Genomic DNA, 48662 nt, shown 5'->3' with positions numbered 1-48662 from the left:
AAAAAATTTCATCAGGTGGTACGCCTAAAACAGGCATTCCTGAATACTATAATAATGGCGAAATCCCTTGGCTTCGTACCCAAGAAGTTAATTTTAATGATATTTATGACACAGGCGTAAAAATTATAGAACCAGGTGTTAAAAATTCAAGTGCAAAATGGATACCTGCAAATTGCGTTATTATAGCAATGTATGGGGCAACTGTTGGGCGTGTTGGTATCAATAAAATTCCAATGACAACCAATCAGGCATGTGCAAATATTGAAGTAAATGAAGAAATTGCTGAATATCGCTACGTATATTACTGTTTAGCCAATCAATATGAATATATTAAATCACTGGGAACGGGTTCTCAAACCAATATTAACGCTCAGATTGTCAAAAAACTTAAAATCCCAATCCCACCCCTATCTGTTCAAAGTCAAATCGTTGCCATTTTGGACACATTTGACACGCTGACCCAATCCATCAGCGAAGGTCTGCCCAAAGAAATAAAGCTGCGTCAAAAGCAATATGAGTATTACCGTGAGCAGTTATTAAATTTTAAAGCGACGATTTAACGATTTAACGATTTAAACAATCATGATTAAAAGGTTATTATTCATGAATGTCGAAACACCCAACCCAAAAACCGCCAAACATATGGCGACAAGCGTGATTTTTATGCTGTCTGTGATGGCAGGTACGCCCAGCTGGGCAACCGATAGCGATGCTGTTCAAACCAGTAAAGACAGCACCATCGCACAACAAGCCGATGAGTTTTTTGAATTGGCGGTTCGCTATGATCAGGCATCAGATTACCCCATGGCGGTGCGTGAATACCAAAAAGCGGCCGAACTTGGGCATTACGAGCGATGTATAATTTGGCGGTTGCCTATTTTCAAGGTGATGGCATCCAGCAAAATTATCAAAAAGCACAGGCGTGGTATCAAAAGGCGGCGGATATGGGTCATGCCAGTGCCAAATATAATTTGGGCAGCATGTATTTTTATGGGCAAGGGGTTGCTGCAAATCAAAGCCACGCACTCGCACTCTGGCAACAGGCCGCCAAACAAGGCAATGCAAAAGCCGCCCATAATATTGGCGTGTATTATTACAAATCAAATCTTGAACAAAATAAAGCAGCAGCAAAACAGTGGTTTTTGGTCTCGTGTCAGTTGGGCTTATCTGATGGGTGCATCAAGCATGATAATTTTGATAAATTAACCACAAATTAATGATAAATTAACGACAAATATAAGGTATCTTATGATTGATTGGTCAAAAATGGACATGCGAGTGTCTCGCACTGAGATTAAAAAATCCCATGAGCGTTTGCAAGCATTATCCGAACCGCTTGCCAAATTGTCCAAAAAACAGCTTGCCAATTTGCCAGTAAGTGAATATTTTTTGGATGAATTAAAGCATTTAACCAATATAGACAGCCACGCCGCCAAAAACCGCCAAATCAAACGAGTGGGTAAACTCATCATTGAAGAAAACCGCCACGCGCTAACGCAGGCGTTATTTGAATGTCAATTTACCCCCGAGCAAATTGCCAAGATTGAAACATGGTATGATCGCCTAAAACTGTCTGATGAAAGCACCATTAAGCAGTTTGTTAAGCAATTTAAAAAGGCGGAATATAACAGTATTTATCAACTGCTTTTGTGGATAGAATACGCCAAACATTTGGGCGATGATGAGCTATTGGCTGAAAGCGTGGCAGATTTTGAAAGTTATGTTAAAGAGGTGGCGATATTGTCTAAATGATGATTTGATGGCTGGGTTTTGTCTTGGCATGAGTACAATATCAGCCAATCACCAAAATACCGATAGATCATCGGTATTTTGGGCAGACGAAATAAACGCACAGATTGGCTGATTTTAACATTTGTGGGTTATTGTTTTTCTTCACGCACTTTATTAATCAAAAAATCCACGACTTGAGGCACTTTGGCATCTTCACCGGAAACCACATACTTACCATGAACAACCACAGCAGGCACGCCAGATAGACCATAGCGTGTCGCAGCTGCTTTGGCACGCTCGATTTTGGTGGTTACGGCAAAAGAATTATACAGGCTGTCAAATTTTGCCTTATCGATGCCTTTAGAGGCGTACCAGTTACCAAGCTCTTGTTGTGAACTGATAATGTTGCGATTGCCATCTTTGTGGACGGCATCAAATAATGCTTGATGGGTTTTTTCTTGGGCGTCTAGTTGCTGGGCAGCATAAAAGCCACGAGCACCCACTTCCCACACTGGATTCATCGCCGCAGGTGTCTGAAAAAATGCCACATCAGCAGGGCGTGTTTTTGCCCATTTTTGCATATGTGGCTCAAGATGATAGCAATGTGGGCAACCGTACCAAAAAAATTCACGCACCACAATGACGTCACCTGCGATAGTTTCAGGATTGGGTAATACTTTATAGTCCTGACCTTCGACAAAGTTTGCTTGTGCCAAAGTTGCAACACTTAGCATGGTTGTGAGTAATGCTGTTTTTAATGCAAATTTCATAAAATTTCCTTGTTGTAAGATAAAGCCTAAAATCTGATGATGATATCAATGTTAAAGACAAAAATCTGATGAGCTATAGTTTATCGTATTTTTTGTCAAATGTGGCAACAGTTTTCTTAAGGTTTCGTTGCAGATTGTGTAAATTTTTTGCCATCAGTGTGCGGCCTACGCTGGTTTATTTTGGTATGATCTTGATGGTTTCATCATGGATTGTATTTGATTTTTAAGAGTTTTGGGTGCTTAAGATGAGTAATGATGACCTTAAATTGTAAAAGTAGTCAAATACCGTTAAAAATGATAAAATAAAAAAATTTAGCCAAATAAAACAAAACCAAAGGATGATGCCATGCAAAGTCATGATACTGCCACCATCAACAGCATAAACTCTGCCAGCGATACCAACCAAGCGATCAATAATGCTGATTTTGACGAAATTAGTAAATTCACCAAATTGGCGGATGAGTGGTGGGATCGCATGGGTGCGTTTAAATCATTGCATGATATCAACCCACTGCGTCTAAACTGGATTGAAGATCGTGTGAATGACTGTTATGGTTCATCGTTGGTTGCCAAATCGGTGGTAGATATCGGCTGCGGTGGGGGGATTTTGGCACATTCGATGGCGGTGCGTGGTGCGAGCGTTTTAGGGATTGACTTGGGTGATGAAAACCTAAAAGTGGCCGGTATCCACGCCGCCAAAACAGGCATAGATGGGCTTGATTTTCGCTGCGTTGCTGCAGAGGAGTTGGCGGCAGAACACGCTTCTGGTTTTGATGTCGTGACTTGTATGGAGATGCTTGAGCATGTGCCTGATCCTAGTGCGATTGTGCAGGCGTGTTATGATTTATTAAAGCCGGGTGGTGTGTGTGTGATGAGTACCATTAATCGCAACCCAAAATCTTATCTGTTTGCGATCATTGGTGCTGAATATGTCTTAAATTTGGTGGATAAAGGGACGCACGATTGGCATAAGTTCATCACGCCAGCGGAGTTAGACCAAATGGCGATGAGCGTTGGTTTTCAAAGATGTGATTTGACGGGTCTGCATTATAATCCTATTACCCAGCATTATTGGCTGTCTAATAAAAATGTTGATGTCAATTATATGATGGCATTTACCAAACCAAACACACAAACAGATACCCCAAAACACACCTAAGGAAGCTTTATGACACAGCCCATTCAAGCCGTGTTCTTTGATTTGGACGGTACATTGATTGATACCGCACCTGATTTTGTTCGTATCATTCAGCAGATGTGTGCCGATGAGGGACTATCTGCCCCCAGTGAAGCAGCGATACGAGAGCAGGTGTCAGCAGGCGCGCGTACTATGGTTCAGCTGATGTTTGCCGAGCAACTTGGGCAAATCTGTGATGACGATCCACGACTATTAAGCCGCCGCCAAGCTTTTTTGGATCGTTATGAAATCGATGTTTGTGTAGATAGCCGAGTATTTGAGGGGCTTGAGGTCTTACTTGAAAAACTTGAGGGGTATCATATCCCTTGGGGCATTGTTACCAATAAGCCACGCTATTTGACAGAAAACTTATTGGACAAGCTAAATTTATCATCACGATGTGGTGTTTTGGTCTGTCCTGATGATGTCAAAAATCCCAAACCTGACCCTGAGCCTTTATATTTGGCGTGCCAAAAAATTGGCGTTGAACCGTTGGCATGTATTTATATTGGTGATCATCGCCGAGACATTGAGGCAGGGCGGGCTGCTGGTATGCAGACAGCCATCGCAGGGTTTGGTTATTTATCGGCAGCGGATTTGGCAAGTATCGATACTTGGGGTGCTGATGTTATCATGCAGACACCCAAAGCGTTGACGGATTGGGTTTTGCAACAAGTTTTATAAGGTGACTTTCATTGTCGCTTAAGTGGGTTATTGTTGGACCCAAAAGGTATTATATTACCTTATTTTCTTCTCATAAATTTCATATCAATTTAACATAGAGCTAACAAAAAGCTCAATTAGCCACTGGATAAAACATGACAACCATGCGTTCACATGATGCAATTCGTGATTTTCAATTCACCAAAGACAGTCTAAAAGATAAAATTATTTTGGTGACAGGTGCAGGCGATGGGATAGGCAAAGTTGCTGCTTTGACTTATGCCAAATGCGGTGCAACGGTTCTTTTGCTGGGTAAAACTCAATCAAAACTTGAAGTGGTTTATGATGAAATTGAGGCACTTGGGTTGGCGTTGCCTGCCATTTTACCCATGGATCTTGAGCGGGCAGATTTTGCACAGATGCAAAAGCTGGCAGGCTTAATTGAAAAAGAATTTGGACATCTTGATGGCGTGCTACATAATGCAGCCATTTTGGGGACATTGACGCCACTTGAGATGTACGATCCGATCACCTTTGAGCAGGTCATGCGGGTGAATATGACAGCCGTATTCATGCTGACCCAAAGCCTAATTCCGCTACTGCGTGCAGCCCAAAGCGGCTCGGTGGGATTTACAAGCAGCAGCGTGGGTGCAAGACCAAGAGCGTTTTGGGGTGCTTATGCACTCTCAAAACAAGCGGTTGAGGGTATGGCAACCATTTTCACCCAAGAAACCCAAAACATGACAGCACTTCGGTTTAATTGTATCAATCCTGGTGCAACTCGTACCAATATGCGTGCACATGCTTTTCCAGGTGAGGACCCTTATACACTTAAGACGCCTGAGGATATCATGCCAGTTTATGTGTATTTGATGACAGATGAAGCAAGTGGTATTAAAGGTCAAGTGATTGATTGCCAACCAAAAAATACTTAGCTAATCAAGCCAACACAAATAGCATCATGACTATCATCAAATCAGCCTTAACCTACACTCTTTAAACCAGTCGTGGCAAATTTTTCAATCAAAACTTCACCAAATGGGTGTTACTGTGAGTTTGTTTCAAAACTTTATGATTATTCTTGTACTGATTTTGACATCGAGTTTTTTCTCGATTTCAGAAATTGCTTTGGCAGGTTCAAGAAAAATCAAACTTAAATTACTGGCAGAATCAGGCGATGACCGTGCCGAGAAAGTCTTAAAATTGCAAGAAAATTCAGCTGATTTTTTTGCCACTTCACAAATTGGCCTAAATGCTGTCGCCATTTTGGGCGGTTCGGTTGGTGAAAGTGCCTTGCGTCCTTATTTTTCCGAATGGATTGGCTTGGTATATCAAGGGATTTGGCTTGACAGCATCGCTTTTTTTTCGTCGTTTGTTTTGGTAACACTGCTATTTATTTTATATGCTGACCTGATTCCCAAACGCATTGCAATGATTAATCCTGAGCGAGTGGCTTTGGTGGTCATCAATCCGATTTTATGGACAATTCGTGTGGTCAAGCCCTTGGCATGGATCATCAATACCATCGCAGATGTGACTTTTCGGCTTTTTAAATTTGATACGGCTCGTGATGACAGTATCACCTTTGATGATATTTCTGCCATTGTTGATGCTGGGGCAGAGGCTGGCGTTCTGATGGAACAAGAACAGCACTTTATCGAAAATGTTTTTGAACTTGAAGAACGCACCGTGCCATCATCGATGACGGCTCGTGAGGATGTGGTATATTTTGCACTCAGTGAAAGCGAGGAGAGTATTCGTCAAAAGATTGCCGATTATCCTTATTCTAAATTTTTGGTCTGTAATGAGCATATCGACCAAGTCATCGGTTATGTCGATACCAAGGATATTTTGGTACGAATTTTAAGCGAACAGCCAATTTTTCAGCTGAATGAATCTACCATTCGTAATGTACTGATTATTCCAGATACACTCACTTTATCCGAGCTTTTGGATAAATTTCGTGCCAGTAATGAAAAAATGGCGGTAGTCATTAATGAATATGCATTGGTTGTTGGGCTAATTACACTATCAGATATTATGATGACTGTCATGGGCGATTGGGCAGCCGCTGAGCCTGAAGATTTACAAATCATTCGCCGTGATGAAAATTCATGGCTGATTGATGGGATTACGCCGATTGATGATGTTAAACATGCCCTTGATATTAATGAGTTTCCTGATTGGGATCATTATGAGACGCTGGCGGGCTTTATTATGTATCGCCTGCGTAAGATTCCACGCCCTGCAGACTGGGTAGAGCATGAGGGCTTTAAATTTGAGGTGGTAGATATCGACCATTATAAGATTGACCAACTTTTGGTAACTCGCCTAGAGCAACTGCCCAAGCACGAAGACTAAGATTCATCTTCTGCCTTTATGCACACAAAGTTCAGTGGTTCATTGTCTGATTTGATAAGCGATTGGCTTCATCGACAAGTATCATTATCATAAGGAGCCTGTATGGCATCAAATACACGATTTGGTTTACCCATTTGGTCAATGCTCTTGCCATTGGTGGCTTGGGGGTTATTTTTTGTGGGCATAAAAACCCATCTGCTGTTACAAATTTTGGGGGGCGTGTTTTTAATTGGTAGTGTGTTATCGGCAGTTTATCACACAGAGGTGGTCGCGCATAAGGTCGGAGAGCCTTTTGGTACCATTATTTTAGCGTTAGCCATTACCATCATTGAGGTCGCACTCATCATCTCGCTGATGGTCACAGGCGGGGATAATGCAGCGTATTTACCTCGTGATACGGTTTTTGCAGCAATTATGTTGATTTTAAATGGGATTCTTGGGATGTCGCTGATGATTGGCGGTCTAAAACATCGAGAACAATTTTTTGGGCAAAAATCTGCCAGCACCGCATTAATTACACTGGTCTCAATTTTGGTGATGACCTTAATTTTACCAAATTTTACCACTTCCACCACGCAAGGCACTTATTCATCAGCACAGCTTATGTTTGTGGCGGTGGCCTCTTTGGTATTGTATGGTTCATTCATCATGGTTCAGACAGTGCGTCATCGTGATTATTTTTTGGCAGCTGATGATGATTTGGATCACCATGCCCAACCACCAAGCACAAAGATTACAACCATCAGCTTTATATTTTTGTTAATCTGTTTGGGCATTGTGGTCATGCTTGCCAAGAGCCTAAGCCCCAGCATTGAGGCGGCAGTTGCTTATATGGGTGCACCTGTCGCGTTGGTTGGGGGGATCATTGCAGCGGTGGTGTTAATGCCCGAGGGATTGGCGGCATTAAATGCGGCACGCCACAATCGTTTTCAGACCAGCTTAAACTTAGCATTAGGTTCAGCATTGGCAAGTATTGGCTTAACCATTCCTGCTGTCACCATTGTTTGCTTAATTTATGATATTCCATTGGTGCTAGGTTTAGATGGTAAATCTATGGTATTGCTTGGTTTATCAACTTTTATTGTCATGCTGTCACTTAATCAAGGACGCACGAACATTTTATACGGCATTGTATTGTTGGTGAATTTATCGGCGTATGTTTTCACCATCATTGCACCATAAATGACCGCGATTGTCGTCCCTTGAATTCTAGTCAAATGATGGGCAATATTTTGGGTTGTCTCATGAAAATATCGCCACTCATCTTAATGTTAAATCGTTTATCATTAAGATGAGTTGTTTTTTATCTTGCATTTTAAAAATTATTATTTATAATAACTACTAATATGTTTATTACTATTTATAATTAAAAGGAATTGCGGTGAGTGTAACTCTAAGACAGCTCAAAGCCTTTTTGTTGGTAGCTGAACAAAATAGTTTTACCAAAGCAGCCGAGACATTGTGTCTCACACAATCAGCATTGTCTGGATTAATCAAAGAGCTTGAACAGAATTTGGGTGTCAAATTATTTGACCGCACAACTCGCAAACTGCATTTATCTGATGCTGGTATGCGACTTTTGCCACAAGCTCGGCGTGTGCTTAATGAGATGTCAGTTTTAAATGAAAAGGTGAATAACCTAAAATCACTGCATCAAGGGCATGTGCGTTTGGCAGTTTCGCAACAATTATCAGCAAGCACGATGCCAAAATTTGTGGCAAAGTTTTGTGATATTCACCCAAATATTCAAGTGACACTCACCGATTGCTCGGTTGATGATGTGGTGGAGCATATTGAAAATCTAGAAGCAGATTTGGGCGTTGCCCCAGAGCGGGTGCATTCTGATGATTTGCAGGCGGTGGTGTTATTTTCTTCGCCATTTTATTTGGTGTTGCCTGCCACTCACCCATTTGCCAAAAAAGATGTTTTGCGTTGGACGGATTTATTGAATGAACGGCTGATTACGCTTAATGGCCCGTTTATTAAAAGTCTACAAAATGAACTGCCTGCTCAAATTTCAAGCCGTATTTTTAACTCTGAGTTTGAGGTAAATTTTTTATCAACTGCACTTGGAATGACCCGAATGGGACTTGGCGTAACCTTATGCCTATTATACGCTGCTGAATGGGTGGAGCAAAATGGCTTGGTGATGCGTCCTATTGCCGACCCTGTGGTAGAGCGTAAATTTTTATTATATACGCACAAAAATCGCTCATTATCACCTGCAGCGTTGGCATTTAAGGAGTTTTTAGAACAAAATGCCCATGAATTTTTAGTCAGTCATTCAAAAGTATCAGGTATCTAAGCTGCCATTGTGATGATACATTGTGTGACAAATTTTATGCCAAACTTTTGCCCAAAAGGGTTGAAATTTGCATTATACTAAATAAGTTTTAATCAACTTAACAATTAAAAGGATGCATCAATGTTTGAACATGTAACCACTTATGCAGGCGACCCAATTTTAGGCTTGATGGATAAATATGCCCAAGACCCACGCACTGACATTAAAGTCAATCTTGGTGTGGGCGTGTACTATACCGAAGATGGTCAATTGCCTGTACTTGAATGCGTCAAAACCGCCGAATCCAAAATCACCAATCCACCTCGTCCACGAGGATATTTGCCAATGGATGGTTTGCCAGGTTATCGTAAGGCATGCCAAGATTTGTTATTTGGTAAAAATCATCCTGCAGTTTTAGAGGGGCGTGTTGCCACGATTGCAACTTTGGGCGGTTCTGGTGCGTTAAAGGTTGGTGCTGATTTTATCCATGAGTGGTTTCCTAATGCCAAATGCTATGTGTCAGACCCAACTTGGGCAAATCATGTGGGTATTTTTGAGGGTGCAGGTTTTGAGGTGGCAAAGTATCCTTATTATGATCCAAAAACTATTGGCGTAAAATTTGATGAGCTGTGCGAATTTTTCAAGACTTTAAATGAAAATGATGTAGTGCTACTACACCCATGTTGCCATAACCCAACTGGTGTGGATTTGACCCGTGAACAGTGGAATGTGCTATTACAAATCGTCAAAGATAAAAAACTTATTCCATTTATGGATATTGCCTATCAAGGTTTTGGCGATGATATGGATGGTGATGCGTATGCCATTCGTCGTGCGGTGGGGCTGGGATTGACGGTATTTGTCTCTAATTCATTTTCAAAAAACTTGTCACTTTATGGTGAGCGTGTGGGCGGTTTATCTGTCGTTGCACCAACCAAAGAAGAAGCAGATGTGGTACTTGGTCAATTAAAATTTACCGTCCGTCGCATTTATTCAAGTCCAGCTGCACACGGCAACTATGTTGTTGATGCGGTCATGAATGATGAAGCATTATTTGCGTTATGGATTGGTGAGGCATATGAAATGCGTGACCGCATTCGTGATATGCGTCAAAAACTCCAAGAAGCATTAAGCACTAAACTGCCTGAGCGTGATTTTAGCTATTTTACCAAACAGCGTGGTATGTTTAGCTTTACAGGACTAACCAAAGAGCAAGTGATTCGTTTGCGTGAAGAATTTGCGGTATATATGGTTGAAAATGGGCGTATGTGTGTGGCAGGTCTGAATAATTCTAATGTAGAATATGTTGCCAGTGCTATGGCTGAAGTGCTTAAGTAAGCTAAGTCACCTGTCATAAAACTAAGCACCAAATTTTTAAAAATTTGGTGCTTTTTGACAGTTAAATGATAGTCAAGATGGGCTAGTCTTAGGCTAAAAAATCACACAATATCAGAGCAATCCCCAATTTAGCACAACAGGTTTTAATGATTGCGACAAATTTCGTGATGTTTCATGTGAAACCTAAAACCTAAAAGGTCATTTAAATTACCCCATAAAAATAACCATAAATATCACAACACGCCCAAATCTTCGACGATTTGGGCGTGTTGTTTGGCTTAAGCTTACCTGATTAATAGTTAGGCTTGGCTGCGTAGATACTGGGTTAGCAACGCCACAGGACGACCTGAGGCGGTATTGGTGCTACCACTCTTCCAAGCAGGACCTGCGATATCAAGATGTACCCAAGCTTGACCTTCTTTGATGAACCTTTGCAAGAAACATGCTGCGGTAACTGAACCTGCTTCACGCCCACCAATATTTTGGACATCAGCAATTTTTGAATTAATCTGCTCATCATAGGCATCATCTAAAGGCATATGCCAAACCAAATCACCCGTATACTCACTGGCTGCTTGCAGGGCAAAGAGTGCATCTTCATCATTACTGTACATGCCTGAACGAACGCTGCCCAGTGCAATCACGCAAGCACCAGTTAAGGTAGCTGTATCGATGATAATGCGTGCATCGTAATGCTCTTGGACATAGCAAAGTGCATCACACAGCACCAAGCGACCTTCGGCATCGGTGTTTAAAATTTCAACAGTAGTACCATTCATAGCGGTAACAACATCACCTGGGCGAGCTGAACGAGATGAAGGCATATTTTCAGCACAAGCAAGTACAGCGACCAAATCAATTTCAAGTCCAGCTTCGGCGACTGCTCGCACAGTACCCAAGATAGAGGCAGCACCACCCATATCAAATTTCATCTCTTCCATGCCAGCGGCAGGTTTTAGTGAGATGCCACCTGAATCAAAGGTTAGACCTTTACCAACCAAAGCAAATGGCTTATCTAGCTTAGCTTTTTTATCGGATTTTTTGGATTTGCCATAATACTCAATAACGGCAAGTTTGCCTTCTGCATCTGAGCCTTGTGAGACAGCAAGAAAGCACCCCATGCCAAGTTTTTTCATGTCTTTTTCATTCAGCACGGTAACCGAAACGGTATCGGCATAATCCTTGGCAAGTTGTTTGGCTTTTTTTGCAAGCTCGCTGGGGTTAAGCACATTGGGAGCTTCATTGGCGACATCTCGTGCGGTGGTAATACCAGCAGCAGTTGCTTGAGCAAATACAAGTGCTTTATCATAGTCGGTTTGAGTGTCTTTATTACTGATGATAACAATTTCACGCAAAGTATCGGCATCTTTTGGTTTGGTTTTGTGATGCTCAAAACGATAGCTTGCACCAATTAAGGCGGTGACAAATTGTGTAAAGTGAATTTGGCAAATGGTATCACCCCACAAAATTGCCGCACTTTGAGAATTTTTAATCACATCATAAGTTGCCACGGCAACTTTAGCGATATTATCAGCAAGCTTATCAAGTTTACCCACGCCAACAATACTGATGGCTGGAGATGCTTGGTCATCTAAAGCATAGTCGGTAACGCTTTTACCAAGCGTGCCTTTAAAGTGGCTTTGCTGGATAAGTGCTGTGGCGCGTGATATATATTGGGCATCACCCAAATTACCCAAAATTTGACCTTCATCGTTAACAAAGACCACAACAATGGGTAAGGGTTTGTTTTTGGTGGCTTTTTTTAAGGTCAGCGTATTTTTGACGCTGATTTGAAATGTATGTGCTGGCATATCTTTTCCTTATTATATGTGAATGACCGAAGCTGGTGTTTTGGGGTGATGATGCACCAACGCCAGTTTCCAAGCTTAGTGTAGCATAAATGGCGTCATGACAAAATCAAATTTCATCCAAGATGCAAAATTTATGGGCTTAAATTTATAGGTTGATACGGGGTGTTTTGATCCATGTTTCTTGGTTGGTATCAATGATAAGACCAAGTGATTTTAAGCGTTTATCAATGGCACATGATAGGGTGTATTTGGGCTGAAAACATTGGCAACAAAATAAACTTAGCAAATCACTTAAAACCGTTGTGGTTTTTTGTTATCATAAGAAATTTGTTGGCCACTTTTTGGAGCTTGTGCTTTTTGATTTTACGCTGCCATATTTTACGCCGTTATATGACCACACAAGTCGCTTCAACCACTGCCTTAGTTTTGGGATTTTTGGTAGTGATATTACTGGGCGGTCGTCTGATTCGCTATTTTGGGATGGCGGCAGAAGGTGGGCTTAATGTTGGCGTTTTGTTTCGTCTGATTGGTTATAATTTTCCCTATTTTCTTGAGCTGATTTTACCGTTGTCTTTTTTTATTGGTTTAATGTTGGTATTTGGGCGGTTGTATACAGATCATGAGATGACGGTAATGAATGCCAGTGGTATCAGCCGAGGGCGTGTGGCACGACTGCTTATGCCGTTGGTGGTTGTGCTGATGTGTATTGAAGGTTGGGTGTCTATGGTGGCTAAGCCTTGGGGTATGGAGCGTGCTACCAATATTTGGCAAGAGCAGTCAGTGGCTCAGGTTTTTGATTTGATTCGCCCCCAAGAATTCATCAGCAGCGGCGATTATCACCTGTATGTGGGTGAGATGGGTGCCAATCGTGAGTTCTTAAAAGATGTCATCATCATTCAGATGCATACTGCCGAACCAAGTGATATCCAATCAAGACAATCCCATCAAAGAGATTCTATCATTTTTGCCAAATCTGCCACACATGTTGAAACTGGCAATGGGCAAATTCAGCTAGACTTGCAACAAGGTCGACGCTATGAAGTAGATCCAACAAGTCGCCAATACAGTCAAATTGGCTTTGAACGCTATCGCATGACTTTATCTGTCAAGCCTCCTGAAGGCACCAGCCACATACGCATTGAAGGCGTGAGTACCACTGAACTTTTGTCAATCATTCAAGGTCACTCCAAGCGTGATAATCCTCAAGAAGCATACGCCGAGCTTGGCTATCGTCTGAGCATGCCTTGGCTGATTTTATTGGCAATCTTATTGGCGACACCTTTGTCTTATGTGCGACCACGCCAAGGCAGATGGTATAAACTGGTGCCAGCGATTTTGATTTATGTTGCGGGCGTGCTTGTGGTAATTTCTTTAAAAGATACCATCGCCAAAGGCAAGCTTTCACCCGTGATTTATCTGGCTGCTTTATTGATGATGATGGTCGTGGCGATGTATCTGAATTACCATCAGCAAGTGATGATGCGGCTTCGTCTTAGGCGTCAAGGTGGAGATGTGGCATGAAATCATGGATTTTACCAAAATATGTCATCCGCTCAGCACTGCTTGCCATGGCAGGTGCTGTGGTGGGTTTATGGCTTGTACAGATGGTATTTGCTTATTTGGCCGAGCTTGATAATATCAGTGAAACATATACGCTGACCGATGCACTGCTATTTATTTTGTATCGCTCGCCTTATTTTTTGGTGCAATTTATCCCAACTGGCACACTTTTGGGGGCAGTCATTGGTTTGGGCTTGCTTGCCAATCACAGTGAGCTTATCGTGATGCGAGCTGCTGGCATGAGCATATATCGTATCGTCAGCTGGGCGATGTTGCCTGCGGTCATTTTTGTTGCCATATCGCTGGGTGTCAATCAATTTGTCCTGCCTACCGCCAATCAGCATGCCGCTGCCATCAGAGCAGATACCATTTATGATAAGCTTATCACGATTGATGGCTATTGGTCAGTCAATCATGATGGCGATAGTCAAGATGTGGTTTATATCAGCTATGCCGACAACGAAGGCGGGCTTGGAGAGGTCAAACGATATCAGCTCAAAGATGGTCAGCTAATCACTGCACTCAAAGCAAAATCAGGCGTATATTTGCCACAGTCTGATGATGTGATGAATGCACAAAAAGCCCGCTATACTTGGCAGTTATCAGGCATTGATGAGATTGGCATCGGTACATCACAAGTGCAACAAGCACACAGCGAAGGCAAAATACTGACCTTACCGATTGCACCGACCGATGTGTATTTATTGACCAAAGAGCCTGAAGATTTATCACTTAGCAGTTTGTACGCCCACAGGCAGCTCATGGCACATCAAGGCACACGCTCACTGCGTCATGAATTGGCATTTTGGCAAAAGCTACTTTCGCCCTTTGCGGTACTTTCGTTAGTATTGGTGGCATCATCATTTGTCTTTGGTTCACTGCGTTCCCAAGGCTTGGGACTGCGAGTGGTCTTGGCACTTTTAACGGGTCTTTTATTTAGTTATTTGACTGATTTGACGGGCTTTGTGGCTTTGGCAACGGGTCTTTCGCCACTGTTAATGGCACTGGTGCCGATCGTGCTATCAGCGATGGCGGGTATGTATTTACTAAATCGCAAATCAAGCTAAACTGGGTGTAACCTAAGTTTAGCTTAATCGGTGACGCTTGGCGGTCGTGATGCAGGTTTGATAGCGTTCATTGACACGGGTGGCAAACCAATTGGTATCAAAGTCTCGGCTAAGCTTGGGCCCTGAAATGACAACTTTTGGCATAATGGCATAAGTAGGCTCTCGCCCAAATTTACTGGCAAACATATCATTCACCGCACGATAAGTGATGGTTTTTTCAAAATCACGAGTTTTTTCTTTTTTAAAATCAGATCGGATTTGTTGTGCGTTGATGGGTTTTGATGCGGTAGCAAGTAAAGCGATGGCGGCAGTTTCGGTAGAGGATATTTTGCTTATGGGGCTGCCATCTTTATAAAGCAATAAATCTCCATCAATGGCTAAGCTTTCACCACTTAAAGTAGCGATCCGCTGCTGAAAGGCAGCATTTCGGCTTGAATACATACCCGAATTATAATCAGCAAAACGGTATAAAGGCTTGTCATAATTTGCCTGATATACCATTAATCGATGTATGCCATAATAAAGCCCGCCATAGCGTGTGTATAAATCGGCACGCAAATCCCGATCGCTCATGCTGGCACGGCGATGTGCTCGTGCGTAGTCGATATGTACCTGCATAGAACCAAGTGTTGTGACAGGGTTGATGCGTTCATCAATGCCTTGTCCTGAGAGTTTTGTGATGTTAGTTAAAGGGGCTATTTTATAGGTTCTGGTAAAATAATCAAAAATCTCTCGGTATAGCTCATCAAGCTGTTTTTCGGTTTTTACAGCTTTGATTTGTTTGATGAAGTTGTTTTTTGGCGTTGGGCGTGTCTCAAGCATGTTACGAAATACGCCTGCCATATTTTTACCAAGTTTATCTTCTAGCTTGTCATCAATGGCTTTTAGGGCAGCATTGCCTAAGTTTGGGACGCTGGGATCGGCATGAAAATTTGATTCTTGGTCAATGACAGCGATGGCGGTACAGATATTTTGTGCGGTTTTCGGTAGTGATAATTCATCAAAAATATCGCCAATATCAGTTGCCCATAGCTTGGCGTTATTGACACGCTTGGGGATTAATTTGGTGATTTGGGCATCGCTGAGCGTAGGTTTGTCTGTGATGGTCTGCTTGACTGCATCACAGCCTGACAAAACCACGGCACACAATAAAATACTAGTAGGATACATTTTATGCATCTGGTCTACATCCCAAAATATTTACACAAGAAACACTAAAGACAGTGGAGCAGATGACGCTCAAAAAGGCATCTTATAGTAATTTGACAGTTAATTTTCGTCAAGTGCTTGTACAAAAATACACCATCGTGCAAGAAGTTTGTACCAATTTAAGCACAATCATTTTGGCACACACTGTCAAGCAATGCTTCAGGCAAATTAGCTGCTGGTAAAGATACTTGGGTCATCATGCAATCGCATCAACCCTTCTTGCTGCGTTGAAGCGATAAGTTTGCCATCTTGCCAAAATTGACCATGGTTTAGACCCTTGGCGTGGCTTGTGGTATCGCTCCACATGTCGTAGAGTAGATATTCGGTCATATCAAAAGGGCGATGGAAATGTATGGAATGGTCAATACTAGCCATTTGCAGACCTTGTGTCATCAGGCTTAGCCCATGACTCATTAAACCTGTGCTGACCAAATAATAATCAGACACAAACGCAAGTAGTGCTTGATGAATGGCAACTGGCTGCTCCCCAATATCAGCGATACGCACCCAATTGGCTTGGTGTGGACGCTCAGGCTTGGGTGTCACAGGGTCTCGTGGTGTGACGGGGCGGATTTCGACATGACGCTGACGCATAAATCTTGCTTTGAGTGGTTCGGGAATTTTATGTAAATAATCCGCTTTGAGTTCTTGCTCGGTTTTTAGGCTTTCAGGGGGTGGATAATCAGGCATGGTTTCTTGGTAATCAAGCCCGCCTTCCATGGGTGAAAATGAGGCAATCATCGAAAAAATGACCTGTTCATTGGTCGTATGATTACCGTTTTTGTCGGTGGTTGGCACATATTGCACCGCAATGACTTCTCGGGCTGATAAACTGCGTCCATCACGCAAACGGCGTACTTGATAGACGATCGGTAGACGAATGTCGCCACCTCGTAAAAAATAACCATGTAGGCTATGACAAGGTTTATCAATCGTTAATGTGTTAGCACCAGCAAGCAGCGCTTGGGCAAGTACTTGCCCACCAAACACTCTAGGCCCAACATAGTCAAAACTTGGACCTTCAAAAACATCATCACCAATGCGTTTTAGATGTAGAGTATTTAATAGATCTGTGATTTGTGTCTTGACAGCTTCAGGTGCTAGAGCATAGCGTTCAAAAGAAAATTTCATATGACTCATTAAGTGTTGCGTGTTGGTTGACTGATATTATCATCAATTTGGTTGGGTGATGACCTTAAAATATCTTTGGCATAAATTAAAAACTGTCAAAATTATACCACTTTTTTATCAATTTTTTAGGTAAAAAATCCAAACAATGATAGAATAAAAATTCACTTCTTTGTATTGATTAATTTATGCAAAAACTTGTAAATTTGTTCAAAAAATCTGGCAGCCAACCAAGTGCGTTACCCAAACCGCCCCAAAATAGCCAAGATCATGGCAATGAACGCACACCAAGCCCTTATCGCCGTGCTTCAACCAAAGGATTATCGCTTGTGGTTAAGCCAGCTTTATTAGGTGAGATACCAAAGATTGATGATAAAGTACCGACTTTTTATGTGATTCGGTCGTATTCACGCTCAAACAGTCTGCTTGTTGGTATGCAAACCGAGGCACTGGGTTTACCTGCAGCATTAGCAGAGGTGCATGCTGAACAGATTCATGAAACTTCTGCCATGATTTTTTTAAAAGACCGTCGTACAAAAAGCACAAATAGGCATGTACCTCGTCTTAAACGACTGATACAAGCTTGCCTTGATAATCCTGAGCTAAAAATTAATCTGGTGCCTGTGACCATTCTGTGGGGGCGAGCACCAGACAAAGAAGAATCTTTATTTCGCTTACTGATGGCAGATGAGTGGGAGTCGCCTTCAAAAGCCAAACAGTTGTTTAATATTGGTGTGATGGGTCGTGATACTTTTATCCATTTTTCCCAAGCAAAAGATTTACAAACCCTAATTGCCCAAACTCAAGCATCTGGCGAAGATGGCATGACGATCGCCATTGCACAGCGTCTTCAAGGTTATTTGGACAAACAACGCACCAGCATCGTCGGCCCTGATTTATCTGATAAAAGAAATGTGGCAGGTGAAATTTTATCCTCACCTAAAGTGGTAAAAGCCATTGAAGAGCAAGCAGCGACATCTGGTAAATCCATCGCCGCCGTTAAAGCAGAAGCTCAGGGCTATTTGGGCGAGATTACCAGCAATTATTCACATTCAGTGGTGCGTTTTTTTGACCATTTTTTAACTTGGCTTTGGACACGGCTGTATGATGGCGTTCAAGTGCGTCATTTTGAGCGTGTGCGTACACTTGCACCAGATTATCAGGTTGTTTATGTTCCATGTCATAGAAGCCATGTTGATTATCTTTTGTTATCGTACGTGATTTATAAGCGGGGTTTGCGTATTCCGCATGTGGCAGCGGGTGAGAATCTCAATATTCCCATACTTGGAGAATTGTTAAGAAGCGGGGGTGCATTTTTTATGCGTCGCAGCTTTAAAGGCAATACACTGTATAGCACTGTTTTTAAAGAGTATGTACATAGTTTGATGCAGCGTCAAGCACCGATAGAGTATTTCATTGAAGGAGGGCGTTCACGCACAGGTCGTCTGTTGCCACCTAAGCTTGGTATGCTTGCGATGACAGTCAACAGCCATTTGCGTAAACCTGCCAAACCTGTTGTATTTATCCCAGCTTATATCAGCTATGAACGCATCATGGAGGGAGCAACTTATGTGGGAGAACTCAAAGGTAAACCCAAAGAAAGCGAAAATTTACTTGGCTTATTAAAAACGGCACGCAAAATTGAGCGTATCTTTGGGACGGTGCATTTGTCATTTGGCAGCCCTTTATATTTGACAGACTTTATGGAAAAATTTCAGGTCAACGCATGCGATGATAGTGATGAAAACACCAAAAAAGTCCACGCCATGGTTCAAAACTTGGGCGTCAAGGTCATGCAAAATATCAATAAAGCCGCTGTGGTGAATCCTGTTTCGCTATTGGCATTGGCCCTGCTGTCAACACCAAATGCTGCACTTGATGAAGCCCAATGCCTTGAACAAATCCGTCTGTATCAGCACATTGCCCAAGCCTTGCCTTATGATGATGACACCCATGTCACCGATATGACACCAAGGCAGATTTTAAATTATGGGGTGAAGCTTAAGCTCATTGAACGCATGCCACATATTTTGGGTGATATGATTCGTGTGGCAGATAAGCAAGTGCCACTTTTATCTTATTTTAAGAATAATATTTTGCATGTATTTATCATCGCAAGTTTACTGGCAGCATTGGTACAAAGAAATGGTCGTATCAGTCATCAAAAGTTAGATGGTATTACTGAGCTTTTATATCCATTTTTGCAAAGTGAGTTATTTTTAAAAATATCACTTAAAAATATCATTGAAAAAGTTCATCAAGTGCTAAAATTACTGATTGAACAAGAGGTAATTGTTGAGCTAGGTCAGGGCATTGTGGGCAGTCCTGAGGGCAATTCACAGGCTTATCAAAAACTGATCGTACTGGCAAGTCCAGCCCAGCAAAGTCTTGAGCGTTACTTTATGGCATTAACCTTGCTTTCCAAACAAGGTTCAGACCGTCTGACGACCGAACAGGTGGTGACTTTATGCCATGTTGTCGGTCAGCGTGTATCGGTGCTGCATGCCGATGATTTACCAGATATGTTTGATAAAGCATTGTTTACAAGCTTTATTGATACTTTGGTTCGCATGGGTTATATCAGTATCAATACAGAGACCAATTTATTATCCTTTGATGAGCGTATTGACCGCATTGCTGAATTTGCAAAGTTTGTACTACAGCCAGATATGATGCAAGTACTCACCCATACCGCAAGCCTTTCTTCTGATGAGCTAGGTTTGGCGATGGCAAGCATGGAGAAAAAACGCAAGTTTGGGATAAGATAGCAGGCGGTTTTTTTGCTAAGTTTGAATAAAAAAGTTTACACACCAACCAATTGTCATTAGAGTGAAAATGATTATGAACACCATTACCCATGCCATCATTCCCACCGCAGGCTTTGGTACTCGTATGCTGCCTTTATCAAAAGCTGTACCCAAAGAGCTGTTGCCACTGGGTGATAAACCTGCTATTCATTATGTGGTTATGGAGGCGGTGCGTGCGGGCATTAAAACCATTGTGTTGGTCAATCATGCTCAAAAGCAGGCGATTGAAAACTATTTTGATATCAATACCGAACTTGATAGCCAGTTACGCCAAAAAGGCAAAGATGGCTTGGCAGATGGCCTAAACTTTTTACCCAAAGATGTACGCATTGTCAGTGTGCGTCAAGGTTATCCGTTGGGGCTTGGTCATGCAGTGCTACAAGGGCGTGCTGTGGTGGGCGATAATCCATTTGTTGTGCTGTTGCCTGATGTCGTGCTAGATCCATTTACGACCGATTTTAGGGCAGATAACTTGGCATATATGATGACAAGATTTGCCCAAACTGGCCGCAGTCAAATTTTGGTTGAACCTGTGGCAGATAGTCAGGTGCATAAATATGGCATTGCTCGGCTAAAGGATCGGCAAAGTGTACAAAAATCGGATGCTAATCACCCATTTGATGTACTGGGTTTTGTCGAAAAACCAAGTTTGGATCTTGCACCGTCCAATCTTGCTGTAGTGGGGCGATATGTATTTAGCCCTGAAATTTTTGAGTATTTGGCAAAAACCAAGCCAAGCGTAGGCGGTGAGATTCAGCTCACCGATGCCATCGATGCACTCATCAGCCAGCAGGGTATGGATGTGGTAACAATAAAAGGGGCAAGCTTTGACGCTGGTGATATGACAAGCTATATTCAGGCATTTGCTTATTTTGCCAGTCAAGTCGATCAGTCGTTTTAATTTTTAGCAAAACCAAAAAACAAGGACGATTGATGAATACTTGGCATGACTTAAAAAGACTTGCTCACTCACCCATTAATCTGCAGCATTATTTTACCGCTGATAGCAACCGTGGCCAAAAATTTTCAGCGACAGCGTGTGATATTTATATGGATTTTAGTAAGCAGGCCATTGATGATGAAAGTTTGCTTAAGCTGATACAGCTTGCTGATGCATGTGAATTATCACAAAAAATTAAGGCATTATTGGCAGGTGAAAAGGTCAATGATACCGAGCAAAGGGCGGCACTGCATACCGCATTGCGTTTACCAAAAGGTGAGTCGCTTATCGTTGATGGCGTGGATGTTGGGGAGCAGGTGCATGATAGTTTAGATAAATGTGAAGCCTTGGTTCATCGTATCCGTAGCGGTATTTGGCGTGGCTATTCAGGCAAGGCGATCCGTGATGTGGTGAATATTGGCGTCGGAGGGTCGGACTTAGGTCCGTTGATGGCAACAACAGCACTGTCTGAGTGGGCGGATACTGATATCCATGTTCACTTTGTTTCTAATATGGATGGCACACAATTAGAAAGTTTATTAAAAAAACTCAATCCGCAGACAACTTTATTTATCATATCATCAAAATCCTTTGGTACGGTAGATACTTTATCCAATGCCAAAACAGCATTAAGCTGGTTGCTGGCCGCTTATGCACATAAGCCAACAATTTTACGCCGCCATTTTATTGGTATCTCCACACGACCTGACAAGATGAGCGATTGGGGCATTCATCCAGACAATCAGCTTTTATTATGGGATTGGGTTGGTGGTAGGTTTAGTATGTGGTCAGCGATTGGACTTGCGATTGCGGTGCGTATCGGCATGGCTAATTTTCGTGCATTATTGGCAGGTGCACATGAGATGGATAAGCACTTTGCACAGGCAGATTTTTATAAAAATTTGCCTGTATTGCTAGGACTTATTGGTGTTTGGAATGCAACTTTTTTGGGTATTAATGCACATACTGTCTTGCCTTATGATGGTCGATTGAGCCATTTTCCCAACTATTTAACCCAGCTTGAAATGGAATCTAACGGTAAATCGGTCAAACGCACAGGAGAATCGGTTAATTATAGGACTTGCCCAATTTTATGGGGAGACATTGGCTCAAATGCACAACATGCGTTTTATCAATTACTACACCAAGGAACACAGCGGGTTTCTTGTGATTTTATTACCCCAATTCATCGCTATAATGATACTCAAATCGTGAATAACTCTTTAGTTTACCAGCACAAACTGTCATTGGCCAATTGTTTGGCACAGTCTCAAGTCCTCGCCTTTGGCAACGCTGCACTACCGCATGGCGTGGCAAATGCGGCAGATGATTTGGCAAAATTTAAAAAATATCGGGGCAATCAGCCTTCCACAACGCTGTTATTGGGTGATTTAAACCCCAAAACTTTAGGGGCATTAATTGCTTTGTATGAGCATAAAGTGTATGTCATGAGCGTACTTTGGCAAATCAATCCTTTTGATCAATGGGGCGTGGAAGTTGGTAAAGTGATGGCAAATCGTGTCTATGACGAGCTGATCAGTAAGACAAATACAGACTGCTTCGACCATTCGACCAATACGCTTTTGTCTGTCATCAAGCAGTCAAGGATAATCAATGAATAATAATGCCTATGTGATTGGCCATCAACACGAAGCGATTAATACTTGTCTTTGGTTGGCAAGCATGAATCAAACGGTTTATTTGTTGGCTGATGAGCCGTCAGTTTTACAAACGCTTGAATATTATCAATGCGACCATCAGATGAATACATTATGGCAGCTGTATTGTGTTCAACAAAAAATTATCATCACAGACAGTCAAAGACAGGCATTTTTATCATCGGCTCAAGCTGGGGTTTTGTGGTTATTTTTAGATGATGTGGATGATATCACGCTTAGCCATATCATACATGTGCTAGACAGTCCGCACAGTCGGATTATTTTAAGCGGTGTGCAAAAGCTTGGTAAGATTGATAAGATTGCCAAACAATTTAAATCATCTTGGGTGTATTATTTGCCCATCAGCTTTATGAAAGATGGTGCTAATTATAATGCGTTTTATCATTCGGATTTGGTGATGATTGGTGAAAAAACCGCAGGCAGTGTTGCTTATTGCCAGATATTATTAAGCTTAAAAACCTATGCCAAGCATTGCCAAGTTGCTGATATTTTAACGGTGGAATTTGCCCGAAGTACTTTGATGGCGATGTTGGCAACTCGGCTGTCTTTTATGAATGAGATGGCAAGACTTGCTGATAATCAAGGGGTAAATATCAAATCAGTTGAACGCATCATTGCCCAAGATGGTCGTATCGGTTCGGCTTATCTGTCGGCAGGATGGGGCTTTGGTGGCAAGACATTGCCACGAGAGCTTGAGCTTTTAATGGATAAGTTTAAACAAAACCGTGTCGACACTTCGCTTATCAGTGCTGTCAGTCACATCAATAACGACCAAAAAGAGCTGATTTTTCGTAAGTTTTGGCAATATTTTAATGGTTTTATTGAGCATAAAACAGTCATGATTTGGGGAGCAGGTTATCGAAATGGTGCATCACGCATGATTAATTCTGCCATTCATCCATTGATTGAGCTGCTTTGGTCGTATGGCATTTGTACGCTCGTTTTTGCACATAATACCGCCTTTGAAATGCAATCAACTTATGGCGATCATCCATTGTTAAGATTGACTGATGATCCTTATCAGGATTTGGTACAAGCTGATGCACTGTTCATCATCAATTGGTCTTTATTAACCAAGCCTGATATTCATGTGCTCAATCAAATTAACATTGCAATTTTTGATGCCAAAAATGTTTTAGATGATGAACAAATCGCCATGCTGACAGCACCTTATTATGGTATTGGGCGAGAAAAGTATTCATAGCAGATGCCATTGATTTTAATTTGCCTGATGGTTAAATCTAATCATGGAATTAACAATCTTTCCAACCTTTCCAATCTCTCCACTCTCTGCATTCTTTTTAAGTTGGGCATACTTTTGCCATGCTTTATTTTGGCATAACTGCTGTAAGCCCATTGCTACTTTTTATCATTTATCCATATGTCCAATAATGTGCTTTATGTAATTTAGGCACACTATTAACTCGTGCCACTGTTAACATTCAGCATAAAAATCTTAACAATGAATCAAAGCATCGTATTGGCTGTTAAATGATAAGCTTATATTTATTTAAATTCAGACTAAATGATTGTAATATGGACATATCAAGGTTGAAATCAAAAATTTTGGAGAGTTATGTACGATAATGATAAAAAATTGACCACCATCGTAGGGGTGTTGTATACGGTGTCTTATATTGCCATATGGTTGGTCAGTGGCTATATTTTATGGGGCTGGATTGGTGTGACAGGATTTACTCGTGCGATACTTTGGCTGATCGCTTGGATGATTGTGGGTACGATTGCTGATAGAATTCTGATACCGATTATTTTGACCGTCGTGGTTGGGTTATTTTCTATCTTTTTTGAAAAAAGGCGATAATTTGGTTATTTTTTCACAAAAAATCATGATTTTTTTTGTAAACTATCTAAAATATCAATTATGTTATATTATGTGATAAAAGATGGGCATGCTTAAGTTTTGGATTGCAAAAATCCTAATATCATCACTGACCAAAGCTGTGATGATATCAAAACTTTATCAAAGTTCTTAGGGTATTATCAAGATATCATACCAAATGAATACTTACCCAACTTACTATAAAAATCAAATGATATGACTGTGATTTTATTATCATAGATACAAAAATCAAAACGCATGAGCCAAAGGTATGATGAATGAATACAAAATTTCGCACACATTATGACAATCTAAATGTCGCCAGAAACGCTGACATTGCGGTGATTTGGTGGGATAGGGGTCAAGCCAGTGCGATTAAGCTAAATTTTTATGTGGGCAATCGCTGACTTTATTTTATTTGTGCCAGTTGGAACAATTCGTGGTCTAATGTATTTATTTTAAGGAGATAATGATGAGATTTTTATTGGTTGGATGCTTGGCAACCTTATTTTTACTTGGGTGTGGTAATAATTCTAGTCAAGAATTAGAGACGAATACCATTGAACAATCAAGCCCAAGAATTACAATAAAAAATGAAATGATCGCAGCTCAACCGTTGCCAGAGACAGGGGCAACCAACAAACCTAATTTGTATGGTGATTCACCTTTACAAATAAAAACCAACTCAGGAAGTCATTATTGGGTAAAAATTGTCAATGCTTATGACGAGCGAGAAGAGCTGGTGAGTTATTTTATCCGTGGTGGAGAAACATTAGATGTTACTCTGCCCGCGGGAAGTTATGTCGTGAAATATGCTTATGGAGATACTTGGTATGGCGAAGAGTATTTATTTGGCGAAAATACAGGTTATTCCAAGGCGGATGAAGTGTTTGAATTTTATCACAATCAAGGCTATGTCATTGAGCTTATTCAACAATTAAATGGCAATTTACACACAACCATAATTGACGAAAGTCAGTTTTAGGAGCTTTTATGAAAAAATTTATCTTGCAAGTTTATTATTGGCAAGTGGTCAAATGGCACTGGGGGCGAATTGGATGTCCACTGGTGTTAGTAGTAATGGCAAAGAGACCTATGAAGTGGACTATGACAGTATCTCGGCTTATCATTTTAATAGTTATGATAAAAACAGCTATTATATCACCGCTTAGGTAAAATTAGATTATCCCACCGCCCAAAAATTAAAGGATGGTCGCTTGTATCGTCAAGCAAAAGGTCTTTTGTATGTTGATTGCTTGGGTAAAAGAGTGACTTGGGGTGATACGGTATTTTATGACAGTAAAGGCAATGTGGTTGATAGTGGGCGTAATTATGTCAATACTTATTCATCCAGCAATTGGAATAGGATGGTTCCAGATACGATTGGAGAGGATGTGTCAAAATTCATCTGTGGCGTGTATGATGCCAAATCCAAATCCCAAACCAAATAAGGATAATTTATAAAAACTTGATCCAAACTCACTTTATCCACCTTATTATTATCCACCCTCACCGCCCATGCCATATGTCCCTGACCTGTTTGGGGCATATGGCAAAGGTGCGGTTTATGGGTGATTGACAAGGCTGGTATATCATAGTATTTTTGATTGCTTTTATGACAAACACAGGGACAACGGACATGAAAAATATTGATACAAGCCCAAGCAATAGCGAGCATCATTTACCCAAAAAAATCTTGGTAACAGGCGGAGCGGGTTATATCGGCTCACATACTTTGATTGAGCTGATACAGGCGGGATTTGTGCCAGTGGTGTATGATAATTTATCCAATTCAAGTTTTGTTGCAGTGCAGCGAGTTGAGCAAATTGTTGGCAAACATATTGAATTTATTCAAGGTGATGTTTTGGATAAAACGCATCTTGACGCTGTTTTTAAGGCACATCAGTTTTTTGCTGTAGTTCATTTTGCAGGGCTAAAAGCTGTGGGAGAAAGCACCAAAAATCCCTTAAAATATTATCAAAATAATGTTGTCGGCACACTCAGTCTGTTAGAGCTGATGGCAAAATATGGGGTTAAAAATTGCGTTTTTTCATCATCGGCAACCGTCTATGGCAGCTCAAATCGCCTACCAATCACCGAGGATATGCCGCGTTTTTGTACCAGTCCTTATGGTCAAAGTAAATTGATGGTAGAGCATATATTGGAGGATTTGGTGAATGCTGATGATACATGGAATGTTGTCTGTTTGAGGTATTTTAATCCAATTGGTGCACATGAAAGTGGGCGAATTGGTGAGGATCCAACCGATATTCCAAATAACCTGATGCCATACATCAGTCAAGTGGCGGTAGGTAATCTTAAACAGCTGTCTGTATTTGGCAATGATTATGAGACACCTGACGGTACGGGGGTGCGAGATTATATTCATGTGGTGGATTTGGCAAAAGGTCATGTGGCAGCACTGCATTATTTGGTTGGGCAATCTGTGGGCATTGGATTTTGTCCCATTAATCTTGGCACAGGTCAAGGAACTTCGGTTTTACAGCTTATTAAGGCGTTTGAGTCAAATACTGGTCAAAGCGTACCGTATGTTATTACCAGCAGACGCACAGGTGACATTGCAGCCTATTATGCCAGTGCTGATAAAGCCAAAGCTATACTTAACTGGACAGCAGAGCTTGATATTGAGCGTATGTGCGTAGATACATGGCGGTGGCAGTCAAATAATCCAAAAGGTTATTTATCCTAACAAATCCTGTCAAAAGTTTTGTTAATGCTGGTTGTGGGCATTGATAGGTGCACTATCTACGCACAATATTTTATCTTGTTCTACTCAACTGTGACTGACTTGGCAAGATTTCTGGGCTTATCCACATCCGTGCCTTTGACCAGTGCCACATGATATGCCAATAATTGCACAGGGATGGTATGCACAATCGGCGATAGTGTACCGATATGGCGTGGTGTGCGAATGATATGAATGCCTTCGCTGGCAGTATAATCACTATCCAAATCAGATAATACAAATAACTCACCACCACGAGCAGAGACCTCTTGCATATTGGCTTTGACTTTATCAAGTAGTCCATCATTGGGCGATATGACGACGACGGGCATGTTTTCATCAACCAGTGCCAAAGGACCGTGCTTAAGCTCTCCAGCAGGATAAGCCTCAGCATGAATGTAGGTGAGTTCTTTTAATTTTAAAGCACCTTCAAGGGCAATCGGATAATGAATACCACGACCTAAAAATAAAGCACTTGGCTTGTTGGCAAAACTTTGCGCCCATGATGCAAGTTGTGGTTCTAAGTTTAGGGCATGTTGGATACTGCCTGGTAATAACCGCAAATCCTCGGCGTAGTCTTGTGCCTGTGATTCATCCACATGACCACGCAAGATACCTAAAGTGACCGCAAGACCAAATAACACCACCAGCTGTGTGGTGAATGCCTTGGTGGATGCCACGCCAATCTCAGCACCAGCACGCGTGAAGATGGCAAGTGTACTGGTGCGTGGCAAGGCCGATTCCATGACATTGCAAATGGACAAGCTGTAGCGATGACCTTGTGCCATGGCATATTTAAGTGCTTCCATGGTATCTAAAGTTTCACCTGATTGGCTGATGGTAATGACCAGCTCGTCGGGGTCTGAGATGACATCACGGTAACGGTATTCACTGGCAATTTCAACATCGCAACGGATTTTGGCAATACTTTCAAGATAATGTTTGCCAGTGAGTGCTGCATAATATGAAGTACCGCACGCCAAAATTTTAATACTTTGAATTTTGGCAAAGATTTCAGGCGCCTCTTCACCGAAGTTATCAGCAACAAATCCACCTTCTAAAAAAATTTCGGCAGTGTCAGAAACTGCTCGTGGCTGTTCATTGATTTCTTTTTGCATAAAGTGGCTATAAGGACCAAGCTCCAAGGATGCTAAAGACATCTCAGAGGTTTTAATGCTGCGATTGACCTGATTGCCGTCTTTATCAAGCAGTTTTTGGATACCATCAGCTTGAAGTAGGGCAATATCGCCATCTTCTAGATAAGTGACACGGCGAGTAAAGGCAATGACTGCTGAGACATCAGACGCAACAAAAACCTCATTATCGCCAAATGCAACTAACAGCGGGCACCCCATGCGTGCGATGACCATTTGATTTGGTGCATCATTAGCGATAACTGCGATGGCATAAGCACCATGAAATCTTGAGCAAGCTGTTTGGACGGCATGGTATAAATCACCGCCATTGGTGGTATATTCTTGATGTACACTGTGAGCGATGACTTCGGTATCAGTTTGTGATTCAAATTCATAATCCAAGTGCTGAAGGCGTGTGCGTTCGGTCTCAAAATTTTCAATAATCCCATTATGTACAACCGAGATAAGCCCTGCTGAAATGTGTGGGTGGGCGTTGGGTTTGGTGACACCGCCATGGGTTGCCCAGCGGGTATGACCGATACCTGTCAGACCATGAATTTGTTTTTGTTTGGCAGCTTCTTCCATCAGTGCAACCCGCCCCACACGGCGTACACGGCGGATGCCTGATTCGGTTTGCACAGCGATGCCTGATGAGTCATAGCCACGATATTCTAAGCGTTTTAGCCCATCTGTTAAAAAATCTACCACATTATGATGTGTCCGAATGGCACCAACGATACCGCACATAAGCCGTTCCTTAGTCTCTGATTAAATTAGGTAAATTATAGCATACCAAATGGTGGATGTCGCTTTTTGTCGGTAAGAATCAATCAGTTAAACCCAATCGTTGGGCATTTGTAAATTTAAAGTTCATCCCCATATTTCTTTGCATATCGTTCATTAACTATTCAATCAGATAAATTTTGGTAGGCAAATTATGACAACTCAAACTCAACACACGCCTAAGCGTGATTATCGTCAGCGTTTTTTTATTGATGGCTCGGTGGTGCGTGGCGATGTGGTCAAGCTAACCGATGCTTATCAAACCGTCATCACCCAAAAAGACTATCCCGTTGCCCTTAAAGCATTGCTCGGCGAGATGCTTGTTTCGGCAAGTTTGTTGATTAGCACACTAAAAATAGACGGCAAATTATCCATTCAGCTACAAAGCTCTGATTCTGATGCTCGCCTAAATTGGGCAATGGCAGAGTGTGATCACACAGGTTCGGTGCGTGCTTTGGCAGGGTTTGATGATACCAATCAGAATCAAACAGTATGGCAACACCTAAAATCTGCCGATGAAGCCTTTGGTGAGCTTGGCAAAGGGGTTTTGTTCATCAGTATCCACCCTGATAATGGCGAGGCTTACCAAGGGATTGTTGAGCGTGTCAGCGACAGCTTGGGTGAGTGTTTGGCACATTATCAAAGACAATCTGCCCAGATTCCAACCATCATTAAGCTTGCCACCAATGAGACGACAGCAGGCGGCATATTGGTGCAACTATTGCCCCAAAGTGATGCTGATAAAGAGGCTGACCCTGATTTATGGGACCGCTTGACAGCACTCACCGATACACTAAAGACAGACGAACTCACCGATTTGGACGCCAATGAGATTTTGTATCGGCTATATCATGAAGAAGATGTGGTTTTGCCAAGTTTGACACCGCTACAATTTGCCTGTACTTGCTCAAGCCAAAAAAGTGAAGGTGCTATCTTACAGCTTGGCTATGACGAAGCCAAACAAGCTGCAGCGGCACAAGGCGGTGTATTGACGCTTGATTGTGGTTTTTGTGGCAGGGAATATCGGTTTGATGATCAAGCGTTAGCCCAGCTGTTTGCTGATGGCTTATCAAATCATCATAAGTAAGCATTTTCATCCATTTTTTAGATGCTTAAGCCGTTTTATTCCAAGCATTGATTAAAGCAAGTTAATTCAATCGTATTTTTGATAAAACGGTTTATCATCTTAACCAAATGGCACATGGCTTTTATTGATCATGTGTCATTTGCCATGCTTGCCTTACCATTGTCGTTTGATTTGGGTATTATAAAGCCCCACATAACCCTCCTTTTTATCAATCCCTGCATATTCAAGACTGGCATCTTCATAGCGTTTAAACTTATACACCGCATCATTCATCACCGCTTCATCAAAAACATTTAAAGAGACGAGCAAAGAAAAGTCCGCCTGCGTAAGCCCCGTTACTCGGGTAAACAGCTCAGGTTCAAGCACCGTAATCACATCTTTTAAACTGTGTTCTCGATAATCTGATAAATACATAAAAATCGGAATGCGTGTGGCAAATTTAATCAATTTTTCTTGGATTTGTTTACGCAAAGATTTTTGCTGTTTTTCTTCATCGCTTAATGTCTTTTTATCTTCTTTTGACAATTCACCATCATTTTTGGCTTTTTCTTTTAAGCCTTTAATTTTTTCCGAGCGATTAATGACCACTTCAATATCATCATTTAGGTTTCTAAACTCTTCAATGTTATTTAAAGCATTCATGGCATCTTCATTGCTCATCAGATTTTTTAAGGTGATGTCATCAACATTGACCAATAACGCACTTTGCCAGCGTCTTGCTAACAGTGTGGCGGTCGTGCCACTCATCGCCATATCCAACAATAATTTGGCATCCACCTGTTGCATGGCACTGCCGTCATAGGCAAGCACAGGCAAAAAAGCAATGAACTCGGCAACTTTACTCTCTGGGTTGCCCTCTTTTGGGTTTAGTTGATGGGCATAATCAGCGATTTGGCGTAAGGCACGATTGGGGGCAAAGTCAAAAATATAACATTGATTTTTAATCACAGTTATCCCATCATCACCCTGCACTGTCCAAGGCGTTTGCACCCGAAATCCTGCCTGAAAATAAGTCTCAGGGCTGGCACAATTTCTGAGCATAAAAATCCCCGTCCACGCAGGCACGCTAACGCCCGTCATCAGCTTACCGCAAGATAGGGTGATGGTTTTTGTCTGTAAAGGATTATTGCCAATGGCATCATTAACAGGGGCTAATGCCTTATCGCCCATGCCTGCCTGATTGCCTGCCGCCACAATGATTGTGTAGTTATGATAAAATTTATTATTGGGAGATTTTAATAAATTTGCCATGGCATAACAACTGGCAACACTTGGCAAAAACCAAAGTGTGTGCAATAAACTGTTTAATAAATTATCATCACTAAATGGCATGGGCGGTTTGGCATTGCCTTGTTTTAGATTATTGACAATCATTTCATCAAGATTATCACGAATTAAATCCAGCCATTTTTGCACATAAGTTTGGTGTTTAAATTTCGCCGTATCGCCGCTGCCATCTGCTTTAAAAAATTCACCCAAATCAAATTCATTAAATTCACCCCCTGTGGCAATCGTGCGAATATGCTCGGGTAATTGATAAGTCAAGAGCATTATTTGCGGTAATGACAAATACGGATTATCGCCCCATTGTTGTTGGTATGGGCTATTATCCCAATTTAATTTTTCTTTTTGTTCATCGCCATAAGTCCAATTAAAAATCTGCTCTTCAATAAATTCGCCTGATGCAATCGCCCGAAATGGCGTGCCTGACAAATACAAATAATGGTCAGCTGTGATTGGCAATTCATTTTCATCAAAATTTTCTATCTGTATTTCCATGTCTTGATAGTCATTTTGCGTTTCTATCAATTCATCACCTTTGGCAAATAGACCTTTGGCACTATCACGCCACGCCCCAAAATGATATTCATCAAATACCACACAATCCCAATTCATTGCATGAATGTCTTGGTTTTTGGCTTTGATGTTGCCATATTTATCTCTGCCTAAGACATCTTGAAAAGAGGCAAAATACACCATTGGTCTATTTTTATCATAATTTTCTAATGTTAATTCGCCATCACGGCTGATAAACTGCCAACCATCAAAATCACTGTGCGTGGTCAAATCTTCTTGCCACGCATTTTTTACCGCAGGTTTAAAGGTTAAAATCAGCACTCTTTGCCAATTCATTTTTTTGGCAAGCTGATAGGTGGCAAAAGTTTTGCCAAATCGCATTTTGGCATTCCATAAAAAATGCGGTGTGCGATGATTGTTTTTATCTTGTTTGATGGCATTAAAATAATGAGCGGTTTTATTAACAGCGTCTAATTGCTCTGGACGCATGGCAAAATCTTTTGTTTTTTGCCTTTCAAGAGTTTTGGCTTGTTTGATGTTTAAAATGGCATTTTTAACCGTATCAAGGTCGCATTCAAACCATTCGCCTGCGATGCGTTTTATGCCCATTTGTTCTAGCATTTTATGTACGGCAAAATCTTTAAAATAACTGCCATCATTTTTTATCGCCGAGGTCTCAAATTCCACTTGCCAGCTTTGGCTTGGCGTAAGGGTTGGATAATGCTGTTTCATTCGCTGGCTTACCGTTTCTTGGGCGGTATAGCCCACTTTAAGACAATTTGGATAACGGCTATCAGAATAAACATAAATTTTTGGGGTGTGGATTGGGGTAAATTGGCTCATGTTAGTTTCTCGCTGTGTTAGGCTGTCATCATCGTTGCTATATTGATTGATTAATCACCACCCTCCAATAAATCCGCCTGTTTTGCTTTTTTGGTGCGTGATTTTTTAGGTTTGTCACTGTCATTATCCATTGGGCGTATCATGCTTTCAATAAAGTTAATCTCATCTTTGGATAAGCCATATTTGGCATAAAGCTGCTCATCTGTCCATGGGCGGCTAAAATCTTGCATTGGAACTAACGCATAAGTTGATTTTGTGGTATTCTGAGTATTTTTAACCAATGTAATCATAAAATGAAAAAATTTAGTGTTGATATAACTAATGACATTACTACAAATTTCTTCATTTTTAAAAGTTCCAATAACTAAATATGTTTCAGTACAAGCACTATTTAACCCTGCAAAAATTGGTTTAATTAAGTCCGTTTGGCTCTCACCAGTTCCAAATGCTTTTGGTACTAAAATTTTATTTCTTAAAATAAGTTGCTTATTATGTGTAATATCTTCAAGTTTGATATATGAAATATTATTTAAACTATACAATTTAACATTATCAGTTCTATTTTTATATGGTTCATGATGACCTGTGAAACGACTTGCCAAACGAAATGGGTTTCTTGAACTAACTAATTCACTAAATGAATTTTCAGAGAAACCTTTTACTTTTCTTAAAATTGAAATGGCTTGATTGTAACGAACAAAAACATCAATCCCTTTTTCTTTTAATGGTCTTTTTAATTGAGAAACACAATGACCGTCATCATAAGTAAAAACCTCACAATCACCATCATGTCTTTTTTCCCATAAAAAATAATTCACACCGCCTTTGATTTCCACATTATCAAAGCAGTCTTTTGAATTAGGGAAGTCATGAATTTCTTTGATGCGTCTGTCATTTAACATGCTGTCTCTAAAAGCATCAAGCCCTTTACCGCCAGTAAACCAACGGCTTGGGGTAATCATAATTAAAAATTGGGGATTGAGTTTTTTGGCTTGTTCAATAAATTTATGATATAAGGGAATTGCACTACTACCAATACCACCACCGTCATTTAATTGATACGGCGGATTGCCAATAATCACATCAAATTTCATGGTTAATAACTCCCCAAACACATCATCTCTGTCAGAATGAATAAACGCATAAGCATGATTTTCTAATCCTTGGCGATTGCCAAACACCCCTTGGCTTGCACCGCATTCACTGCATTTGCCATCTTTAAAGTGATGATGGACAGCCCCAAAAATAATATTGCCCATGTCATTATCAAACTCTTCACAAATAGACAAGGGCGAGTTGGCAATTTTGCTACAATACACGCTACGCCTTGATAATAGGGCGGTTAACCCAGTAATGGCAATGCCAAAGACTTGATTTTTTAAAATGTGGTTAATGCGAGTTTGTTTATCTGGTATTTGATTTTTTAAGCCTTTATCCAAGCGTTTGACGATTTCTCGCAGGAGCACGCCTGATTTAGATACAGGGTCTAAGAATGTCGCCTTTGGATTTGACCAAATCTCAGGCGGCAATAAATCCAGCATTTGATTGGCAAGTTTTGGCGATGTGAATACTTCATCATTAGACAGACTGGATAAACAGTCCAGCACATCGGGGTTATAGCCCAATTCAAATAGCGATAATTGACCTTGTTGAATGGCATCTAGGTCTTTTGTGATATTGCTGTCTATTTGTAAGTTGACACTGTCCATGTTATTGCTCGCTTAATTTTAGATAATGAATGGGCGGATAATCTTGAATATGTTTAGGAATAAATCCTTGATTATCGGTCAATTGGTTGTTGGTTTTTTCTACTAAGTTTTCATAGACATAATCACGCCTTTGGATAAGCGTGTCGCTGATGAGCTTCCATTCGCTAAATACAATGGGATTTCCATTTAAATCTTTTAGCGTTAACGCATTGCCACCCACGATATTTTTTGATAATAAAAACTTTGCCGTGTCAATAACAGCAGGGTCTGTTTGTTTAAAATGGCTTTGGTAATGGTCTAGGAATAAATCCAGCAATCGGCGACGGCACTCGTCACAATTATCCGCCAAAAGCTCAATGCCATAAATTGATGATATGGCACAAATGGCGTGTTTTTCATAATGAAATTGGGCATATTTGGGGGATTTTTTGCTTTTGTTGATTTGGGAAAGTCTTAGGGCGGTCGCAAGTTTTCGCCTTAAAATTTCTGCCAAAAAATTACCTGTGCCACAGGCAGGCTCTAAAAAAGTGCTGGTGATTTGCTCGGTTTGGATTTTGACCAAATCAAGCATGGCATGAACCTCACGCTCGGCGGTAAACACTTCGCCAAAATCAGCAACTCGCTTTTTAGATTTGATTTGTTGCTTGTCATCTTGTGCTTTGGCGGTATTAGTCATTTTGCTCCGCCTTTTGGACACAGTTTAGAGACGAAAAAAGCCCACATAAAAGCAGGCTTTGGTAGAAAAAGAAAAATTAGGGCGTTAAGGGGTTGACAAGTTGTATCATGTGCAGATAATCGTTGACGCTTGACGCTTGACGCTTGACGCTTGACGCCTGACGCTTGACGCTTGACGCTTGACGCTTGACGCTTTACGCTTGACGCTTGACGCTTGACGCTTGACGCTTGAAGCTTGACGCTTGACGCTTGACGCTTGACGCTTGGCGCTTGACGCTTGACGCTTGACGCTTGACGCTTTAAGACAGTTTAAAAAGACGGTAAACATGTGATGACTGGTTGATGATTTTTGCCAATATGTGTGGCTATTTTAGCACAAATTTTAACTTGGCATAAAATTTGTTCACTCTTTAGTAAAACATAAACCAACCAAGCATTAAAATTAAAATCGCCCTAAGCATGAAAATGAAAATTACTGCCATCACCCCTGCCAACACATCATCAATCAATATCCCAAATCCGCCAGAGACATTTTTATCCACCCATTTAATCGGAGGGGGCTTCATGATATCAAAAAAGCGAAATAAAACAAAAGGGACAATGAATAATAACGCAGTGCTTGGGTGGCAATACTCTAAGCCAGTTTTAGCTGTATCTTGTGTTTGAGCAAGCAACCACACACTTGGCAAAAGCGAAATCCACATGCCCACCCATTCATCAAAGACAATGTGCGGGTCATCGTGTACGCCCATCAGCTTTGAAGTTTTGCCACACACATAACTGCCAACCAAACAGCCAACCACCACAACCGCCAAAAACCCCCAAAATCCCAACAAAAGCATGGGCAAAGCAATCATAAGCCCGCCCACTGTTCCCCAAGTGCCGGGGGCTTTTTTGGGCAAACCTGTGCCAAGCCCAACCCCAAGCCAATAAATCGCCTTCTCCCAAGCCGTGGCGGTGGCAGGGCAAGGCGGGCAAGGGTTTGCTTGACGAATGTCAGGTTTGTGGCTGGTCATTGCTTTTCCTATTTTATCGTTATCTCATGTTATCTTATCCCATATTATCGCTGGTTTATCGGTCATGCGATATTAACGATGGTAATTTTAATGGGATAAGTTTTTAATGGGGGTAATTTTAAGTGGTGCGATTTTAAAAATGCTCCCACCCTTGTACTGTTAAATCCACTTTTTGATGATTAAAAATCAATGTTAACCCTTCTTGTGCCACGATTTCACCAATGGCAAAGATGCTGTTTGGATATGATTGATTAAATTGTTTAAAATTTGCTTTTGTCATGGTCAAGCACAACTGATAATCATCGCCCCCATTGATTTGATGTTGCCATTTTTGGGCATGGGGCAAGGCATCAAGCAAGGCATCACTGGGTATGGCATCAAGGTCAATCACCGCACCGACATTTGAAGCGGTTAAGATATGCCCCAAATCCTGCCCCAAACCGTCCGAGATGTCTATCATGCTATTTGCAAAGCCGATGAGCTGCCTGCCAAGTGCCACTTGTGGGGCAGGGTATTGCATGGCTTGGCGTAATTTTTCAGGCAAGCTCTCTGGCAGTCGGTTGGCGTGTCCGTCTCCATGTAAATTGTCCAAAATCCCATGCAAAGCAAGGCTTGCCAGCCCCACCGTACCACTGACACACACCACATCGCCCACGCATGCCCCTTGGCGTGTGATTGCCTGCCCATGTGGCACAAATCCAAGTGCCGTTACTGAAATCGTTAAAATGGGTGAGCTTGTGGTGTCTCCCCCAATCAGCTCTACCCCAAACGGTGTGCAAGCAGCCGCCAAACCCCCTGCAAATGCCTGACAAAAGTCGTCATTTGCCATGGACTTTGGTAAGGATAAGCCCACCAAAATGGCATAAGGCGTCGCTCCCATGCTGGCAAGGTCGGACAGATTGACCGCCACCGATTTATAAGCGATGGCGTGGGGGCTGGTCTCATGGACAAAATGCCGTCCTGCCACCAGCGTATCCACACAGCTGACCAGCTGACTGTTTGAGGGAATGTTGCTGATGGCACAGTCATCACCAATGCCCAACACGGTATGTTGGTGGGGGGCGGTTAGGTGCTTAAAATGGGTATGGATTAGGGAAAATTCGGACATGGTGGGTGATGGGTTGATGGACAAAACTTAGCGGATAAAAAGAGCAATCCGTGTTTTTATTTATCAGCTTGCACCTCTGGCTGACGCACATTTTTGGCAATCTTATCCATGACGGCATTGATAAGCTTATGAGCATCGGTTGCCCCAAAATGGACATTGAGCTTCATTGCTTCATCTAACACCACTTTGTAGGGGATATGCAGGCTATGTTTAAGCTCATAAGTGCCAATGAGTAAAATGGCGTGTTCGATAATGTCAAGTTTGGATAACTCTCTGTCAAGTTGGCTGACAATCAGGGATTCTAATTCATCAATTTGGGCAGGGATATTACGCATCAGTTCATGATAATAGCCCAAATGTACGGTGTGCATGGCATTATCGGCACGAGTTCGGGCGGCGATGGTATGTGGCTCATTACCCCCTAACAAATCTCGTCTTTGTTTGGCAAAGCGGTAATCAGTCATCAGCCATTCATACAGACCCTGCACAGCAAAACGGCGAGCCTTGCGTACGGCGGTATGGCTGGTTTTATAGCCAGTTTCGTTGATGTCAAATTGGTCATTTTGGGGGTTGGGGATGGTCATATTCGGCCTTAAAATAATACTGCATTAAAATCATCTTTTAATGGGGAAATCAAAAACCAGACAGCGATGCTATTTTTATGATGAAATCTGGGTAAATACTTTGGGTTAAAGAGCCTTTAAGACACTGACCATTTCAATGGCAGTCATGGCGGCCTCATAACCCTTATTGCCTGCTTTTGTGCCAGCTCGTTCAATGGTTTGTTCAATGTTTTCGGTGGTCAAAATGCCATTAATGACAGGAATGTCATGATGCAAAGCCACATGGCTTAAACCTTTGGCGGACTCACTTGCCACGATATCAAAATGCGGTGTCGCCCCACGGATAATCGCCCCAAGCACGACAATGGCGTCATAATTGCCCGTGGCCGCCATGCGTTTGGTGGTCAAGGGCAACTCAAATGCCCCCGGTACACGCACAACCGTGATGTTCTCACCCAGCACGCCATGACGCAACAAAGCATCCAAAGCCCCCTCTACCAAACTTTCAACCAAAAAGCCATTAAAGCGACCAACGGCAATCCCAATACGCAAATTGGCATTTTCATGTAACGCACCATCAATATGGGTTACGGCATTTTTTTGTTCGGTATAAGTTGTCATAATCTACTCTCAAAAGATGTGTCTTTTAATTATCCTAACCATTTTATCATAATTTACCGACAGTTACCCATAATTTGTTTAAGATAGTTTGTTTGATTGGTATGATGCGATAAAATTAACATTAATCAATAAAAGCTTAGGTAAATGACTGTAGACCAATGGGCTAAATTGGGCGAATGGTAATGCCTTGGTTTGCCATAAATTCTTTGGCTTGTTTAATGGTATAATCACCAAAGTGAAAAATGCTGGCAGCCAATACCGCATCAGCCTTACCTGTTAAGATACCATCTGCCAGATGCTGTAAATTGCCCACACCACCTGAGGCGATGACAGGGATATTCACCAAATCACTGATGGTGCGTGTTAATAATAAATCGTAGCCTTGGCGTGTGCCATCACCGTCCATACTGGTTACCAAAAGCTCACCTGCACCCCGCTTGGCCATCTCTACCGCCCATTGCACCGCATCAATGCCTGTGGCTTTGCGTCCGCCATGGGTAAAAATCTCCCAACGGGGTTGTCCATCGATGTCGCCTACTCGTTTGGCATCAATTGATACAACGATGCACTGATTACCAAAACGGCTGGCAGCATCATTGACGAAATCAGGATTGGTGATGGCAGCAGAATTGATACCAACTTTATCAGCACCTGCATTTAATAAATTGCGAATGTCTTCAAGCTTGCGTACGCCGCCACCGACCGTCAGCGGAATAAAAATGGTACGAGCAATTTTCTCAACCATCTCATAGGTGGTATCTCGCCCATCTACGCTTGCGGTAATATCCAAAAAGGTAATTTCATCAGCACCTTGGTCATTGTAGCGTTTGGCAACCTCAACAGGGTCGCCTGCGTCTTTAATGTCGATAAAATTGACACCTTTAACAACACGGCCATTTTCGATATCCAAGCAAGGAATTAGGCGTTTGGCTAACATGATTTTCCTTAAACAATCAATAAACAAAGGTAAAAACGGTCAAATGCTTCAGTAAAGCCATAAGCTTAACCGATAAAAGCATAAAAAGTACAGTTTATGCCAAGCATTATAGCAAGTTCTACCATCGTTTTGCACATCAATTGAATATTATGCATCATTCAAGATGGGTTGGCAGTGTTTCATCCGATCATATTTTATAAAAAATGTGACCAAGGGCAGGCATGCTTTGGTAAAATATGAAAAATTTTATCGCAATTGCCTTAAAATCTATTACAATATAGTTTTATTTTATGTTGGGGTTGCCCATGTCTGTTTATACTCACTTATCTGATGATGAATTTTTTGCCTTTTGTGGGTTGTTTGGGGTAGCATTTAAAAAAGCCGCCCCCATCACCCAAGGCATCAAAAATTCTAACTGGTTCATCCAAACTGACAGTGATGAAGATGGTGAGTTTAGCCATGTTTTTACTTTATATGAAGAGCGTGTACCTGATGATATCATTAAAATGGCAACCATCATGCACACACTCAAAGACAGGCTACCGATTGCTGCACCGCTTATCAAGATGACCGCCAAGGGCAATCATATTGGTGAGGACTGTGTGATGCGTTATGAAAATAAAGCCATCTTAATCGTCCCAAAGTTATCAGGCAGTCATCCTGTGCTGACAGATGTTGCCATGTGCCATGAAATGGGTAAAGCTTTGGCGACTTTGCATGACGCTTTAACAACCTTGCAGCCAAGTGAAGATTATGGCGTACCACTGTATGACTGGACAAGGGTCAAAGAGCGTGAAACCGCCTATATGCCTACCGATGAGGCTCGTCTCATGAACGATATCTGGACAGCCTATGCCAATTTACCTGATGACTTGCCCAAAGGCTTGTGCCATTTGGACATGTTTGCAGATAATACGCTGTGGGATTTTACGGGCGATACACCAAAGCTGACAGGACTGCTTGATTTTACCGAGGTATCTGTTGAGCATTATCTGATGGACATTGCCATCACCATCAACGATTTTTGTACCACATGGGGCAATGCCAATGACGGCGAGAGCGTGAATTTTAACACGAACAAAATGACTGCTTTTATAGACGGCTATGCGAGTGTCCGCCCCTTAACGGACAACGAAAAAACCGCCTTGCCTGTGATGCTTGCCTATAGTGCCACCATTTTTTGGCTTTTGCGACTAAATGTCATTTATTACAACCGTGAACAAGGACGCACAGGCGATAACATCATGGTCAAAAATCCCGACTTGATGAAACGCTTGGCAAGTTATCATTGGGCAAAGGTGAAATAATCATGTGTCAACTGCTTGGAATGAATGCCAATACACCCACTGACATTGGATTTAGCTTTACAGGGTTTAGAAAGCGTGGCGGACTTACCGACTATCATGAAGATGGCTTTGGCATTGTCTTTTTTGAGCGGACAGCATTGGGTGATATTGGGCTTCGTCAGTTTCATGATGATAAACCCAGCCATTTATCGCCTGTGGCTGATTTGGTGAATCATTATCCCATTGAAGCGATGAATGTGATTGCCCATATTCGCAAGGCAACCACAGGGGGTCATGGACTGGCCAATATTCATCCTTTTGTGCGAGAAGTTTGGGGAGAACAATGGGCATTTGCCCATAATGGGCAGATGAGCGATGGCTTTATTCGTCGCACCCAAAGGCTGATGACTAATGGTAATGCAGAACATTATGCACCTGTTGGCACCACAGACAGTGAGCTTGCGTTTTGTTATCTCTTAAACCGCCTAAAAGCAACCTTTAAAACACGCCCAACTGATGAGATGTTGTTTGCTTTTTTGACGGCACAGTGCCGATATTTGGCGGCAAATGGGCTGTTTAATTGCTTAATTTCAAATGGCAATTGGCAATTGGCGTATGCAGGCAGTTTGTTATTTTATTTGACACGCAAAGCGCCCTTTGGTGAGGCGACGCTGTCTGATGGCGAGATGACGGTGAATTTTAGTGATGTAACTACTGATAAAGATAAGGTCACGATTTTGGTAACCATTCCGTTGACTGACAATGAGCAATGGCAGCAATTAGCGGTGGATGAATGTATCGTTTTTCACGATGGTGAGATGGTGTTCAAAGACACCCCAAGCAAAAAAACTTATCTAAGCATTGAAGAAGGCATAAAGCTGGCATGCAGTGTGGGAGCTAGCGTATGAAAGATATCAAAGGCATCGCTCAAGCTGAGCTGGACTTTTGGCCAAGTTTTCAGCAAATCAACCAAGCCATGCCTCATCTGATGCCTTATGCTGATATTCATCGAGCCTTTGGTGAAACCTATCAAGGGGGGCATTTGTCAGCATGGATAAATGATTATTTTCAATTATCTAATATTTATCCCTGTCTACAGGTGGCAAATACACCGCTTCAATTCACCGCTCAAGATGATTTGCCACATGGCACAGCATACGAAATGTACATTCATCAAACCGCCAAAATTCCCACGCGTGACAATCTGCATGATTGGTTTGGGGCGTGCGTTTGGTCAGTATTTCCAAAAACCAAATCCATGCTAAATGCCAAGCATATTGCGCATTTTGCTCATCAAAACACAAGCAATGGTCGAAATCGTGTGCGTGATACCATTACAGTTTTTGATGAAAATGGGGCAATTTTTGTGGTCAGCGAAGACACCATTGGCACTCAGATTGGTGATGCCTTGGTGGCATTTGATTGGCAAAATTGTTTGGTGAATACACGCCAATATTGGTACCATCTGTTACAGCCAGATACGCACGCCAAAGTATTTGTCTTTGGGCATGCGCTGCTTGAGCAACTGATTTCACCTTATAAATCCTTATGTGCCCACACGCTTATCGTGCATGTACCCAAAGCGTTTTTTGAGCTATCGCAGCCTGAGCAATTAAAGCGTATCGACGAGATATTATGCAATCAATTAAATGATTTTTTGGTGGAGGGTGTGACACCAAAGCATTTGCATCCATTGCCAATTTTAGGTGTACCACATTTTTGGGATAATGCCGATCCAAGCTTTTATCAAGATGCGTTTGTTTTTCGTGCAGGTCGGCAAAAGCAGGCAAAAACCACCACATAGGTTTTATCATCATTGATTAATCCGTCTTATTAGGCTAAAGTGCGAAATGACAGCTTAACCAGCTGCTCATCAAGGTACTGCTTGCCATTTTATGTGCCAAAACGACCCAATGCTCGGATAAAATCGGCTGATGATGGTGCAACATAAATTAAAACCAAAATAATGACATATAAAAAAATATAACCAAACGGTTTTTTTATCTCAAAAAATTTAAAGGCAGTACCAGCTGATTTTTTGAGCCTTAAGCCATAAATATTGACGCCATAAATTTCATCCAAGATCAAATGAATCAGCGCACCCATGAATAAGGCAGCACCAAATAGCCAGCTGACAAATGCCGTCAATTTTAGTCCATAAAACGCCCCACATACCAATAGTAGCCCAAACATTGCCATATAAGGCACAGAATGCACCATACCACGATGGACTGTTAGGCGACTAAAAGTGCCAAATAAGCCAAGCCTGAGTAATAAAAACGCACCCATCCACAAAATCAAAGAGTCAATCAAAAGCCTGTCAGCATGATAGCGGTTGGCGTATAAAATGGTGATTAGTGTCGAGACGACCAATGAGGCGATTAAAAAGCCTTGAGAAGCAGGCTTTGAGTGGTCAAGATCAATATCAGGCAACAGGCTGCCTAATGTCCCAACAGCCAAACAAAGCACCGCTGTCGTTAAGCCATATAATTCAAAATAAAAACCAAAAGCGGCGATGATGGTACTGCCAATAACACCAGCGGTGAGATGTGTATGAAAATTTGCCATAATTTAATTTAAACTGTGCTTTAACCAAAACTTTAAAGCAAAAATAAATCAACAAAAAAGCCAGTCATGTGATCAGACTGGCTATTTGCTTCTTTGTAAGAAAAATATTGGCATCCCATAGGGGATTCGAACCCCTGTTACCGCCGTGAAAGGGCGGTGTCCTAGGCCTCTAGACGAATGGGACGCAAGTAAAAGTACTTAGACTTTTAAATAAAGCAGTCACTATTTTTAAATTAAAAAAATGAGTAACTGCCAAAAATGTAAGAAATTGCCTAGGTGCTTACATTTTTGTACGAGATTAGTTATGGTGGAGCTAAGCGGAGTCGAACCGCTGACCCCTTGCATGCCATGCAAGTGCTCTACCAACTGAGCTATAGCCCCATACTAAGCTAATGACAGCGTATTATACAGAATAAATTTGAGCCGTCAAGCATTTTTTGCATTTTTTAAGCATTTTTTCAACAATACAGGCAAAATACAGACCTTGAGTACTATGGCATAAAGTGGATTAACTAACCGTCATGGCATAAGGCTTTGGTATTTAGGCTAAAAAATTAGGCAGAGATTTATTTTTCTCTTCTAATTTTTTGAGCTTTTTCTTGCCCAATCCACCAAGTATCTCACAAGCGTGCCGTAAGCGTGCCAAAGTCATATCTGCACCGATGATGTGCATGGAATTCATCACAGGTGTGCTTGAGGTCGAGCCTGCAATCGCCACAAAAAATGGCTGCATAAAATCTTTTAATTTAATGTCAAAATGTGCCGCCAAGCCTTTAAGGGTTTGGTAAATATTCTCTTCGCTCCAAATGGGCAAGTTTTCTAATTGCCAAGTCGCCAAATATAAAATTTCTAATATCTGCTCATTATCTAGGCTTTTGTAGGCAAAATCTTCGGCAGTGATGGCGGGTAAATTTTGAAAATAAAAACCTGCCCAGTTGATTGCATCGGATAATAAATTAATGCGTGGCTGAATGGCACGAGCGATGGCGGTGAGTTTAGTGTCATCGCTTGCCCATGCCAAGATTTTATTTTTTAGGTCGTCAACGGATAATGTCCGCAGATATTCACCGTTGAGCCAGTATAGCTTTTCAATATCAAAGACAGGACCGCCCAAGGAAATACGCTGGATATCAAAGCTTTGAATCATCTCATCTAGGGTGAATTTTTCTTGTTCATTTGGCAAACTGTAACCCATGCGACCCAGATAATTCATCAATGCCTCAGGGAGTATGCCTGCATCTCGATAGTAGGTAATGGAGGTTGGATTTTTACGCTTAGACAGCTTAGATTTATCGGGGTTTCTAAGTAGTGGCATATGACAAAGCTCTGGCATTTGCCAGCCAAAATATTCATATAACAGCTGATGCTTGGGTGCTGAGGGCAACCACTCTTCACCACGCAAAACATGGGTGATTTGCATCAAATGGTCATCAACCACATTGGCAAGATGGTAAGTCGGCAGACCGTCAGTTTTTAGCAAAACCTGCATATCTACCTGTTCCCAAGGAATGACAACTTCACCACGCAGCATATCTTTGATGGTACAAACGCCGTTTGATGGTACACGCATACGAATCACAAATGGTTTGCCTTGGGCGACCAACGCATCTGATTCTTCTCGTGATAAATTGGCATAGCGACCATCGTATTTAACGGGCAAACCTGCTGCCATCTGTGCTTCTCGCATGGCATCAAGTTCTTCGGGTGTGCAAAAACAGCGAAATGCATGTCCATCATCTAACAGCTGCTCGGCGTATTTTTTATAAATATCGGCACGTTCAGATTGACGATAAGGCGCATGCGGGCCGCCCACATCCGGACCTTCTGCCCAAGATAATCCAGCCCATTTTAGTGCATCTAGAATCATTTGTTCAGATTGCTTAGTAGAACGGACTTGGTCGGTATCTTCGATGCGTAAAATAAATTCACCACCCATGGATTTGGCGAATACTAAGTTAAACAGTGCAATATAAGCGGTGCCTACATGAGGAAAGCCAGTTGGGCTTGGTGCGATTCGGGTGCGTACAGGTCGTGTCATGATTTTCTCTAACTTAGGAAAACGAATTGTTTGTGCTATGATAACAAATCGCCACAGTTTTTGGTAGAGACAGTCACACGCTTTATAAAATGATGAAAAATATTGAAAAATGTACAAACAATACAATAACGTACACAAAAAATTTTGATAAACTTCCCACAACTCTTTGATTTATTGATAAAATAGTAAGGTTATGTTCCCATCTGATGATATTTTATTCGGCGAATAGATATCTAAGCAACTGGCATAGCATTCATCATTTTTGCTAAATAACCACAGTGAGCACCATGTCAAACACCATTTCCACCTCTGATGAATTTAGTCATACGACGGTTTTGTTACCAGAAACAGTTGCGATGGTGCTTGGTGTCAAACAATTAAACGATGTCACTTCAAAAGTTTCAGGTGTGTATGTGGATGCCACTTTTGGGCGTGGTGGACATAGCCAGCTTTTGCTTGAATATTTGGCACCTGAGGCAACTTTGGCGGTCTTTGATAAAGACCCAGAAGCCATCGCTGTCGCCAAAAGTCTGGCAGCACAAGATACACGCATTAAGGTTGTGCATGACAGCTTTGCTCACTTAACAAAAAATTTACAGGCATTGGGTATTGATAAAATTGATGGTTTGATGGCGGATTTGGGTGTCTCAAGCCCCCAGTTAGACGATGGAACTCGTGGCTTTAGTTTCATGCGTGATGGCGTAGTTGATATGCGTATGGATACCACACGAGGTGAGCCTGTCTCTGAGTGGTTACAGCGTGTATCGGCGGATGAGCTGGCTGATGTGTTGTATGAATATGGCGAAGAACGCCATTCTCGCAAGATTGCCCGAGCGATTAAGTCCATGCAAAATTACACTTCCACACGACAATTAGCCGAAGTCATCAAGCAAGCCCATCCTGCATGGCAAAAAGGCAAACATCCTGCCACTCAAAGCTTTCAAGCAATGCGTATTTTTATTAATAATGAGCTTGGAGATGTGGAGGCATTTTTGGCACAAAGTATCGGGGTGCTAAAAGCAGGTGGTATGCTTGCGGTGATTAGTTTTCATTCGCTTGAAGATCGTTTGATTAAGCAGTTTTTGCAGCGTCACAGTCGTGGACAGTATGAAGAAGATGCACGCCTGCCGATCATCCCTAAGCGTCCAAAATATTTTGGTAAACCAAAGCGTATTGGGCCTTGTGATCAGGAAGTTAAAGCCAATCCCAGAGCTCGCAGTGCGTGGCTGCGTGGTGCTGTGCGTAGTGATGTCGCTTTGGTGGCACAAGACGAAGATTGATATATTTTATTTGATAGGTGGCGATTTTCATGAGCAACACTCCTTTGATGACAACACTCAACTCAAGCATGACTTGGGTTTTGCGTTTGGTGTTGGCGGTTTTGGTTGTGATGATTTTTGCAACCGCTTTGGGCATCGTCACCCAAACCCAAGAGCGACACGAAGCCTATATTGAATTACAAAAACGCAGTCGTGAATTAAATGAGCTAAAAATTGAAGAGCAAAGGTTGATGATTGAGCAGCAAACATTCAGTGCCACGCCGCAAGTTGCTCAGCGTGCCGTCAGTGAGCTTGGAATGTTTTTTCCGACCAATGAAAACCGCCGTGTCATTACGCCGAGTGCTAAGCCTGACTCTGAGCCAAGCCAAAATAGCGAGTAAAGCATGACCAAACAAAGAAAAAATCCAAAAACTGGCTCAGCGACGACAGCAGCGTCTTTACACCGTCCAAAGGCGTCTGCCAAGACTTTTGGGATTTTAACCAAAAAACGCATCAAAAAATCTGGCGCTAATTTGGCTGGTGGCAAGCAAGATGCTTGGCGATATTTGATCATTGGGGGGTTGATGCTGTGTATATTTATGGCGATTTTTGCACGCGCATTTTATCTACAGATCGTCAATCCGCAGTTTTTTATTGATAAAGGTGATGAGCTGATTACGGGCAAACGCATTGAACCTGCGTATCGAGGTGTCATCACAGATCGTGAAGGTGCACCTTTGGCTGCCAATGCACCATTATATACGGTATTTTTTGATCCTTATGCCTATGCCGAAGAATATTATCGCTTAGACAATGAAATAAAAACCACCAAAAGTGAAACCGCCAAACAAAAAGCACTCAAAAAACTCAAAGAAATGGACTTGGTTAGGTTGGCAGCGGCGGCAAATTATCCGCTTGAAAAACTTGAAGCGGCCGTTGGGATTGATCATACACTTGACACCTCTAATAGCCAAAAAGTCAAAGAAGCTTTACCAAAAGGTGCAAGCTCACGCCGTTTGGTGCTATTAAACCGTGTATCACCTGAAGTTGCCAAATCCGTCACAGATTTGGGGTTATTTGCCATTGGTCGTGAGCAGTATTTTCAACGCTACTATTTACAAGCTGAACCCAATGCACAGCTTTTGGGTTATATGGCTCAGTCAAGTGACGAGACTCAAGGCGGCTATATTGGGCGTGCAGGCATTGAGGCTAAATATAATGAGCGTTTGGCGGGCAAAGATGGCAAGGTACAGATTTTGCGTGGTACTGGTCGGCAGCCCATTCAAGAGATTGAGCAAATTGAACCGCTGATTGAAGGCGAAAACATTCGCTTAACGATTGACTCACGATTGCAGTATGTGCTTTATAAAGAGCTTGAGCAGGTTGGGCGTTTACAGTCGGCGCGTTCAAGCTCAGGCATGGTGGTTGATGTTAAGACGGGTGAAGTGCTGGCGATGGGGTCATGGCCATCTTTTAATTCTAATAATTTGTCCGAACGAGATGGTGCTAACGAAAGAAACCGCCCCGTGCTTGATGTGTTTGAGCCAGGCTCGGTGATGAAACCGTTCACGGTGGCAGCCGCGCTTGAATCGGGCAAATACACCACCAATTCTGTCATCGATACCAGTCCAGGCAGCGTGTCAGTGGGTGGATATACGATCCGTGACGGCGGTAATTATGGCGCCATCACGCTAGATAAACTGATCCAAAAATCCAGTAATGTTGCCTCAACAAAAATTGCGTTAAATCTACCGACTGACGCCATCGCTAATACACAGCTTAAATTTGGCTTTGGCCGCAAGACGGCACTGGATTTCCCTGCTGAGGCATCGGGACGAGTTAGCATTCCAAAAGAGCGTGAGCTGTCACGCCGTGCAACACTAAGTTATGGTTATGGTCAGCAAGTCACATTAGCACAGTTGACCCAAGCTTATGCAGCACTTGGCAATCAGGGGCTGATGCAGCCGTTAAAACTTGTCAAAGATCAAACAATACCCAAACCCACTCAGGTTATTAGTGCAGGTCATGCCGAAGCCATTGTGCGTATGATGGAGCTTGTGACAGGGCCAGGTGGCTCAGGTCAAGCCGCCGCCATCAATGGCTATCGTGTGGCGGGTAAAACAGG

The 48662-nt window shown here is 42.0% G+C and carries 44 protein-coding genes, 2 tRNA genes and 1 pseudogene; 28 read left to right on the top strand and 19 right to left on the bottom strand.

Features of this window, described 5'->3' with window-relative positions:
- The coding region (locus HMPREF2573_RS08810; RefSeq protein ID WP_070473235.1) for a restriction endonuclease subunit S at nt 1–560 on the top strand (560 nt) is incomplete at its 5' end.
- 101 nt (nt 561–661) lie between these two features.
- On the opposite strand, the gene HMPREF2573_RS09775 is transcribed toward HMPREF2573_RS08810, so the two are convergent.
- Complete coding sequence (locus HMPREF2573_RS09775; RefSeq protein ID WP_255360642.1) at nt 662–793, bottom strand: hypothetical protein; 132 nt, start codon at nt 791–793, stop codon at nt 662–664.
- A 61-nt stretch (nt 794–854) separates the two neighbouring features.
- On the opposite strand from HMPREF2573_RS09775, the gene HMPREF2573_RS08805 reads away from it, so the two are divergent.
- Entirely contained in the window at nt 855–1217 is a 363-nt protein-coding gene (locus HMPREF2573_RS08805) for a tetratricopeptide repeat protein (RefSeq protein ID WP_065248884.1), read from the top strand.
- 31 nt (nt 1218–1248) lie between these two features.
- Nucleotides 1249–1752, top strand: coding sequence for a ribosome biogenesis factor YjgA (gene yjgA / locus HMPREF2573_RS08800; RefSeq protein WP_003657231.1), 504 nt, complete (start codon nt 1249–1251; stop codon nt 1750–1752).
- A 128-nt stretch (nt 1753–1880) separates the two neighbouring features.
- Here yjgA and HMPREF2573_RS08795 read toward each other — a convergent pair whose 3' ends face one another.
- Nucleotides 1881–2501: a thiol:disulfide interchange protein DsbA/DsbL gene (locus tag HMPREF2573_RS08795; protein ID WP_003657232.1), complete on the bottom strand. Its 621-nt coding sequence runs from the start codon at nt 2499–2501 to the stop codon at nt 1881–1883.
- 346 nt (nt 2502–2847) lie between these two features.
- Between HMPREF2573_RS08795 and ubiG the strand changes: the two genes are divergently transcribed.
- The 7 genes from ubiG to HMPREF2573_RS08760 all read left to right on the top strand — a co-directional run bounded on the left by ubiG (nt 2848) and on the right by HMPREF2573_RS08760 (nt 10324).
- A complete protein-coding gene (gene ubiG / locus HMPREF2573_RS08790) occupies nt 2848–3660 on the top strand; it encodes a bifunctional 2-polyprenyl-6-hydroxyphenol methylase/3-demethylubiquinol 3-O-methyltransferase UbiG (protein WP_003664773.1) in 813 nt (270 codons plus the stop codon).
- 9 nt (nt 3661–3669) lie between these two features.
- Nucleotides 3670–4362 carry an HAD-IA family hydrolase gene (locus tag HMPREF2573_RS08785; RefSeq protein WP_070473233.1) on the top strand — a complete coding sequence of 231 codons (693 nt, stop codon included), beginning with the start codon at nt 3670–3672 and terminating at the stop codon, nt 4360–4362.
- 134 nt (nt 4363–4496) lie between these two features.
- Nucleotides 4497–5276 (top strand): YciK family oxidoreductase, encoded by a 780-nt coding sequence (locus tag HMPREF2573_RS08780; protein ID WP_070473230.1) that lies wholly within the window; start codon nt 4497–4499, stop codon nt 5274–5276.
- A gap of 103 nt (nt 5277–5379) precedes the next feature.
- A complete protein-coding gene (locus HMPREF2573_RS08775) occupies nt 5380–6702 on the top strand; it encodes a polyamine export protein PaeA (protein ID WP_003661356.1) in 1323 nt (440 codons plus the stop codon).
- A gap of 102 nt (nt 6703–6804) precedes the next feature.
- Complete coding sequence (locus HMPREF2573_RS08770; protein ID WP_070473227.1) at nt 6805–7884, top strand: calcium:cation antiporter; 1080 nt, start codon at nt 6805–6807, stop codon at nt 7882–7884.
- Nucleotides 7885–8083: 199 nt separating this feature from the next.
- Nucleotides 8084–9007 (top strand): LysR family transcriptional regulator, encoded by a 924-nt coding sequence (locus HMPREF2573_RS08765; RefSeq protein ID WP_003657246.1) that lies wholly within the window; start codon nt 8084–8086, stop codon nt 9005–9007.
- Between the two features lie 120 nt (nt 9008–9127).
- The gene (locus HMPREF2573_RS08760) at nt 9128–10324 is read left to right on the top strand and encodes an amino acid aminotransferase (protein WP_003660423.1); all 1197 of its coding nucleotides are present in this window, start codon (nt 9128–9130) and stop codon (nt 10322–10324) included.
- Nucleotides 10325–10623: 299 nt separating this feature from the next.
- On the opposite strand, the gene HMPREF2573_RS08755 is transcribed toward HMPREF2573_RS08760, so the two are convergent.
- Nucleotides 10624–12135 (bottom strand): leucyl aminopeptidase, encoded by a 1512-nt coding sequence (locus HMPREF2573_RS08755; RefSeq protein ID WP_003657249.1) that lies wholly within the window; start codon nt 12133–12135, stop codon nt 10624–10626.
- A gap of 207 nt (nt 12136–12342) precedes the next feature.
- On the opposite strand from HMPREF2573_RS08755, the gene lptF reads away from it, so the two are divergent.
- Together lptF and lptG are read left to right on the top strand one after the other, a co-directional pair.
- Entirely contained in the window at nt 12343–13656 is a 1314-nt protein-coding gene (lptF, locus tag HMPREF2573_RS08750; protein ID WP_003661353.1) for an LPS export ABC transporter permease LptF, read from the top strand.
- Nucleotides 13653–14762 (top strand): LPS export ABC transporter permease LptG, encoded by a 1110-nt coding sequence (lptG, locus tag HMPREF2573_RS08745; RefSeq protein ID WP_070473224.1) that lies wholly within the window; start codon nt 13653–13655, stop codon nt 14760–14762. The genes lptF and lptG overlap by 4 nt, the downstream gene beginning before the upstream one ends.
- Before the next feature lie 18 nt (nt 14763–14780).
- Here lptG and HMPREF2573_RS08740 read toward each other — a convergent pair whose 3' ends face one another.
- Both HMPREF2573_RS08740 and HMPREF2573_RS08735 read right to left on the bottom strand, forming a co-directional pair.
- On the bottom strand, nt 14781–15941 hold the full coding sequence (locus HMPREF2573_RS08740; RefSeq protein ID WP_003657254.1) for a DUF1615 domain-containing protein: 1161 nt from the start codon (nt 15939–15941) through the stop codon (nt 14781–14783).
- A gap of 198 nt (nt 15942–16139) precedes the next feature.
- Complete coding sequence (locus tag HMPREF2573_RS08735; RefSeq protein ID WP_003673415.1) at nt 16140–17102, bottom strand: acyl-CoA thioesterase; 963 nt, start codon at nt 17100–17102, stop codon at nt 16140–16142.
- Between the two features lie 185 nt (nt 17103–17287).
- Between HMPREF2573_RS08735 and plsB the strand changes: the two genes are divergently transcribed.
- The 9 genes and pseudogenes from plsB to galE all read left to right on the top strand — a co-directional run bounded on the left by plsB (nt 17288) and on the right by galE (nt 27075).
- Nucleotides 17288–19867: a glycerol-3-phosphate 1-O-acyltransferase PlsB gene (gene plsB, locus HMPREF2573_RS08730; protein WP_070473221.1), complete on the top strand. Its 2580-nt coding sequence runs from the start codon at nt 17288–17290 to the stop codon at nt 19865–19867.
- 73 nt (nt 19868–19940) lie between these two features.
- A complete protein-coding gene (locus tag HMPREF2573_RS08725; protein WP_003663458.1) occupies nt 19941–20807 on the top strand; it encodes a UTP--glucose-1-phosphate uridylyltransferase in 867 nt (288 codons plus the stop codon).
- A 32-nt stretch (nt 20808–20839) separates the two neighbouring features.
- Nucleotides 20840–22468: a glucose-6-phosphate isomerase gene (gene pgi, locus HMPREF2573_RS08720; RefSeq protein WP_003673413.1), complete on the top strand. Its 1629-nt coding sequence runs from the start codon at nt 20840–20842 to the stop codon at nt 22466–22468.
- Complete coding sequence (locus HMPREF2573_RS08715; protein WP_003660429.1) at nt 22461–23729, top strand: UDP-glucose 6-dehydrogenase; 1269 nt, start codon at nt 22461–22463, stop codon at nt 23727–23729. Before pgi ends, HMPREF2573_RS08715 begins: the two co-directional genes overlap by 8 nt.
- A 372-nt stretch (nt 23730–24101) precedes the next feature.
- On the top strand, nt 24102–24347 hold the full coding sequence (locus tag HMPREF2573_RS08710; protein ID WP_003660430.1) for a hypothetical protein: 246 nt from the start codon (nt 24102–24104) through the stop codon (nt 24345–24347).
- Between the two features lie 296 nt (nt 24348–24643).
- Entirely contained in the window at nt 24644–24772 is a 129-nt protein-coding gene (locus HMPREF2573_RS09770) for a hypothetical protein (RefSeq protein WP_003657264.1), read from the top strand.
- A 65-nt stretch (nt 24773–24837) separates the two neighbouring features.
- Nucleotides 24838–25350 carry a hypothetical protein gene (locus HMPREF2573_RS08705; RefSeq protein WP_003674405.1) on the top strand — a complete coding sequence of 171 codons (513 nt, stop codon included), beginning with the start codon at nt 24838–24840 and terminating at the stop codon, nt 25348–25350.
- Nucleotides 25351–25555: 205 nt separating this feature from the next.
- Nucleotides 25556–25816, top strand: a pseudogene (locus HMPREF2573_RS09670) (surface-adhesin E family protein); the annotation flags it as partial.
- Between the two features lie 188 nt (nt 25817–26004).
- Nucleotides 26005–27075, top strand: a complete 1071-nt coding sequence (gene galE, locus HMPREF2573_RS08695; RefSeq protein WP_070473218.1) for a UDP-glucose 4-epimerase GalE — start codon at nt 26005–26007, stop codon at nt 27073–27075.
- Between the two features lie 80 nt (nt 27076–27155).
- Here the strand turns inward: galE and glmS are convergent, their stop codons facing one another.
- Nucleotides 27156–28994: a glutamine--fructose-6-phosphate transaminase (isomerizing) gene (glmS, locus tag HMPREF2573_RS08690; RefSeq protein ID WP_003657268.1), complete on the bottom strand. Its 1839-nt coding sequence runs from the start codon at nt 28992–28994 to the stop codon at nt 27156–27158.
- Nucleotides 28995–29184: 190 nt separating this feature from the next.
- Here glmS and HMPREF2573_RS08685 point away from each other — a divergent pair, with 190 nt between their 5' ends.
- Nucleotides 29185–30117: an Hsp33 family molecular chaperone HslO gene (locus HMPREF2573_RS08685; protein ID WP_003657270.1), complete on the top strand. Its 933-nt coding sequence runs from the start codon at nt 29185–29187 to the stop codon at nt 30115–30117.
- A 153-nt stretch (nt 30118–30270) separates the two neighbouring features.
- On the opposite strand, the gene HMPREF2573_RS08680 is transcribed toward HMPREF2573_RS08685, so the two are convergent.
- The 9 genes from HMPREF2573_RS08680 to hisF form a co-directional block, all read right to left on the bottom strand.
- Nucleotides 30271–32757: a DEAD/DEAH box helicase gene (locus HMPREF2573_RS08680; RefSeq protein WP_070473215.1), complete on the bottom strand. Its 2487-nt coding sequence runs from the start codon at nt 32755–32757 to the stop codon at nt 30271–30273.
- A gap of 50 nt (nt 32758–32807) precedes the next feature.
- The gene (locus tag HMPREF2573_RS08675) at nt 32808–34466 is read right to left on the bottom strand and encodes an Eco57I restriction-modification methylase domain-containing protein (protein ID WP_003657273.1); all 1659 of its coding nucleotides are present in this window, start codon (nt 34464–34466) and stop codon (nt 32808–32810) included.
- 1 nt (nt 34467) lies between these two features.
- Nucleotides 34468–35142, bottom strand: a complete 675-nt coding sequence (locus tag HMPREF2573_RS08670; RefSeq protein WP_070473212.1) for a restriction endonuclease subunit M — start codon at nt 35140–35142, stop codon at nt 34468–34470.
- Between the two features lie 105 nt (nt 35143–35247).
- Nucleotides 35248–35469, bottom strand: a complete 222-nt coding sequence (locus HMPREF2573_RS08665) for a 50S ribosomal protein L19 (protein ID WP_070473210.1) — start codon at nt 35467–35469, stop codon at nt 35248–35250.
- 82 nt (nt 35470–35551) lie between these two features.
- The gene (locus HMPREF2573_RS08660) at nt 35552–36157 is read right to left on the bottom strand and encodes a phosphatidylglycerophosphatase A family protein (protein ID WP_070473207.1); all 606 of its coding nucleotides are present in this window, start codon (nt 36155–36157) and stop codon (nt 35552–35554) included.
- A gap of 133 nt (nt 36158–36290) precedes the next feature.
- Nucleotides 36291–37265 (bottom strand): thiamine-phosphate kinase, encoded by a 975-nt coding sequence (thiL, locus tag HMPREF2573_RS08655; RefSeq protein ID WP_070473204.1) that lies wholly within the window; start codon nt 37263–37265, stop codon nt 36291–36293.
- Between the two features lie 56 nt (nt 37266–37321).
- Nucleotides 37322–37849: a transcription antitermination factor NusB gene (gene nusB, locus HMPREF2573_RS08650; RefSeq protein ID WP_003657283.1), complete on the bottom strand. Its 528-nt coding sequence runs from the start codon at nt 37847–37849 to the stop codon at nt 37322–37324.
- A gap of 105 nt (nt 37850–37954) precedes the next feature.
- Nucleotides 37955–38449 carry a 6,7-dimethyl-8-ribityllumazine synthase gene (ribE, locus tag HMPREF2573_RS08645; RefSeq protein ID WP_003662899.1) on the bottom strand — a complete coding sequence of 165 codons (495 nt, stop codon included), beginning with the start codon at nt 38447–38449 and terminating at the stop codon, nt 37955–37957.
- Between the two features lie 163 nt (nt 38450–38612).
- Nucleotides 38613–39389, bottom strand: a complete 777-nt coding sequence (hisF, locus tag HMPREF2573_RS08640; RefSeq protein ID WP_304439945.1) for an imidazole glycerol phosphate synthase subunit HisF — start codon at nt 39387–39389, stop codon at nt 38613–38615.
- A 302-nt stretch (nt 39390–39691) separates the two neighbouring features.
- On the opposite strand from hisF, the gene HMPREF2573_RS08635 reads away from it, so the two are divergent.
- Genes HMPREF2573_RS08635 through HMPREF2573_RS08625 form a run of 3 tightly spaced genes read left to right on the top strand, consistent with a single transcriptional unit; the run spans nt 39692 to nt 42476 of the window.
- Nucleotides 39692–40693, top strand: a complete 1002-nt coding sequence (locus HMPREF2573_RS08635) for a homoserine kinase (RefSeq protein ID WP_070473202.1) — start codon at nt 39692–39694, stop codon at nt 40691–40693.
- Nucleotides 40694–40695: 2 nt separating this feature from the next.
- Nucleotides 40696–41580 carry a class II glutamine amidotransferase gene (locus tag HMPREF2573_RS08630; protein ID WP_003660453.1) on the top strand — a complete coding sequence of 295 codons (885 nt, stop codon included), beginning with the start codon at nt 40696–40698 and terminating at the stop codon, nt 41578–41580.
- Nucleotides 41577–42476 carry a DUF3025 domain-containing protein gene (locus tag HMPREF2573_RS08625; RefSeq protein ID WP_070473199.1) on the top strand — a complete coding sequence of 300 codons (900 nt, stop codon included), beginning with the start codon at nt 41577–41579 and terminating at the stop codon, nt 42474–42476. The genes HMPREF2573_RS08630 and HMPREF2573_RS08625 overlap by 4 nt, the downstream gene beginning before the upstream one ends.
- Nucleotides 42477–42565: 89 nt before the next feature.
- On the opposite strand, the gene HMPREF2573_RS08620 is transcribed toward HMPREF2573_RS08625, so the two are convergent.
- The 4 genes from HMPREF2573_RS08620 to gltX form a co-directional block, all read right to left on the bottom strand.
- Complete coding sequence (locus HMPREF2573_RS08620; RefSeq protein ID WP_003660455.1) at nt 42566–43240, bottom strand: metal-dependent hydrolase; 675 nt, start codon at nt 43238–43240, stop codon at nt 42566–42568.
- Nucleotides 43241–43348: 108 nt separating this feature from the next.
- Nucleotides 43349–43424 (bottom strand) — tRNA-Glu (locus HMPREF2573_RS08615).
- A gap of 121 nt (nt 43425–43545) precedes the next feature.
- Nucleotides 43546–43621: transfer RNA gene (locus HMPREF2573_RS08610), tRNA-Ala, on the bottom strand.
- 160 nt (nt 43622–43781) lie between these two features.
- Entirely contained in the window at nt 43782–45305 is a 1524-nt protein-coding gene (gene gltX, locus HMPREF2573_RS08605) for a glutamate--tRNA ligase (protein WP_369801715.1), read from the bottom strand.
- Between the two features lie 260 nt (nt 45306–45565).
- Here gltX and rsmH point away from each other — a divergent pair, with 260 nt between their 5' ends.
- The 3 genes from rsmH to HMPREF2573_RS08590 all read left to right on the top strand — a co-directional run.
- On the top strand, nt 45566–46558 hold the full coding sequence (gene rsmH / locus HMPREF2573_RS08600; protein ID WP_003664973.1) for a 16S rRNA (cytosine(1402)-N(4))-methyltransferase RsmH: 993 nt from the start codon (nt 45566–45568) through the stop codon (nt 46556–46558).
- Nucleotides 46559–46587: 29 nt separating this feature from the next.
- The gene (locus tag HMPREF2573_RS08595; RefSeq protein WP_003657301.1) at nt 46588–46938 is read left to right on the top strand and encodes a cell division protein FtsL; all 351 of its coding nucleotides are present in this window, start codon (nt 46588–46590) and stop codon (nt 46936–46938) included.
- A 3-nt stretch (nt 46939–46941) separates the two neighbouring features.
- The coding region (locus HMPREF2573_RS08590; RefSeq protein ID WP_228141169.1) for a peptidoglycan D,D-transpeptidase FtsI family protein at nt 46942–48662 on the top strand (1721 nt) is incomplete at its 3' end.

Origin of the sequence: Moraxella sp. HMSC061H09 (assembly GCF_001809255.1) — a bacterium.
GTDB classification, from domain to species: Bacteria; Pseudomonadota; Gammaproteobacteria; order Pseudomonadales; family Moraxellaceae; genus Moraxella; species Moraxella catarrhalis.
Note: the sequence above shows the minus strand (reverse complement) of the source record. Positions and strands in the feature narration are given on the sequence as shown.

What these genes read in the sequence shown, in the direction of transcription:
- HMPREF2573_RS09775 (WP_255360642.1), bottom strand. Translation starts at nt 793, where the DNA reads ATGCCTGATCATAGCGAACCGCCAATTCAAAAAACTCATCGGCTTGTT.
- HMPREF2573_RS08805 (WP_065248884.1), top strand. Translation starts at nt 855, where the DNA reads ATGTATAATTTGGCGGTTGCCTATTTTCAAGGTGATGGCATCCAGCAA.
- yjgA (WP_003657231.1), top strand. Translation starts at nt 1,249, where the DNA reads ATGATTGATTGGTCAAAAATGGACATGCGAGTGTCTCGCACTGAGATT.
- HMPREF2573_RS08795 (WP_003657232.1), bottom strand. Translation starts at nt 2,501, where the DNA reads ATGAAATTTGCATTAAAAACAGCATTACTCACAACCATGCTAAGTGTT.
- ubiG (WP_003664773.1), top strand. Translation starts at nt 2,848, where the DNA reads ATGCAAAGTCATGATACTGCCACCATCAACAGCATAAACTCTGCCAGC.
- HMPREF2573_RS08785 (WP_070473233.1), top strand. Translation starts at nt 3,670, where the DNA reads ATGACACAGCCCATTCAAGCCGTGTTCTTTGATTTGGACGGTACATTG.
- HMPREF2573_RS08780 (WP_070473230.1), top strand. Translation starts at nt 4,497, where the DNA reads ATGACAACCATGCGTTCACATGATGCAATTCGTGATTTTCAATTCACC.
- HMPREF2573_RS08775 (WP_003661356.1), top strand. Translation starts at nt 5,380, where the DNA reads ATGGGTGTTACTGTGAGTTTGTTTCAAAACTTTATGATTATTCTTGTA.
- HMPREF2573_RS08770 (WP_070473227.1), top strand. Translation starts at nt 6,805, where the DNA reads ATGGCATCAAATACACGATTTGGTTTACCCATTTGGTCAATGCTCTTG.
- HMPREF2573_RS08760 (WP_003660423.1), top strand. Translation starts at nt 9,128, where the DNA reads ATGTTTGAACATGTAACCACTTATGCAGGCGACCCAATTTTAGGCTTG.
- HMPREF2573_RS08755 (WP_003657249.1), bottom strand. Translation starts at nt 12,135, where the DNA reads ATGCCAGCACATACATTTCAAATCAGCGTCAAAAATACGCTGACCTTA.
- lptG (WP_070473224.1), top strand. Translation starts at nt 13,653, where the DNA reads ATGAAATCATGGATTTTACCAAAATATGTCATCCGCTCAGCACTGCTT.
- HMPREF2573_RS08740 (WP_003657254.1), bottom strand. Translation starts at nt 15,941, where the DNA reads ATGCATAAAATGTATCCTACTAGTATTTTATTGTGTGCCGTGGTTTTG.
- HMPREF2573_RS08735 (WP_003673415.1), bottom strand. Translation starts at nt 17,102, where the DNA reads ATGAAATTTTCTTTTGAACGCTATGCTCTAGCACCTGAAGCTGTCAAG.
- plsB (WP_070473221.1), top strand. Translation starts at nt 17,288, where the DNA reads ATGCAAAAACTTGTAAATTTGTTCAAAAAATCTGGCAGCCAACCAAGT.
- HMPREF2573_RS08725 (WP_003663458.1), top strand. Translation starts at nt 19,941, where the DNA reads ATGAACACCATTACCCATGCCATCATTCCCACCGCAGGCTTTGGTACT.
- pgi (WP_003673413.1), top strand. Translation starts at nt 20,840, where the DNA reads ATGAATACTTGGCATGACTTAAAAAGACTTGCTCACTCACCCATTAAT.
- HMPREF2573_RS08715 (WP_003660429.1), top strand. Translation starts at nt 22,461, where the DNA reads ATGAATAATAATGCCTATGTGATTGGCCATCAACACGAAGCGATTAAT.
- HMPREF2573_RS08710 (WP_003660430.1), top strand. Translation starts at nt 24,102, where the DNA reads ATGTACGATAATGATAAAAAATTGACCACCATCGTAGGGGTGTTGTAT.
- HMPREF2573_RS09770 (WP_003657264.1), top strand. Translation starts at nt 24,644, where the DNA reads ATGAATACAAAATTTCGCACACATTATGACAATCTAAATGTCGCCAGA.
- HMPREF2573_RS08705 (WP_003674405.1), top strand. Translation starts at nt 24,838, where the DNA reads ATGAGATTTTTATTGGTTGGATGCTTGGCAACCTTATTTTTACTTGGG.
- galE (WP_070473218.1), top strand. Translation starts at nt 26,005, where the DNA reads ATGAAAAATATTGATACAAGCCCAAGCAATAGCGAGCATCATTTACCC.
- glmS (WP_003657268.1), bottom strand. Translation starts at nt 28,994, where the DNA reads ATGTGCGGTATCGTTGGTGCCATTCGGACACATCATAATGTGGTAGAT.
- HMPREF2573_RS08685 (WP_003657270.1), top strand. Translation starts at nt 29,185, where the DNA reads ATGACAACTCAAACTCAACACACGCCTAAGCGTGATTATCGTCAGCGT.
- HMPREF2573_RS08680 (WP_070473215.1), bottom strand. Translation starts at nt 32,757, where the DNA reads ATGAGCCAATTTACCCCAATCCACACCCCAAAAATTTATGTTTATTCT.
- HMPREF2573_RS08675 (WP_003657273.1), bottom strand. Translation starts at nt 34,466, where the DNA reads ATGGACAGTGTCAACTTACAAATAGACAGCAATATCACAAAAGACCTA.
- HMPREF2573_RS08670 (WP_070473212.1), bottom strand. Translation starts at nt 35,142, where the DNA reads ATGACTAATACCGCCAAAGCACAAGATGACAAGCAACAAATCAAATCT.
- HMPREF2573_RS08665 (WP_070473210.1), bottom strand. Translation starts at nt 35,469, where the DNA reads ATGTTTACCGTCTTTTTAAACTGTCTTAAAGCGTCAAGCGTCAAGCGT.
- HMPREF2573_RS08660 (WP_070473207.1), bottom strand. Translation starts at nt 36,157, where the DNA reads ATGACCAGCCACAAACCTGACATTCGTCAAGCAAACCCTTGCCCGCCT.
- thiL (WP_070473204.1), bottom strand. Translation starts at nt 37,265, where the DNA reads ATGTCCGAATTTTCCCTAATCCATACCCATTTTAAGCACCTAACCGCC.
- nusB (WP_003657283.1), bottom strand. Translation starts at nt 37,849, where the DNA reads ATGACCATCCCCAACCCCCAAAATGACCAATTTGACATCAACGAAACT.
- ribE (WP_003662899.1), bottom strand. Translation starts at nt 38,449, where the DNA reads ATGACAACTTATACCGAACAAAAAAATGCCGTAACCCATATTGATGGT.
- HMPREF2573_RS08635 (WP_070473202.1), top strand. Translation starts at nt 39,692, where the DNA reads ATGTCTGTTTATACTCACTTATCTGATGATGAATTTTTTGCCTTTTGT.
- HMPREF2573_RS08630 (WP_003660453.1), top strand. Translation starts at nt 40,696, where the DNA reads ATGTGTCAACTGCTTGGAATGAATGCCAATACACCCACTGACATTGGA.
- HMPREF2573_RS08625 (WP_070473199.1), top strand. Translation starts at nt 41,577, where the DNA reads ATGAAAGATATCAAAGGCATCGCTCAAGCTGAGCTGGACTTTTGGCCA.
- HMPREF2573_RS08620 (WP_003660455.1), bottom strand. Translation starts at nt 43,240, where the DNA reads ATGGCAAATTTTCATACACATCTCACCGCTGGTGTTATTGGCAGTACC.
- rsmH (WP_003664973.1), top strand. Translation starts at nt 45,566, where the DNA reads ATGTCAAACACCATTTCCACCTCTGATGAATTTAGTCATACGACGGTT.
- HMPREF2573_RS08595 (WP_003657301.1), top strand. Translation starts at nt 46,588, where the DNA reads ATGAGCAACACTCCTTTGATGACAACACTCAACTCAAGCATGACTTGG.